General features: G+C 59.5%; 54 protein-coding genes and 1 other RNA gene (1 of these 55 running past the window's edge). 28 read left to right on the top strand and 27 right to left on the bottom strand.

The window, feature by feature from the left end:
- The 6 genes from cysS to GRI41_RS07870 form a co-directional block, all read right to left on the bottom strand.
- On the bottom strand, positions 1-3 hold the beginning of the coding sequence (cysS, locus tag GRI41_RS07845) for a cysteine--tRNA ligase (RefSeq protein WP_160604220.1). It extends 1,452 nt beyond the left edge of the window; only the first 3 of its 1,455 coding nucleotides appear in the window; the start codon lies at positions 1-3; its stop codon lies off the left edge, out of view.
- A 35-nt stretch (positions 4-38) separates the two neighbouring features.
- Complete coding sequence (locus GRI41_RS07850; protein ID WP_160604222.1) at positions 39-701, bottom strand: nitroreductase; 663 nt, start codon at positions 699-701, stop codon at positions 39-41.
- 51 nt (positions 702-752) lie between these two features.
- On the bottom strand, positions 753-2,573 hold the full coding sequence (cobT, locus tag GRI41_RS07855; protein ID WP_160604224.1) for a cobaltochelatase subunit CobT: 1,821 nt from the start codon (positions 2,571-2,573) through the stop codon (positions 753-755).
- Between the two features lie 6 nt (positions 2,574-2,579).
- Positions 2,580-3,233, bottom strand: coding sequence for a fructose-6-phosphate aldolase (gene fsa, locus GRI41_RS07860; protein ID WP_160604226.1), 654 nt, complete (start codon positions 3,231-3,233; stop codon positions 2,580-2,582).
- A gap of 98 nt (positions 3,234-3,331) precedes the next feature.
- The gene (locus GRI41_RS07865; RefSeq protein WP_160604228.1) at positions 3,332-4,465 is read right to left on the bottom strand and encodes a hypothetical protein; all 1,134 of its coding nucleotides are present in this window, start codon (positions 4,463-4,465) and stop codon (positions 3,332-3,334) included.
- A 94-nt stretch (positions 4,466-4,559) separates the two neighbouring features.
- On the bottom strand, positions 4,560-5,252 hold the full coding sequence (locus tag GRI41_RS07870) for a DUF4197 domain-containing protein (RefSeq protein ID WP_160604230.1): 693 nt from the start codon (positions 5,250-5,252) through the stop codon (positions 4,560-4,562).
- A 57-nt stretch (positions 5,253-5,309) separates the two neighbouring features.
- Here GRI41_RS07870 and GRI41_RS07875 point away from each other — a divergent pair, with 57 nt between their 5' ends.
- Positions 5,310-7,475 carry a primosomal protein N' gene (locus GRI41_RS07875; protein WP_160604232.1) on the top strand — a complete coding sequence of 722 codons (2,166 nt, stop codon included), beginning with the start codon at positions 5,310-5,312 and terminating at the stop codon, positions 7,473-7,475.
- 96 nt (positions 7,476-7,571) lie between these two features.
- Positions 7,572-9,026, top strand: coding sequence for a hypothetical protein (locus GRI41_RS07880; protein ID WP_160604234.1), 1,455 nt, complete (start codon positions 7,572-7,574; stop codon positions 9,024-9,026).
- A 102-nt stretch (positions 9,027-9,128) separates the two neighbouring features.
- Here the strand turns inward: GRI41_RS07880 and GRI41_RS07885 are convergent, their stop codons facing one another.
- The gene (locus tag GRI41_RS07885; RefSeq protein ID WP_160604236.1) at positions 9,129-9,884 is read right to left on the bottom strand and encodes a siderophore-interacting protein; all 756 of its coding nucleotides are present in this window, start codon (positions 9,882-9,884) and stop codon (positions 9,129-9,131) included.
- A 127-nt stretch (positions 9,885-10,011) separates the two neighbouring features.
- Here GRI41_RS07885 and GRI41_RS07890 point away from each other — a divergent pair, with 127 nt between their 5' ends.
- The 3 genes from GRI41_RS07890 to GRI41_RS07900 are packed head-to-tail and all read left to right on the top strand — an operon-like array spanning position 10,012 to position 12,992.
- Positions 10,012-10,677 (top strand): glutathione S-transferase family protein, encoded by a 666-nt coding sequence (locus tag GRI41_RS07890; protein ID WP_235901093.1) that lies wholly within the window; start codon positions 10,012-10,014, stop codon positions 10,675-10,677.
- A 49-nt stretch (positions 10,678-10,726) separates the two neighbouring features.
- The gene (locus tag GRI41_RS07895; protein WP_160604238.1) at positions 10,727-11,371 is read left to right on the top strand and encodes a hypothetical protein; all 645 of its coding nucleotides are present in this window, start codon (positions 10,727-10,729) and stop codon (positions 11,369-11,371) included.
- Between the two features lie 46 nt (positions 11,372-11,417).
- Entirely contained in the window at positions 11,418-12,992 is a 1,575-nt protein-coding gene (locus GRI41_RS07900; RefSeq protein WP_160604240.1) for a cryptochrome/photolyase family protein, read from the top strand.
- Between the two features lie 2 nt (positions 12,993-12,994).
- Here the strand turns inward: GRI41_RS07900 and GRI41_RS07905 are convergent, their stop codons facing one another.
- The 3 genes from GRI41_RS07905 to ada all read right to left on the bottom strand — a co-directional run bounded on the left by GRI41_RS07905 (position 12,995) and on the right by ada (position 15,801).
- Positions 12,995-13,873, bottom strand: a complete 879-nt coding sequence (locus GRI41_RS07905) for a CPBP family intramembrane glutamic endopeptidase (protein WP_160604241.1) — start codon at positions 13,871-13,873, stop codon at positions 12,995-12,997.
- A gap of 132 nt (positions 13,874-14,005) precedes the next feature.
- Positions 14,006-14,773 (bottom strand): isocitrate lyase/PEP mutase family protein, encoded by a 768-nt coding sequence (locus GRI41_RS07910; protein WP_160604243.1) that lies wholly within the window; start codon positions 14,771-14,773, stop codon positions 14,006-14,008.
- Positions 14,770-15,801 (bottom strand): bifunctional DNA-binding transcriptional regulator/O6-methylguanine-DNA methyltransferase Ada, encoded by a 1,032-nt coding sequence (gene ada / locus GRI41_RS07915; RefSeq protein ID WP_160604245.1) that lies wholly within the window; start codon positions 15,799-15,801, stop codon positions 14,770-14,772. Before ada ends, GRI41_RS07910 begins: the two co-directional genes overlap by 4 nt.
- Positions 15,802-15,912: 111 nt before the next feature.
- Here ada and GRI41_RS07920 point away from each other — a divergent pair, with 111 nt between their 5' ends.
- Entirely contained in the window at positions 15,913-17,526 is a 1,614-nt protein-coding gene (locus tag GRI41_RS07920) for a S1 family peptidase (protein WP_160604247.1), read from the top strand.
- On the opposite strand, the gene GRI41_RS07925 is transcribed toward GRI41_RS07920, so the two are convergent.
- Together GRI41_RS07925 and GRI41_RS07930 are read right to left on the bottom strand one after the other, a co-directional pair.
- The gene (locus GRI41_RS07925) at positions 17,523-18,350 is read right to left on the bottom strand and encodes a TauD/TfdA dioxygenase family protein (protein WP_235901094.1); all 828 of its coding nucleotides are present in this window, start codon (positions 18,348-18,350) and stop codon (positions 17,523-17,525) included. The genes GRI41_RS07920 and GRI41_RS07925 overlap by 4 nt on opposite strands.
- A gap of 68 nt (positions 18,351-18,418) precedes the next feature.
- Positions 18,419-19,060 carry a GNAT family N-acetyltransferase gene (locus tag GRI41_RS07930; protein WP_160604249.1) on the bottom strand — a complete coding sequence of 214 codons (642 nt, stop codon included), beginning with the start codon at positions 19,058-19,060 and terminating at the stop codon, positions 18,419-18,421.
- Between the two features lie 453 nt (positions 19,061-19,513).
- Between GRI41_RS07930 and GRI41_RS07935 the strand changes: the two genes are divergently transcribed.
- The 5 genes from GRI41_RS07935 (at position 19,514) to GRI41_RS07955 (ending at position 24,358) form a co-directional block, all read left to right on the top strand.
- On the top strand, positions 19,514-20,068 hold the full coding sequence (locus GRI41_RS07935; RefSeq protein ID WP_160604251.1) for a F0F1 ATP synthase subunit delta: 555 nt from the start codon (positions 19,514-19,516) through the stop codon (positions 20,066-20,068).
- A gap of 35 nt (positions 20,069-20,103) precedes the next feature.
- Complete coding sequence (gene atpA, locus GRI41_RS07940) at positions 20,104-21,630, top strand: F0F1 ATP synthase subunit alpha (RefSeq protein WP_160604253.1); 1,527 nt, start codon at positions 20,104-20,106, stop codon at positions 21,628-21,630.
- A 101-nt stretch (positions 21,631-21,731) separates the two neighbouring features.
- Positions 21,732-22,613, top strand: coding sequence for a F0F1 ATP synthase subunit gamma (locus tag GRI41_RS07945; RefSeq protein ID WP_160604255.1), 882 nt, complete (start codon positions 21,732-21,734; stop codon positions 22,611-22,613).
- A gap of 24 nt (positions 22,614-22,637) precedes the next feature.
- Positions 22,638-24,095, top strand: a complete 1,458-nt coding sequence (gene atpD / locus GRI41_RS07950) for a F0F1 ATP synthase subunit beta (protein WP_160604257.1) — start codon at positions 22,638-22,640, stop codon at positions 24,093-24,095.
- 5 nt (positions 24,096-24,100) lie between these two features.
- Positions 24,101-24,358 (top strand): ATP synthase F1 subunit epsilon, encoded by a 258-nt coding sequence (locus GRI41_RS07955; protein WP_160604259.1) that lies wholly within the window; start codon positions 24,101-24,103, stop codon positions 24,356-24,358.
- 58 nt (positions 24,359-24,416) lie between these two features.
- Here the strand turns inward: GRI41_RS07955 and GRI41_RS07960 are convergent, their stop codons facing one another.
- Positions 24,417-24,731, bottom strand: coding sequence for a hypothetical protein (locus GRI41_RS07960; protein WP_160604261.1), 315 nt, complete (start codon positions 24,729-24,731; stop codon positions 24,417-24,419).
- Between the two features lie 185 nt (positions 24,732-24,916).
- Here GRI41_RS07960 and GRI41_RS07965 point away from each other — a divergent pair, with 185 nt between their 5' ends.
- Positions 24,917-27,106 (top strand): prolyl oligopeptidase family serine peptidase, encoded by a 2,190-nt coding sequence (locus GRI41_RS07965; protein WP_160604263.1) that lies wholly within the window; start codon positions 24,917-24,919, stop codon positions 27,104-27,106.
- A 29-nt stretch (positions 27,107-27,135) separates the two neighbouring features.
- Here GRI41_RS07965 and GRI41_RS07970 read toward each other — a convergent pair whose 3' ends face one another.
- Together GRI41_RS07970 and glmU are read right to left on the bottom strand one after the other, a co-directional pair.
- Positions 27,136-27,414 carry an HNH endonuclease gene (locus tag GRI41_RS07970; RefSeq protein WP_160604265.1) on the bottom strand — a complete coding sequence of 93 codons (279 nt, stop codon included), beginning with the start codon at positions 27,412-27,414 and terminating at the stop codon, positions 27,136-27,138.
- A gap of 4 nt (positions 27,415-27,418) precedes the next feature.
- Positions 27,419-28,768 carry a bifunctional UDP-N-acetylglucosamine diphosphorylase/glucosamine-1-phosphate N-acetyltransferase GlmU gene (gene glmU, locus GRI41_RS07975; protein ID WP_160604267.1) on the bottom strand — a complete coding sequence of 450 codons (1,350 nt, stop codon included), beginning with the start codon at positions 28,766-28,768 and terminating at the stop codon, positions 27,419-27,421.
- A gap of 61 nt (positions 28,769-28,829) precedes the next feature.
- On the opposite strand from glmU, the gene GRI41_RS07980 reads away from it, so the two are divergent.
- The 3 genes from GRI41_RS07980 (at position 28,830) to GRI41_RS07990 (ending at position 31,752) form a co-directional block, all read left to right on the top strand.
- On the top strand, positions 28,830-29,522 hold the full coding sequence (locus tag GRI41_RS07980) for an HAD-IA family hydrolase (RefSeq protein WP_160604268.1): 693 nt from the start codon (positions 28,830-28,832) through the stop codon (positions 29,520-29,522).
- A gap of 138 nt (positions 29,523-29,660) precedes the next feature.
- Positions 29,661-30,596, top strand: coding sequence for an SDR family NAD(P)-dependent oxidoreductase (locus GRI41_RS07985; protein WP_160604270.1), 936 nt, complete (start codon positions 29,661-29,663; stop codon positions 30,594-30,596).
- A gap of 70 nt (positions 30,597-30,666) precedes the next feature.
- Positions 30,667-31,752, top strand: a complete 1,086-nt coding sequence (locus GRI41_RS07990; RefSeq protein WP_160604272.1) for a DUF2339 domain-containing protein — start codon at positions 30,667-30,669, stop codon at positions 31,750-31,752.
- A gap of 63 nt (positions 31,753-31,815) precedes the next feature.
- Here the strand turns inward: GRI41_RS07990 and GRI41_RS07995 are convergent, their stop codons facing one another.
- From GRI41_RS07995 to GRI41_RS08010, 4 genes are read right to left on the bottom strand one after another with little or no spacing between them, the layout of a single operon-like run.
- The gene (locus GRI41_RS07995; protein WP_160604274.1) at positions 31,816-32,175 is read right to left on the bottom strand and encodes a DUF2794 domain-containing protein; all 360 of its coding nucleotides are present in this window, start codon (positions 32,173-32,175) and stop codon (positions 31,816-31,818) included.
- Positions 32,175-32,888 (bottom strand): serine O-acetyltransferase EpsC, encoded by a 714-nt coding sequence (epsC, locus tag GRI41_RS08000; protein ID WP_160604276.1) that lies wholly within the window; start codon positions 32,886-32,888, stop codon positions 32,175-32,177. Before epsC ends, GRI41_RS07995 begins: the two co-directional genes overlap by 1 nt.
- Before the next feature lie 26 nt (positions 32,889-32,914).
- Entirely contained in the window at positions 32,915-33,526 is a 612-nt protein-coding gene (locus tag GRI41_RS08005) for a P-loop NTPase family protein (RefSeq protein ID WP_160604278.1), read from the bottom strand.
- 22 nt (positions 33,527-33,548) lie between these two features.
- Positions 33,549-34,853: a heavy-metal-associated domain-containing protein gene (locus GRI41_RS08010; protein ID WP_328600529.1), complete on the bottom strand. Its 1,305-nt coding sequence runs from the start codon at positions 34,851-34,853 to the stop codon at positions 33,549-33,551.
- A 71-nt stretch (positions 34,854-34,924) separates the two neighbouring features.
- Here GRI41_RS08010 and purM point away from each other — a divergent pair, with 71 nt between their 5' ends.
- From purM to GRI41_RS08030, 4 genes are all read left to right on the top strand, one after another.
- Positions 34,925-36,031 carry a phosphoribosylformylglycinamidine cyclo-ligase gene (purM, locus tag GRI41_RS08015; RefSeq protein ID WP_160604280.1) on the top strand — a complete coding sequence of 369 codons (1,107 nt, stop codon included), beginning with the start codon at positions 34,925-34,927 and terminating at the stop codon, positions 36,029-36,031.
- A 10-nt stretch (positions 36,032-36,041) separates the two neighbouring features.
- Positions 36,042-36,998, top strand: coding sequence for a phosphoribosylglycinamide formyltransferase (purN, locus tag GRI41_RS08020; protein WP_160604282.1), 957 nt, complete (start codon positions 36,042-36,044; stop codon positions 36,996-36,998).
- Between the two features lie 2 nt (positions 36,999-37,000).
- Positions 37,001-38,194, top strand: coding sequence for a sulfotransferase family protein (locus GRI41_RS08025; protein WP_160604284.1), 1,194 nt, complete (start codon positions 37,001-37,003; stop codon positions 38,192-38,194).
- 81 nt (positions 38,195-38,275) lie between these two features.
- Positions 38,276-39,706, top strand: coding sequence for a metallophosphoesterase (locus GRI41_RS08030; protein WP_160604286.1), 1,431 nt, complete (start codon positions 38,276-38,278; stop codon positions 39,704-39,706).
- A 64-nt stretch (positions 39,707-39,770) separates the two neighbouring features.
- On the opposite strand, the gene ndk is transcribed toward GRI41_RS08030, so the two are convergent.
- From ndk to GRI41_RS08050, 4 genes are all read right to left on the bottom strand, one after another.
- Positions 39,771-40,193 (bottom strand): nucleoside-diphosphate kinase, encoded by a 423-nt coding sequence (gene ndk / locus GRI41_RS08035; RefSeq protein WP_160604288.1) that lies wholly within the window; start codon positions 40,191-40,193, stop codon positions 39,771-39,773.
- A 118-nt stretch (positions 40,194-40,311) separates the two neighbouring features.
- On the bottom strand, positions 40,312-40,809 hold the full coding sequence (locus GRI41_RS08040) for a hypothetical protein (RefSeq protein ID WP_160604290.1): 498 nt from the start codon (positions 40,807-40,809) through the stop codon (positions 40,312-40,314).
- A gap of 100 nt (positions 40,810-40,909) precedes the next feature.
- On the bottom strand, positions 40,910-41,347 hold the full coding sequence (locus GRI41_RS08045; RefSeq protein ID WP_160604292.1) for a DNA polymerase III subunit chi: 438 nt from the start codon (positions 41,345-41,347) through the stop codon (positions 40,910-40,912).
- 13 nt (positions 41,348-41,360) lie between these two features.
- Positions 41,361-42,821 (bottom strand): leucyl aminopeptidase, encoded by a 1,461-nt coding sequence (locus GRI41_RS08050; protein WP_160604294.1) that lies wholly within the window; start codon positions 42,819-42,821, stop codon positions 41,361-41,363.
- 112 nt (positions 42,822-42,933) lie between these two features.
- Here GRI41_RS08050 and GRI41_RS08055 point away from each other — a divergent pair, with 112 nt between their 5' ends.
- From GRI41_RS08055 to rsmA, 4 genes are all read left to right on the top strand, one after another.
- Positions 42,934-45,324, top strand: a complete 2,391-nt coding sequence (locus GRI41_RS08055; protein ID WP_160604296.1) for an LPS-assembly protein LptD — start codon at positions 42,934-42,936, stop codon at positions 45,322-45,324.
- Between the two features lie 175 nt (positions 45,325-45,499).
- Complete coding sequence (locus tag GRI41_RS08060) at positions 45,500-46,846, top strand: peptidylprolyl isomerase (RefSeq protein ID WP_160604298.1); 1,347 nt, start codon at positions 45,500-45,502, stop codon at positions 46,844-46,846.
- A complete protein-coding gene (gene pdxA, locus GRI41_RS08065) occupies positions 46,843-47,850 on the top strand; it encodes a 4-hydroxythreonine-4-phosphate dehydrogenase PdxA (protein WP_160604300.1) in 1,008 nt (335 codons plus the stop codon). The genes GRI41_RS08060 and pdxA overlap by 4 nt, the downstream gene beginning before the upstream one ends.
- On the top strand, positions 47,843-48,670 hold the full coding sequence (gene rsmA / locus GRI41_RS08070) for a 16S rRNA (adenine(1518)-N(6)/adenine(1519)-N(6))-dimethyltransferase RsmA (protein ID WP_160604302.1): 828 nt from the start codon (positions 47,843-47,845) through the stop codon (positions 48,668-48,670). Before pdxA ends, rsmA begins: the two co-directional genes overlap by 8 nt.
- Here rsmA and GRI41_RS08075 read toward each other — a convergent pair.
- Positions 48,663-49,349: a D-Ala-D-Ala carboxypeptidase family metallohydrolase gene (locus tag GRI41_RS08075; protein ID WP_160604304.1), complete on the bottom strand. Its 687-nt coding sequence runs from the start codon at positions 49,347-49,349 to the stop codon at positions 48,663-48,665. The two genes, rsmA and GRI41_RS08075, sit on opposite strands and share 8 nt — an antisense overlap.
- A gap of 15 nt (positions 49,350-49,364) precedes the next feature.
- Positions 49,365-51,467: a malate synthase G gene (locus tag GRI41_RS08080; protein WP_160604306.1), complete on the bottom strand. Its 2,103-nt coding sequence runs from the start codon at positions 51,465-51,467 to the stop codon at positions 49,365-49,367.
- A gap of 208 nt (positions 51,468-51,675) precedes the next feature.
- On the opposite strand from GRI41_RS08080, the gene GRI41_RS08085 reads away from it, so the two are divergent.
- The 4 genes from GRI41_RS08085 (at position 51,676) to GRI41_RS08100 (ending at position 55,525) form a co-directional block, all read left to right on the top strand.
- Positions 51,676-52,887, top strand: a complete 1,212-nt coding sequence (locus tag GRI41_RS08085; protein ID WP_160604308.1) for a hydrolase — start codon at positions 51,676-51,678, stop codon at positions 52,885-52,887.
- Positions 52,884-53,900, top strand: coding sequence for an arginine N-succinyltransferase (locus tag GRI41_RS08090; RefSeq protein ID WP_160604310.1), 1,017 nt, complete (start codon positions 52,884-52,886; stop codon positions 53,898-53,900). The genes GRI41_RS08085 and GRI41_RS08090 overlap by 4 nt, the downstream gene beginning before the upstream one ends.
- A complete protein-coding gene (locus GRI41_RS08095) occupies positions 53,900-55,147 on the top strand; it encodes an N-succinylarginine dihydrolase (protein ID WP_160604312.1) in 1,248 nt (415 codons plus the stop codon). Before GRI41_RS08090 ends, GRI41_RS08095 begins: the two co-directional genes overlap by 1 nt.
- A 120-nt stretch (positions 55,148-55,267) precedes the next feature.
- Complete coding sequence (locus GRI41_RS08100; RefSeq protein ID WP_160604314.1) at positions 55,268-55,525, top strand: hypothetical protein; 258 nt, start codon at positions 55,268-55,270, stop codon at positions 55,523-55,525.
- Between the two features lie 81 nt (positions 55,526-55,606).
- Here the strand turns inward: GRI41_RS08100 and ssrA are convergent.
- Together ssrA and mscL are read right to left on the bottom strand one after the other, a co-directional pair.
- Positions 55,607-55,951, bottom strand: a transfer-messenger RNA (tmRNA) gene (gene ssrA, locus GRI41_RS08105).
- A gap of 37 nt (positions 55,952-55,988) precedes the next feature.
- A complete protein-coding gene (mscL, locus tag GRI41_RS08110) occupies positions 55,989-56,414 on the bottom strand; it encodes a large conductance mechanosensitive channel protein MscL (protein ID WP_160604316.1) in 426 nt (141 codons plus the stop codon).
- A 169-nt stretch (positions 56,415-56,583) separates the two neighbouring features.
- On the opposite strand from mscL, the gene GRI41_RS08115 reads away from it, so the two are divergent.
- The gene (locus tag GRI41_RS08115) at positions 56,584-57,192 is read left to right on the top strand and encodes a LemA family protein (RefSeq protein WP_160604318.1); all 609 of its coding nucleotides are present in this window, start codon (positions 56,584-56,586) and stop codon (positions 57,190-57,192) included.
- Positions 57,193-57,213 lie beyond the last annotated feature (21 nt).

Here is a 57,213-nt window from a genome sequence, read left to right on the forward strand (position 1 = left end):
CATTGCGCTTGGCGCTTTGCTGCGCTTGGCGCGCGCGGTCAATCCCAACCGAGAAACTTCACCTGATCGTCGAGCGCCACCCGCTCGCGCTCAAAATTGTTGAGCGGCGCATCTTCATCGCGATAGCCGATCGCCATTCCGCAAAAGAGCATATAGCGATCATGGTCGAGCCCCAGATGGTCGCGGATCACATCGGCATAAAGCGCCATATATTCCTGAAAGCAGCTATCCAGCCCTTCTTCGCGCAGCAGCAGCGCCACCGATTGCAGCCACATGCCGGTGTCAGACCATTGCGCCTCCTTCATCAGGCGCGGGAAATAGATGAACATGACCACTGGCGCATCGAAGCTGGTGGTGTTGCGCATCATCGCTTTCATCCGCCCTTCGCCATCATCGCGGGCGATGTTCATCGATCCGAACATGCCTCTCGAAACCGCGTTCAGGCGTTCCTTATACGCCTCTTCCTGACCGGGTGCGGTCCAGTCATATTCTGCCTGCTGCGGCTGCGAGGATGTGAGTTTGGCCTGCAAATCCTTCAGCGGCTGCCCCGTTACAAGGGTCGCTTCCCATGGCTGGTAATTGCAACCCGATGCCGTCCAGCGCGCAGTGTCCATAATCCGGCGCAGCGTTTCCAGATCGACCGGCTTGTCGAGAAACTGGCGGATCGAACGGCGGGTGGAAACGGCTTCGGTTACGTTCATTTGTCTTCCTCATTCTTTCCCGCAAGCGCGGGAATGGCGGGCCGGAGCATGCTACCCCTTGGTGTCAAACAATCCGGCAAGCTGTTCGATAATCGTCCCGCCCAGCTGTTCGACATCCATGATCGTGACCGCGCGGCTGTAATAGCGGGTTACATCATGGCCGATCCCGATCGCGGCCAGTTCGACCGGCGAACTTTTCTCGATCCAGTCGATCACGCGGCGCAAATGCTGTTCAAGATAGCCCGCGGTGTTCACGCTCAAAGTCGAATCATCGACCGGCGCGCCATCTGAAATCACCATCAGGATACGGCGGTCTTCGGCGCGTGCGAGCAAGCGCTGATGCGCCCACATCAGGGCCTCGCCATCGATGTTCTCTTTGAGCAATCCTTCGCGCATCATCAGGCCGAGATTGCGGCGCGCGCGGCGCCATGGTTCGTCGGCCTTTTTATAGATGATGTGGCGCAGATCGTTGAGCCGGCCCGGATGGCCCGGCTTGCCATCGGCGAGCCATGCCTCGCGGCTCTGCCCGCCTTTCCAGGCGCGCGTGGTGAAGCCGAGAATTTCCACTTTCACGCCGCACCGTTCCAGCGTGCGCGCCATGATATCCGCGCTGATCGCGGCAATCGAAATCGGGCGACCGCGCATCGAACCCGAATTGTCGATCAGCAGCGTGACCACCGTGTCCTTGAATTCCTGATCGCGTTCGACCTTGTAACTGAGCGCGTGCCCCGGCTGCGTTACCACACGCGCCAGCCGCGCCGCATCCAGCAGGCCTTCTTCCTGATCGAAATCCCAAGCGCGGTTTTGCTGCGCCATCAGGCGACGTTGCAAGCGGTTGGCCAGCTTGGTGACGATGCTTTGCAGGCCGGTCAGCTGGCTGTCGAGATATTGCCGCAGCCGGTCGAGCTCTTCGGTGTCGCACAGCTCGGGCGCTTCGATTTCTTCGTCGAACTTGTCGGTGAAATGCTTGTAATCGAAATCGCCGGGAATGTCGGTCCACGGGCGATTGGGGCGAACCGGCATCATACCTTCTTCGCCCTCGTCGCCCAGCTCACCGTCGTTCATTTCCTCTTCGGAACTTTGCTCGGTTTCGCTTTCACCGGTGTCTTCGCCTTCGGCAGCCTCGCCCGCCATTTCGGCGGTTTGCGGATCGCCGTCGGCGCTGTCCTCATCGCCGTCCTGCTCTTCTTCGTCCTGACCCTCTTCGTCCTCTCCATCCTCGTCATCGGAACCCTGCTCGGTTTCCTCTTTGATAAGGTCGAGATTGCGCAGCATATCGAGCGTGAGCGACTGGAATGCCTTTTGGTCATCGAGCGAAAGCGCGAGCGATTCAAAATCACCGCCGACCGCTTCTTCGATCCGTTCGCGCACCATATCAACAGCGGGCAAAGCGGCATCGGGTATCGCCTGCCCGGTCAGCTTTTCGCGCAGCATCAGCGCCAGCGCGCCCTGCACCGGAACTTCGCTTTCATTCTGCGCACGGACAATCGGATCGGCGCCCATGCGGACTGCCAATGCCGCATCAAGATTGCCGCGTATCCCGCTGAAATTGTTGGAGCCGAGCGCTTCGTAGCGCACCATTTCCACCGCATCATAGCAGGCCCGGGCTATCGGTTCTGACGGCGCGCCGCGTGCATGGACGGCCTCGTTATGGTGGCGCAATTTCAACGCGAAACTGTCAGCAAATCCGCGTGCTTCCTGCGCCTGATCGGCGGGTAAATTGCGGCCCGGCAAGGGCACGCGGAAATTCTTGCCGGTGGAAGACGGCGCATCCGCGCTCCACGCGACTTCCACTTCCGCTTCGCGCGCAACCGCACGGCTGGCGCCGGTCAGCGCCTGTTTGAACAGGTCGAGAGGAGTGTCGTCAGCCAAAGTAAATCAGGTAATCGACTGTCCGGTCGATTCCCAGTCTTTCAGGAACCCTTCGATCCCCTTTTCGGTCAGCACATGATTGAACAGCGCTTTGATCACTTTGGGCGGCGCGGTCATCACATCGGCCCCGATCAGCGCGCTTTCCAGCACATGGGTAACATGCCGCACCGATGCGACCAGAATTTCAGTTTCGAACGCGTAATTGTCATAGATCTGGCTGATGTCGCGGATCAGGTCCATTCCGTTCACGCCATTATCATCGTGCCGCCCGACAAAAGGGGAAACGAAGGTCGCGCCCGCTTTTGCCGCCAGCAGCGCCTGGTTCGCGCTGAAGCACAGCGTGACATTGACCATCGTTCCGTCATCGGTCAGCGCCTTACAAGTCTTGAGCCCGTCAATCGTGAGCGGAACCTTGATGCAGACATTGTCCGCGATCTTGCGCAGTACCTCTGCCTCTTTCATCATCGTTTCATGGTCGAGAGCGACCACTTCCGCGCTCACCGGACCATCGGTGATCCCGCAAATTTCCTTGGTCACTTCCATGAAATCGCGGCCCGATTTGGCGATCAGGCTTGGGTTTGTGGTGACCCCGTCCAGCAATCCGGTCGCAGCCAGTTCCTTGATGTCATCGATTTCGGCAGTGTCGGCAAAGAATTTCATAGGGATGCTCCGCTTGGCGATTCGCGAATGCGATAACAGGCTCGCAATCTCTAGACCACTGCGTCGTCACCTTGGCCTTCAGCTTTCTGCCCGAAGGTCTAGGCGCCGTAGCTCGCGTAGAATACCTCGTCGCACAGAAACAGAGTCTCTCCGTTCTTGCGCGCGACCGAGGTGATAACCCCGTCGATATTGCGAGACGTCTGCTGGCGGCCCCGTTCATCGCGGTATTTGAAGGTGTCTACCTTGTCGACCTGTTCCCGGTAACTGCCATCTGCGTTCACGACAAAGCCCGATGCGGCCAGCCGCGCGGCTACGGTCTTGACCGGTTCGGCAAAGCGAATGCCCGTGGCTTGGTATCCATCGGATTCTTCGAGGAAGGAATATCTCAGGCCGAGCACGGTCAATCCGTTCCAGTTCCCTTTGAAATCGGTGTAGATATCAATTTCGTTTGATGAATTGCCGCCCGGCCGGATGATACGGCTGGTTACCCAGTTTTTGACTCCGGGAACCCGCACTTTGGCCGGAATTGTCGGCAGGTTGCGCCTGTCGTCAAAAGCGTAGGAATTCTGCAGCACCTTTTGCGCGGCATCGCTCCACGTGCACCGCTTGGGGTTTTTGAAATCCAGCCATTTGAGCTGCGGGGCGACGCTGGCCAATTGTCCCTCAGTCGCGCCGGGAGTGGCGGTTTGATAACGGTTTGCCGCCAAGAGCTGCTGAACAGTGCTCTGCGCCTGCGCATTCACGCGGATAATATCGCCCGCAGTCGGGCGCAGCTTGGCCATTTCCGCTGCCGCATCGTTGCGCAATGCCGTGTCTGTATCCGCCAATTGGTAAGCCATCTGCGCATACATATAGGTGGCCTGTCCCGTGCCGATTTTCTGCGCTGCGCCGAGAAAACCCTCCGGCGTTCCGCGCATGCCCGCTTCGATGAAATAGTCGACAGCCTTGTCCTTGCAGCCTGATCGGCTGAGCGCGGTCAGGATTTTGGATGCACTTGCCGGTTCTTCATACTGGCAAGCATGGGCCATGGCGAAATATTCATCGCCCGACATCGGTTGGCCCTTTTTCTCTTTCCGGCGAAGCTTTTTGCGCGCGTCGGTTATCGATTTGTACTGGGCAAAAATCGGCGCATAAATGTCCCGCGGCTCACGCGCCTGAGCGGCAGGTGCGGCAAGCCCCGTCACCAACAAACCAACACCCGAAACTGCTGCAAGCAAGCGTTTATCGATCACCCCAAATCCCCCCAGTAAATCTATAAACCACCGTGATGCCTAGTTATTCCGCCCGGCTATAGCAAGACGGTGGGTGGGGAAACTTGGTTGCGATCTAGCGAAGCGAGCCCAGCCCGAACACACCGATCAGAAGCGGATCATTGGTGCTTTGCGGATCGCGCCTTATGGCGGCTTCTTCTATGCCCATTTCATTCCAGATCGCGTCGTTAATATCGGCGCTGAAACGGTTGGATACGCCCGCTACATCGACACCGCTGAGCTGCGCAATCGCACGGCCTATAACCGGATCATTGGCCAGCCGGATCGCATCGCCCAATTCTGGCACCATCGCTTCTACCAGTGTGTTGCCCATCTCTCCGCGCAGGAAAGCTGTCGCCGCGGTCGGGCCGCCGCGCACAAGCTGTTCGGCGGCTTCGATGCCGACAATGCGCACCGCGTCCGCGACAACCGGTGCGGCCCGCTCTGCCCCGCGCACGGCGACATCGGCAAAGGCATCTTCCAGCTGGTCTTTGAACACGGCGGAGGTCAGAATGCCCGCAAGAATATTGCCGCGCGTCCCCATGATATTGGCGAGACCTATGCGTCCGACTTGCTGGTCCCAAAAACCGCCATCGGCCGTCATCCGGGCAAATGCGCGCTCGCTGGACAACACCAGCAAGCGCCGTATCGCATCAGTGAATCCAAAACCGGGAAGCGATGTACACCCGGCCAAAGCCAATGCGCCCGTCGCCACGCCGCCCGCCAGAAATGCGCGGCGTCCGGTGTGCTGATCCAACAAATCGGTCATTTCAATCCCCTTTACCTTGTCGCGAAGCCGTTACTGGTCCCATATGAAACCCAGCTCATGAACCGCGTCCGACTCATTATTTTTAACGCCGCTCTCGGCCCGCTCGACTATAAGGTGCCCGATGGCATGACAGTCGAGCACGGGTCTGTTGTAGTCGCTCCGCTCGGCCCGCGCCAGATCATCGGTATCGTGTGGGAAGAGGACCGGCTGCCGGGTGAAAGCGTGTCCGATTCCAAGCTGCGCAACATCATCGAGGTGCTGCCCGTGCCCCCGCTTCGTGCGGAGCTACGACGACTGATCGAATGGACCGCCGACTATTACTGCGCGCGGCTGATGTCGGTGGCGCGGATGGTCGTGTCATCGGGCGGCGCGCTGCGCGGACCCACAACGATGACCGAATACCGCCTGACCGGCGTCGAGCCGGAACGGATGACCCCGCAACGCGCGGTTGCGCTGGACGCGCTGCAGAACGAGCAAGCAACCATTCGCGAGCTGGCGGATTTGGCCAGCGTTAGCGACGGGGTGCTGCGCGGACTGGTCAACCAAGGGGCATTGGAGCCGGTCGAAGTCGATATTGACCGCCCCTATCCTCGCGCACGGGCCGACCACGAGCAGCCCGATTTGTCCGATGACCAACGCAAAGTCGCCGATCAATTTGTCGAAGCCGTAAAGGCGCGCGAATTCGCCCCGTTCCTGCTCGATGGGGTGACTGGATCGGGCAAGACAGAGGTTTATTTCGAACCCATCGCCGCGGCCATTCGCGACAATCGGCAGGTGCTGGTTTTGCTACCCGAGATCGCGCTGACCGAGGCCTTTCTGGGCCGGTTCGAAGACCGCTTCGGCGCAGCGCCGGTTGTGTGGCATTCGGGCCAGAAAGCCACCGAACGCCGCCGCGCATGGCGCGCCATTGCCAGCGGGGAAGCGCAAGTCGTGGTCGGCGCGCGCTCTGCCTTGTTCCTGCCCTATGCCAATCTCGGGCTGATCGTGGTCGATGAAGCGCATGAGATCAGCTTCAAGCAGGATGATGGCGTGCGCTACAATGCGCGCGATGTGGCGGTGATGCGCGCGCGCTTTGAAAAGTTTCCGATCATTCTGGCCAGCGCGACCCCGGCGCTGGAAAGCCTGCAAATGGCCGAGAGCGGGGTGTATCAGCGTGTCGAATTGCCCAGCCGTTTTGGCGGAGCAACACTGCCCGATATTGCGACAATCAATCTGACCGAAAACCCGCCCGAACGCGGACGCTGGATCGCGCCCGAATTGGTCGAAGCGCTGGAAGACCGGCTGGCCAAGGGTGAACAATCGCTGCTGTTTCTCAACCGCCGCGGCTATGCGCCGCTGACCCTGTGTCGCAATTGCGGTTATCGCTTCCAGTGCAGCAATTGCAGTGCGTGGCTGGTCGAACACCGCTTCAGCCGCCGCCTGGCCTGCCACCATTGCGGGCATGAGGAAGAACCGCCTGCGGCTTGTCCCGATTGCGGCGAGAAGGATTGCATGGTCGCGTGCGGCCCCGGGGTTGAACGGATCGCCGATGAAGTTGCAGAGATTTTGCCCGATGCGCGCATTGCCATCGCCACGTCAGACACGCTCAACACGCGGGAGAAAGTCGCCGATTTTGTCGCGCAGGCAGAAGGCGGGGCCATCGATGTGATCGTCGGCACGCAGCTGGTCACCAAGGGTTTCCACTTCCCCGAGCTGACTCTGGTCGGGGTCATTGATGCCGATCTGGGATTGGAAGGCGGCGATCTGCGCGCGGCAGAGCGCACTTACCAGCAAGTCGCGCAAGTCGCGGGGCGTGCGGGAAGAGGCAGCAAACCGGGCGAAGTCTTTATCCAGACGCGCCACCCCGAAGAACCCGTGATCGCCGCGCTGGAGGCCGGCGACCGCGATGCTTTCTACGCTGCCGAAACTGAGGCACGCCGCGGTGCGGGCGCCCCGCCATTCGGCCGCTGGGCCGCGATCATAATCTCCTCAGAAGATGAAGCCGAAGCGCGCGAGGCAGCCAATGCGATCGGCGGCACGCGGCCCAATGTCAAAGACGTCATGATCCTTGGCCCCGCCCCTGCCCCGATGGCCATGCTGCGCGGCCGCTATCGCTACCGCCTGCTCATTAACGCCCGCCGCAGCGCGCAGATCCAGGATGTTATCCGCGGCTGGCTCGACGGTCTCGACTTCCCCCGGGGCGTGCGCGTCAATGTCGATATCGATCCCTACAGCTTTGTCTAGTTGCCGCTTTCCTGCATAGAAACAGCGTGATAGGCCATGGTCATGATAACAAGATTTTTGGTTGGCCTTTTGGTCCTTTGTTTGCCCCAACAGCTGTTGGCTGCCGAATGGCTTCGCGCCGAAACATCCAGTTTTGTAATTCATGCAAAGCTCGACGAAGATGAAATTCGTGAGCTGGCGGCTCAGGTAAATGCTTTTGACCAGATGATCCAAAGACAGCTGCCGAAACAGAACCAGCCGGGTCGAAAGCTCCAGATTTACCTCGACCGTGATATAAACCGGATGTCCCGCGCTTGGGGCCAAAAGCATTTGAGTGCCACGCGTTCCTGGGCAGAGATGTCGGGCAGTTTCGCGCAATATGATCCAGCCGATGATCCGCGATATCGCTATTTTCCGATTTTCTACGCCTATGCGAGCCACTATTTCGACAATGCGTTTTATCGCACCAGCCCGCCTTGGCTAAAAGCGGGCCTTCCCACCTTTTTCGCCACGAGTTTCGTAACAGAGGAAGGACAGTTCATTCTGGGTGTCCCGGATATCCGGCGCCCGGTAGACTCGGACATATCCGAAGTCCGCCTGAGAAAAATGCTGACCGCCCAGGTCGAGCAAACCAGCGAGCGAGAGCGGCAGGAATTCTTCCGGTTGAGCAGCACGTTCATGCTCCTGCTGCTTACCGACCCCGCATATGACGGGATGGTAGAGAACTATCTCAAATCCTACACTGCCGGAGACTCTGTAGAGGATGCGGCCAAAGCGTTTGGCGATCTCGGCGATCTTGCAGGCGGAATGCGGGAAGCGCTTCGCGGCAAACCGAACCTCCGCCAGGTGGGCTTGCCAGCGGCCACCCCCGTCGAAATCAACCTGCGCCAAATGAGCGAGAGCGAGATCGCTCTCGTCGAGCTTCGCTTCGTCCGGCTTGTCGACAAGCGCAGAGAGCAGACATCGGAGAAACTTGAACGCCTGACCCAAAAGCTGCCGGGAAATGCCGATATTTGGTACGAATATGCTGCTGCGGAATTTGCCAGAGTGCGCGGCGGAATTCCCGATAGTGCAAACCGGTTTCGGGGATTCGGCTTTGTCGATGGCGAAATTGTGGTCACGGGGCGCACTTATTCTGATGCGAGTGCTTGGCGGGCCGTAAACAAAGCGCTCGAACTCGACCCCGAGTTTCAGCCTGCAAAGCAGCTTAAAGCGGAAATCATGCTGCACCGGCAGAACAATGGGGACGAGGAGGGAGATGCGGAGACATTCGACGCCATCCGGGCCCTGTTACAGGACACAGCTTCGAAACCGGAGCAATATCCGCTGGCGGCCGCACTCTATTTCGAATCCTACCTCGAACAGTATCAAACACCGCCTGACGTGGCATTCGAGCAGCTGGAAACCGCATTTTTGCGCAATCCCAGCATAGAGGAACTGCGATACGCCTATGCGGTTGCGCTGTCGCGGCGCGGCCAGATGGATCTTGCCCGCCTGTTGCTGTCGACGATGCTCAACGACCCTGAATATCAGGATGCTGCCCGAAGAGCGCTCGAAAGCGCACCGCAATAGCCGCCATTCCGGCAATATTCCGGCGGTCTCGACCTTCCCAGGGGCGTGCGCGTCAATGTCGATATCGACCCCTACAGCTTTGTCTAGGCGCGGCAGAGGCGATCATTCGCCCGCCTCCTCTGCATCCTGCCGCTTGATTTTCTTGTGCGCGATTTCGTCGAGGCCGTGCTTCCAATAGCTGGAAATGTACAATTCTCGCGGTCCCAGCCCCCACTCGCCGCGCAGTAGCGCGCGCAGTTCGCGCATTGCGGAAAATTCGCACGCTGCCCAGCCAGCGACTTTCCCGTCGGGCTTCATCTGCCGACGCAATTCACCGGCAAGCAGGCCGGGCTCGGTCCCCGGCTTGGGATTGACGATCCAGCAAATCTCGATCCCGGCCGGGGCATCGATAGGGATGGCATCGTCCCTATGCTGAATTTCGAGAACCGCCACTCCCTTGGCATCGCGGCCTAGCCGTTCGAGATTGGCGGATATCGCCGGAAGCGCCGACATGTCGCCTGCCACCGCGTAAAAGTCAAAGCCATCGGGAAGCGGCTTGGCCGGGCCGGGGCCGCCAATCGCGATGGTGTCGCCCCGCTCTGCCGCCAGCGCCCAGCCGGTCGCGAGGCCATTGGCATTTCCGCCATGCAAGGCGAAGTGCACATCGATCTCCGCCTGCCGCTGCGCGCGGATTGTGTAGGTCCGCAGCACAGGCTTTGGCCCGCCTGCGGGATCGGGCAGCATCAGCTTGATATATCCGCCAGTCTGATCTTGCGGAAAACCGGCCAGCCCTGGGCCTCCCAAAGTAATCTGGAGCATAGAGGGAGAGACCCGTTGCGAATCGAGGACGGAAAGCGAGCGAGGAGCAGGTTTGGCCATAGGTAACAGCTAATGATAATCATTTGCATTACAAGTCTGTCTGCCGTGTTTTTCGCGCGCCAGCCTTTAAGGCGGACGCTTTCTTCGGTTCATGCTCGACATTGTGGCGCATGACCGCTTAGCTAGAATGGACTTAAATCTCTGGGAGCCAACTATGCTGACCGTCCACCATCTTGGAATTTCGCAATCCGAACGCGCCGTTTGGCTGTGCGAGGAATTGGGGCTCGATTACAAATTCAAACGCTATGACCGGCGCGCCGATAACCGGCTGGCGCCAGACGAGTATAAGGCCCTGCACCCGGCGGGAATGGCGCCAGTGGTTGAAGACGGCGACCTAGTGCTCGCCGAAAGCGGGGCGATCTGCGAATATATCGACCGCAAATATGGCGGGGCGAAGCACTGCCTCGATGTCGATCACCCGGATTTTGCCGACCACCTGTTCTGGTTCCATTTCACCAACGGCACATTCATGACCAACGGCATGATGCAGCTGATGCTGGCGATGGCGGATCCGCAGAACGACATGCCCACCGGATTTGTAGCGGACCGTACCGCGAAGGCCTGGGATATGGTGGAAAAACGGCTGGGCGAAGCGGAGTTTTTCGGCGGATCGCAGCTGACGCTGGCCGACATCATGATGGTCTATTGCATCACCACGGGCCGTATGATGCGGCAGGTCCCGCTGGATGATAAACCCAATACCGTCGCGTATTTACAACGTATTGGTCAGCGCGAGGCCTATCAGCGGGCCTGGGCGAAATGCGAACCGGGAATCGAACCCAATCTAGCGTGAGCCTGATCTCGATCGAAAGAGTGTCGATCAGCTTTTGGGGGAATTGATAATGCGTAAATTTGCGACAGCGATTTTGGCTACAGCGAGCCTCACAACCGCGAGTTGCGGCCCGGGCGTGCCGATTGAACTTCCCGAGGATGATCTGGAAGCCGCCAAAATTTGCTTCACCGCGAAAGGCATGGTGCTGCGCGAAGGGAAAAGCGAAGGCGACGCGGTCACCTTCGAAGAATTTACCGGCGCAATCAAATATCCGATGATCGCCGCGAGCCGCACAGACCCGTTCGATATCAATGCGCTGACCGGCATTCTCGATGGTGCAGAAGCCATCGCAGACGATGTCGCGAGCAAGGATTATGCCGGGGCAATCGAAGGTTGCGATGCCCGGTTCAAGCCCGCCCCGTTAAAGCTGCCCGAAGCGGATAAGGACGCGATCATTTCCTGCACCGCCATGGCGGGCTTCCTGTCCGGCGCGGTCGAGAATGAGAGCGCCGAATTCGGCAAAGAGGGCAACGGCACCAGCGCGCTTCTGGATCGGCTCGAAGCAGCGATGCAGCAAAATCCCGATCTGCTGGTCATGTTGATTCAGGAAGATCCCGCGGAAATCATGAACGCTGCGCTGAAAGACGGTTTCGCGCAGGGCGATATTGAAGGCTATGTCGCGCAGTGCGAGAAACGCTACCCCGCTGTAAGCTGACTCTGAAATCCCGGGAGCCTTTGCCCGCCTGACGCATTAAGCGGGTATGGCTTCCGGAACTTCCCAACCTGTCCTCGTCCCGATCCTTGGCGATCAATTGACGCGCGATCTTGCGTCGCTGCGCGGCCGCGCCAAGGACGATACCGTCATCCTGATGATGGAGCTGTGGGACGAGGCGACCTATGTCCGGCATCACAAGCAGAAAATCACGCTAGTTCTCTCTGCCATGCGGCACTTTGCGCAGGAGCTGCGCGATGCCGGCTGGACGGTCGATTATACCAAGCTGACCGATGAGGAAAACGCGCACAGCTTCACCGGCGAAGTCGCGCGCGCCATCGAACGGCACGACCCGCGATTGATCCGCGTGGTCGAAGCCGGCGAATGGCGGGTGCAGCAGGCAATCGAGGAATGGCCGGACAAGTTCGATTGCGAAGTCGAGATCCTGTCCGATGACCGCTTCATCAGCTCGATCGCCGAATTCCGCGAGTGGGCGGACGGGCGCAAGACGCTGCGGATGGAAAATTTCTATCAGGAAATGCGCAAGAAAACCGGCCTGCTGATGGAGGACGGCAAACCGGTTGGCGGCAAATGGAATTATGACAAGGACAACCGCGAACCGCCCAAAGACGGGATGGATGCGCCCGAGCGGCCCAAGCCTGAACCGGACGCGATCACGCGCGAAGTGATCGCACTGGTCGAGGAAAAATTTGGTGATCATTTCGGCGATCTCGACAAGTTTCACTGGCCGGTTACCCGCGAACAGGCTGAGGACGCCGCCGACATTTTCTTTGCCGAGCGGCTACCTGAATTCGGAACCTATCAGGATGCGATGGTCCATGGGGAGGATGATTTGTTCCACTCCATGCTCAGCACATCGATCAATCTCGGGCTGCTCGATCCGATGGAGCTGTGCAAGCGCGCGCAGCTTGCTTACGAAGACAGCACCGCGCCGCTCAACGCAGTCGAAGGCTTTATCCGGCAGATCATCGGCTGGCGCGAATATGTGCGCGGGTTTTACAGGTATCACATGCCAGAGCTGGAAAGCGCCAATGCGCTCAACGCGCAGCGCGCGCTACCCGATTTTTACTGGACCGGCGAAACCGATATGCGCTGCATGGCGGACTGCATCCGTTCGACTAAACAAAACGCGCATGCGCATCATATCCAGCGGCTGATGGTGCTGGGCAATTTCGCCTTGCTCGCGGGGATCCGGCCCCGCGATGTGCAGGATTGGTATCTGGTGGTCTATGCCGATGCCTATGATTGGGTCGAACTGCCCAATGTCGCGGCGATGGTGCTCTATGCCGATGGCGGAAAATTAGCGAGCAAGCCCTATGCGGCCAGCGCAAACTACATCAACAAAATGTCCGATTATTGCAAAGATTGCCGCTATTCAGCGAGCAAGAAATTCGGCGAAGGCGCGTGCCCGTTCAATACGCTTTATTGGCATTTTATGGACCGTCACCGCGACCGGCTGGAAAGCAACCACCGGATCGGGCGCATCTACTCCAATTGGGACCGAATGGACGAGGACAAACGGCAGGATTACCTCGACAGCGCAGAGGCTTTTCTGGACACGCTAACGCCAGCCAAGAAAGGCTGGGCGCGCAGCGAAGGATAGCGCTATTTGCGCGACCACATGGAGCTAATCCAATGCCCTTCTTTGCGAGCTTGCCACACCATCCAGATACCCGCGCCTGTCGCAATCACCAGCGCGATAACCGATGCCTCTAGGCCGAACGCACCGCCTGATAGCCAATCAGGGCCATAAAGGCCTGACTCGACCATGCCCATGAAGGGGTTCCCCGAAACGGGCACGCCCCAGACGAAGCCCTGAGTTACATTCCAACCGGCGTGAATCCCTATCGCGAGCCACAAATTACGCGTCAGCATATAGGCGCCGCCGAGCAGGATGCCTGCCTCCAATGCAATTGCAACGGAGGACCAAACGGTAGCGTTGTCATTTTGGATATGAAGAAAACCGAACAACGCAGCGCTGATCGCCAGCGCTAGCAAGCTCCCGCCAAACTCCTCGAGCCAGCGGAACACGATACCGCGGATGATCACCTCCTCGACAAAGCCCGCAACAACCCCGGTAAGCAGAACAATTTGCAGCAAATCCTGCGTCGATCCCCAACCAAGTATCCGATAAGCGCCGACAATCGCAGCGACGCCAACAACAGCCGTGAAGATCGCCGCACCAACCAAAAGGCCAAGCAATGTATCGGTGATAGAGCCGCGCGCCGGAAGATCATCCTTTTTGCGCGCGCCCAATCGGGTTACGAACAGTTTATAGACGACAAAGACTAGTCCAACGCCCACAACCGTACGCACGATCATATCCAGCGCAGCGTTCTCGATCTCTGGCAAAACCGTGAACAGTTGCTGCGTTCCGGCCAGTGTCGCCACCATCAGCGCGAGCGCAACCGCCATCGCCACCAGCGGGAATTGCCAGACTTTCAGCCATAACGGCTTGCCGGAGACGGTTTCGACTTCGCTCATCAATCACTCCATTCGATCGATGAGGGGTGGGAGCCGAATTGTTCGCGCAAGTCAATCCGCAAACAGGCCCCACGTCCCGCTTTCGGTCAAATTCGCGCGCGACTGTGAATCACACAGCGCCGCGTTCGATGGTCAGGACGGAACGCCGCCCGCGAACACACGCCGCGCCTCGTCCGCCAGCCGGTTCATCGCCGCCGCCCAAGGTTGGTGGCCGTGGCTGATACGCGCCACGCCGAAATCGGCCAGTTCAGCGGGGGCATCAAACCCGCCATCGGCTTTTGCCCGCCAGATGATATTGACCGGGATCGGCGATGCCTCGCAGATGGCCGCGATGCTTGCCCGATGCGCGGTAAAGGGCACGAACAATCCGCTGGCCCCTGCGTCGGCATAGGCCTTCGCACGGTCGAGCACCTTTTCGACAAGCGCCGGCCCGTGATCCTCCGCCGAAACGCCGCGAAACACGTCGCAGCGCGCATTGACGAACAGCCCCGCTTTGGCGGCTTCTTCGATCCGTCGGGCTTGCACATCGATCGCGGTCAATTCATCGAGACCGGGCATCCGGTCTTCCAGATTGATACCGGCAGCCCCCGCTTCCTTCACCAACGCGACCGAAGCGCCGACCTGTTCCGCGGTTTCGCCATATCCCGATTCAATGTCGAGCGAGACGGGCAAATCGGTGCCCGCCACAATCCGTTTCAGATTCGCCAGAACCGTATCGAGCGGCACGGTTTCGCCATCGGTAAAGCCCATTGCCTCAGCCACACCGTAACTGCCGGTTGCAAGCGCCTTTGCCCCGGCGGAAGCAACCGCCTTGGCGCTGCCTGCATCCCAGATGTTGAATAACACCAACGGATCGCCCGGCACATGCAGGTTTTTGAAAATTTCGACTGTGTTCGTCACTTCGCTTCCCTTTCGAGCAAGGTTCGTTTGATTTCGGTGCCATAGGCATAGCCGCCCAGCGATCCGTCAGAGCGAACCACGCGGTGACACGGGATCAGCACCGCAACGCTGTTTGCGCCATTGGCCGATCCGGCTGCGCGGACGGCTTTGGGATTGCCCGCCGCCGCCGCTATTTCGGCATAGGAACGCGTTTCACCCGGCGGTATCTTGCGCAGTTCCTGCCACACCGCCTCCTGAAACGCGGTTCCTTTGACATCGAGCGGGATATGCTGCGCATCGCCCGGTTTTTCGACCGCAGCCACCACCTGTTCGAGCAAAGCGCGAAAGTCGTCCCCGCCTTCGGCCAGTTGGGCATTGGGGAAGCGCCGCTCCAGCTCTGCGCAATCTTCGTTGAAAGACAGCCGGCACACGCCCTTCGCGGTCGCGGCGACCAGCATCGGGCCAAGGCTCGTCGAGGTGACCGCATAGGAAATATGCACTCCGCGGCCGCCATCTTTCCATGCTGATGCTGACATGCCCAACCGTTCCTTGTTCTCGTCATAAAACCGCGACGGGGCCGAATAGCCCGCATCATATACCGCGTCACTCACCCGCTCACCCGCGCTTAACGCATCGCCGGCGCGCTCGCGGCGCAAAGCGCGGTGATAGGCGGCAGGCGACATGCCGACAGAGCCGCTAAACACCCTTTGCAAATGGGTCGGCGAATAATCCGTCGCCGCGCCCAGTTTCTCCAACGAAACCGGCGCTTCGCTCTTGCGCAGAATCTCCAGCGTGCGGAGCACCGCCTGCTCGTCGCGCGACAAGGCTTCGGGTTTGCACCTTTTGCATGCCCGCAATCCCGCTGCCTCTGCGGCTTCGCAGGTGGCATAGAATTTCACATTCTCCCGCTTTGGCGCGCGCGCCGGGCAGCTGGGTCGGCAATATATGCCGGTTGAATGCACACCGGTCACAAACACGCCATCAAATGCGCGATCTTTCGCCATCGCGATTTGCCATCTTTGGTCATCGGTGAGTTGGGGGTCGGTCATGTTCTGGTTCCTATGCCACTGCCGGGGCGAGACATGCAAATAGGAGCAATTGTGCAGCCATGCGTCCCGAAGCTTGCGGTCAATGTAAATGCTCGCCAAAAGACGCAAGTAATGATGCGCATTATTCTCTCGCTCGTCGCTCTATTGGGGCTGGTTCTTCCAACACAAGCAGGTGCAGACCCGGCGGACATCAATGCCGCGGCGCGCGGGGTGGTGCGCGTGGTGATCATCGGCAGCGATGGCAGCAAGGTTTTCCCCGTCAGCCACGGAACCGGCTTTGCGGTGACCCCGACGCGGATCGTGACCAATGCCCATGTGGTTGATGATGCAGCAACCAACAGCACGCTGCGCATCGGCGTGGTCCCTTCCGAAGGCAACGATTCTTCGTTCGCGCGGCTGGTTGCGATCAGCCCGCGAAACGATCTGGCCTTGATCGAGATTGTCGGCGATCTGCGCCTACCATCGCTGACCATTTCGGGTGACACCGACAGGGATAGCGGCGAAGTATCCGCAGTCGGCTATCCGATGAATGTCGACCGGGCGCAGGGGCTCGATCTCAATGACATTCTCAATTCGCAGCCGCCGGTGAAAAGCCGCGGGTTCCTGTCGGGCGCGCGCCCTTCGCGCCAGTTCGATACGATCCTCCACACCGCTTCGATTGCACGGGGCAATTCGGGCGGTCCCCTGCTCGACGGATGCGGCCGGGTGCTTGGCGTGAACAGCTTTGGCGCGGAATCGGGCGGGTCCGATGCTGAGTTTTTCTTCGCGGTCTCGACCAAGGAATTGCTGCCCTTCCTCAAGGCCAATGACGTTTCCGCACGGGTCAACGCGCTGCCGTGCCGTAGCCTGGCCGATCTGGACGAGGCAGAGCGCGAAAGGCTCGAAGCCGAACAAACCGCCGCGCGCACCGAAATGGCCGCGCGTGCAGAGGAACAACGCAGCAAGCGCGCTCGTGTGCAGCTGGAAGCAGAACTTGCGGTTCAGGAAGAGCGCGAGAATGCGATGGCAATCGCAGCGGTGCTGTTCCTGCTCGCTGCCGGCTGCGGCGCCTTTGCATGGAGCGCACGCTCCTCTTCCGCGGAATATGAGTATGACGAAGATGGCGATGCGGACGGCGATGAAAACTATTCTAGCGCCCGATCGGGTGCAGAGCCGAAAGTGATCATTGGCGGAACGCTTGCGGTCCTCGCGCTGGTCGGCGGCTTGGCGGCGTGGTTCACGCGGCCCGGGCTCGATGCGATCGACCGGCGGGTGAATGCGGAAATGGCCGAGGGCAATGGCGAAGAAGATGATCCCGCGATGACCGGCAGCGCCAGCGGCACCGGCGCGATGGTGTGCACGCTCGAACTCGACCGCAGCCGGATCACCGGAACGCCCAACCAAACGGTCGAATTTGCCTGGGGCGAAGATGGCTGCGTGAACCAGCGCACCCAATATGGCTTTAAAGGCGGCACATGGTCGCGGCTGTTCGTGCCCAATGAAGAAGATGCGGTCTCGGTCAATCGCTACGATCCGGACAGCAAGACCTTCCGCACCGACCGCTATCTGCTCAGCCGCAGCGCCATGGCCAAAGCCCGCGCCGCACGCGGCCAGTACTCACCGCCCAAATGCGGAAGCGACGGCGCAGCGGGCAAGCTCGGCGATATGCAAGGCGCGGTAACAGCGCTGCTGCCCGAAAATCCGAACGAACGGCTGGTGTATAGCTGTGAGGTGAAAGGCAGTTAAGCCGCCAGCGCTTCCCCGCTTAGCGTGATGCGGTGCATTTCGCGGCGGTGGCCGGCGTAGTCGTTGATCGCATTGTGCCAGCTGGTCCGGTTGTCCCAGATCGCCACCGTGCCCGGCTCCCATTGAAGGCGGCAGCGATTGTCATCCATCACCGCCGCATCGAGCAGCTTTTGTAGCAGCGGCAAGCTCTCCTCGCGCGTCTGGCCTACGAAATGGATGGTAAAACCGCCATTGACATAGAGCAGCTTGCGGCCCGTTTGCGGGTGGCGGATCACCACCGGATGGATCGCGCCGGTTTTCAGATCCTGGCCGCGCAAATTCTTGCCCATATCGGTCTGCGCATAGAGGCCATCGGCCTTGTAAACGTGATCCGCGGTGTGGAATGCCTCCAGCCCTTCGATCTCTTGCTTGATATCATCCGGCAGAGCATCATAGGCCGCACCCATATGCGCCCATTCTGTGTCGCCGCCGCTGGGCGGCAGATCGCGGGCGACCAGCACGGAGCCCATCGCCGGAATTTGATCATAGGAATGGTCGGTATGCCACGCGCCGCCGATATTGGTCGATTCGTGCGCTTCTTTTTTGACCAGCGCGATTTCCGGAAATTCTTCGTTTAGCGGGAAATAATTGTTCACATCGATCCCGCCCCAACGGCGGCCGAAATTGATGTGATCTTCGGGGGAAAAGTCCTGATCGCGAAACACCGCCACGCCATGTTCGTAAATGGTCTGCTTGATCGCTTCCATCGTCGCATCGTCAGCCTGAGCCAGCTGCACGCCGGAAACTTCTACGCCGCATTTCGGGGCCATGGGTGTGGTCTGCATTGTTCTCTCCTCGCGCGGATCGATTGGTGTCCGCTTGCCCCGGATTATGCAGAAATTGTCGATTCGCCTCAAGCGCCGCCGTTCGGGCGCGGATTGCGCCACATCGCCTCGAGCGGCGGCCCGCCTTCACCGCAAGCAAATTTCTCACGCGTTTCGAAGCCGTGCATCGCATAATAGCTGTGATTATCGGGGTTGGAATTTTCCAGATAACACGCCGCCCCCGCTCGATCGCAAGCCTCCAGAACCGGGGCCAGCAGAGCCTTCCCCAGCCCGGTTCCGCGCGCGGACGGGAGCGTGCCGATGGTGAACAAATAGAAATGCGGCTCTTGCGGGTGATGCTTCGCCATCAATTCGCCCGCCGCAATCGCGCGCTTCATCGAACCCTTGCCGCCATGGAGCAACTGTCCGATGGCCAGATGCAATTGCGCCAATACGCTCAGATCGCTTCCCGGATCGCCAGACAGATAGTCCATCCACATGGTCGCGCCGCCGAAATTATCGGCCGCCCCTGCCAAATGGCAAATTCCGCGCTTGCTATAAATATCGCGTGTGAGCACCCGGAAAGCAGAGCGGATCGAACGCGGATTGCCGAAAATCCATCGGTTCACCGGATCATCGCGGAACGCCTGAGCGGTGATGTCGGCAAGTTGGCGCCAATCGCCCGGGCCGGCGAGACGGATGGTATCGGGTAGATTGATGTCGATTTGCATCGAAACTGTCTAGGCGCGGATGTTTACTGCGGGGAGTCTTTTTGTTTGGACCCTCAGTCGCCGGAGAGTCGTTTTCTGAGCCCCTCAGTCGCTGGGCGCATCGCATCCGCGATGCTTGGCTTCCTCGCATAAGCTCGGGCGGCCGGTTGGCCTTGCGGTCGGCTAGTCGCCGACCGGATCAGCGCGAAACATCTATGGCCTGGAATAGTCCGGTCCGCCAACGGACGGACCGCAAGCGCGACCGCGCGCCGCCGTTAGGCGTAGCCAAGTGAGCGGACACGAACGCCGGCGCTTGAGGCCCAAAAAGAAGACTCCGAAAAACCCAAGAGTCCTTCTTGCAATGCAGCATACCCGATGATAGGGGCGCGCCAGCTTCGCAGAGGCAGTGTTTTACACGCCTGAATAAGACGCGGCTAAGACAGATTTTTCTTCGGATCCAAAAGGACCAAACGCGTGGATATTTCCGGCGGTATCAAGGCTAGCCTAGCAGGGCGCTATGCGTCTGCTTTGTTCGACCTCGCTTCAGAGGCCGGCACGGTTAGCGCAGTCGAAACCGATCTCGAAAAGCTGCATGCAGCGCTTGGCGAATCGGACGAACTAACAAATCTAATCACCAACCCGCAAATCAGCCGCAGCCAAGCTGGCGATGCTGTTGCCGCGGTTGGCAAAAAGCTCAAAATTTCAGAGCTGACCAACAATTTCCTGGGCGTTCTCGCCGGGAATCGCCGCCTTGGCGATTTGCCCGGCATGATCCGCGCCTTCGGTACCATTGCAGCGGCGCAGCGCGGCGAAGTGACAGCCAATGTCACCAGCGCGCATGCCTTGTCGGACAGCCAGCTTGAAACGCTCAAGACCAAGCTGACCGCGCGCGAAGGCCGCACCGTCAAACTTTCAGCCGATGTCGATCCGGAACTTCTGGGCGGCCTCGTTGTAACAATTGGATCGAAGCGTATTGATGGCTCGATCCGCACCCGTCTCAACTCACTTGCTCAGGCTATGAAGGCCTAAGAGCGGCAACGCTCGTCTGGTAGAAGGTAATTTCCATGGAAATCCGCGCAGCAGAAATTTCAAAGGTCATCAAAGACCAAATCGCCAATTTCGGCACCGAAGCTGAAGTCAGCGAAGTCGGTTCGGTTCTCTCGGTTGGTGACGGTATCGCCCGCATCCACGGCCTCGACAAAGTGCAGGCCGGTGAGATGGTCGAATTTTCCAACGGCGTTCAAGGCATGGCGCTGAACCTCGAAGCCGACAATGTCGGTGTGGTGATTTTCGGTTCGGACGCGGAAATCAAAGAAGGCGACGTTGTTAAGCGGACCGGCACGATTGTGGACGTTCCGGTTGGCAAAGGCCTGCTGGGCCGCGTGGTTGACGCGCTGGGTAATCCGATTGACGGCAAAGGCCCGATCGAAGCGACCGAGCGTAGCCGCGTCGAAGTCAAAGCCCCCGGCATTATCCCGCGTAAATCGGTTGATGAGCCTGTGCAGTCGGGCCTCAAAGCGATTGACGCTCTCGTCCCTGTTGGTCGCGGCCAGCGCGAATTGATCATTGGTGACCGTCAGACCGGTAAAACCGCTGTCGCCATCGATACCTTCATCAACCAGAAGGAAGCGCATCAGGGTAAAGACGAAAAGCAGAAGCTTTACTGCATCTATGTTGCTGTCGGCCAGAAGCGTTCGACCGTTGCCCAGATCGTGAAGAGCCTCGAAGAAAACGGCGCGATGGAATATTCCATCGTTGTGGCCGCGACCGCTTCTGAGCCTGCACCGCTTCAGTTCCTCGCACCGTATACCGGCTGCGCGATGGGCGAGTATTTCCGCGACAATGGCATGCACGCCGTGATCGTGTATGACGATCTTTCCAAGCAAGCCGTCGCCTATCGCCAGATGTCGCTGCTGCTGCGTCGTCCTCCTGGCCGCGAAGCCTATCCTGGTGACGTTTTCTATCTCCACTCACGCCTGCTTGAGCGTGCGGCGAAGATGAACGACGACAATGGCGGCGGTTCGCTGACCGCGCTGCCGATCATCGAAACGCAAGCTGGCGACGTATCGGCCTATATTCCAACCAACGTGATTTCGATCACCGACGGCCAGATCTTCCTTGAAACCGACCTGTTCTATCAGGGTATCCGCCCCGCGATTAACGTGGGTCTGTCGGTTAGCCGTGTTGGCGGCGCCGCGCAGACGAAAGCGATGAAAAAGGTTTCGGGCTCGATCAAACTGGAACTCGCGCAGTACCGCGAAATGGCGGCCTTCGCCCAGTTCGGTTCGGACCTCGACGCTTCGACGCAGAAACTGCTCAACCGCGGTGCGCGCCTGACCGAGCTGCTCAAGCAGCCGCAATTCAGCCCGCTGCCGTTCGAGGAGCAAACCGTGTCGATCTTCGCCGGTACCAATGGCTATCTCGATGATATCCCGGTAGACCGCGTAAATGAATATGAAGCAGCGATGCTGAGCTATATGCGCAGCGAGCACGCCGACATTCTCGAAACCATCCGCACGAGCACCAAATTTGACGATGTCAAAGACGACACCGTCAAAGCGCTCGACGCGTTCGCCAAGCAATTCGCTTAATCATGCGTCATTCCGGCGCAGGCCGGGATCGCTAACCATCTAGGGACGACCTAGAACAACCAGATCCCAGCCTTCGCTGGGATGACGACGAGGAAACTAGAGTGGCATCACTCAAGGAACTCAAGGATCGGATCGGGTCGGTTAAATCGACCCAGAAGATCACCAAGGCCAAGCAAATGGTCGCAGCTGCCAAGCTTCGCAAAGCGCAAGCCGCGGCCGAAGCGGCGCGTCCCTATGCGGAACGTCTCGCGTCGGTTATGGCTGCGCTCGCTTCGAAAGTTTCGGGCGATGATGCGCCGAAGCTTCTGGCGGGCACCGGTTCGGACAAGCGCCACCTGCTGGTGGTTGTGAACACCGACAAGGGTCTGTGCGGCGGCCTCAACTCGAACCTCGTTCGCGCGGCATCGGCAAAGGCACAGGAACTTGCTGCCGCCGGTAAAGACGTCGAATTCTATCTCGTCGGCAAGAAAGGCCGTGCGCCGCTGAAGCGCAATTTCCCCGGCCAGATCGGCACCCATTTCGACACCAGCCATGTTCGCGATCCCGGCTTTGAAGAAGCCGCCAGCATCGCAGACGAGCTGGTGGAAATGTACGAAGCGGGCAAATTCGATGTTGCCCATCTCGTCTATCCGACATTCAAATCCGCGCTCGCGCAGGACCCGACCATCGACCAGATCATCCCCGTCCCCGCGCCCGAAAGCGCTGCGGATAGCCCAAATACTCCTGGGGCGGTGGTGGAATATGAGCCGGGCGAAGAAGAAATCCTCGAAGAATTGCTGCCACGTTATGTGAAGACGCAAATCTTCGGAGCATTGCTCGAAATCGCTGCTTCCGAACAGGGCGCATCGATGACCGCAATGGATAACGCCACGCGCAATGCGGGCGATCTGATTAACAAGCTTACCATCCAGTATAACCGCAGCCGTCAGGCCGCGATTACCACTGAACTTATTGAAATTATTGCCGGCGCGGAAGCGCTCTAAGACTCGAAGGCTAAGGAAGAAACCATGGCTACCGCACCTGTACTCAATCAGTCGACCAACGGCACAATCGCCCAGGTCATCGGCGCTGTTGTCGACGTGGCGTTCCCCGGGGAACTGCCCGCAATTTTGACCGCGCTTGAAACGCAGAATGACGGCAAGACGCTCGTTCTCGAAGTCGCACAGCACCTTGGTGAGAACACCGTGCGTACTATCGCGATGGACGCGACCGAGGGCCTCACCCGCGGTCAGGAAGTGATCAACACCGGCGCGCAGATTTCTGTGCCGGTCGGCCCGAAAACGCTCGGCCGGATCATGAACGTGGTTGGCGAAGCGATTGACGAGCGCGGCCCGGTTGGCGCGGAACAATCCGCCCCGATCCACGCAGAAGCCCCTCCATTTGTGGACCAGTCGACCGACGCGGCCATTCTGGTTACCGGTATTAAAGTTATCGACCTTCTCGCGCCTTACGCGAAAGGCGGTAAGATCGGCCTGTTCGGCGGTGCCGGCGTGGGCAAGACGGTTCTTATTCAGGAACTGATCAACAACATCGCAAAAGGTCACGGCGGCGTGTCCGTGTTCGCCGGCGTGGGTGAGCGTACCCGCGAAGGTAACGACCTTTATCACGAATTCCTCGACGCAGGCGTTATTGCCAAGGACGCGGACGGCAACGCCGTGTCCGAAGGATCGAAAGTGGCGCTTGTCTTCGGTCAGATGAACGAGCCTCCAGGCGCGCGTGCCCGTGTTGCTCTGTCGGGTCTGACAATGGCGGAATATTTCCGCGATCAGGAAGGCCAGGACGTTCTGTTCTTCGTCGACAACATCTTCCGCTTTACCCAAGCGGGTTCGGAAGTGTCCGCGCTTCTTGGCCGTATTCCTTCGGCGGTGGGCTATCAGCCAACGCTGTCGACCGACATGGGTAACTTGCAAGAGCGTATTACCTCGACCACCAAGGGTTCGATTACCTCGGTTCAGGCGATTTACGTTCCTGCCGACGACCTTACCGACCCTGCGCCAGCAACATCCTTCGCTCACTTGGACGCGACGACCACGCTGAACCGCGCAATTTCGGAACTGGGCATTTACCCGGCGGTTGACCCGCTCGACTCCACATCACGCGTCCTCGAGCCGCGCGTTGTCGGCCAAGAGCACTATGAAACCGCACGTAAGGTTCAGGAAACTCTGCAGAAGTACAAATCGCTGCAGGACATCATCGCCATTCTCGGCATGGACGAGCTGTCTGAAGAAGATAAGCTGACCGTTGCCCGTGCGCGCAAGATCCAGAAATTCCTCTCGCAGCCATTCCACGTTGCGGAAGTCTTCACCGGCATCAGCGGCGTATTCGTCCAGCTCGAAGACACCGTGGCTTCGTTCAAGGCAGTTGTTGAAGGCGAATACGATCACCTTCCAGAACAGGCCTTCTACATGGTTGGCGGCATCGACGACGTGGTCGAAAAAGCCAAGAAAATGGCTGAGGACGCCTAAGCGAGATGGCACTTCACTTCGAACTCGTAACGCCGGCAAAGCTGGTCCGCTCGGAAGACGTCCATATGGTCGTCGTACCCGGTGCGGAAGGCGAGTTCGGCGTGCTGGAAGGCCACGCGCCTTTCATGTCCACCATTCGTGATGGCGTGGTCCAGGTCTTCAAGACCGAAGGCGGCGCGCCCGAGGAAATCGCTATCGAAGGCGGTTTTGCGGAAGTTGGCGATAACGGGCTGACCGTACTCGCGGAGAAGGTAGAGAGCTGAAACTCTTCCATCCTGATCAGAATTAAGAAGGGCGGCCCCAACGGTCGCCCTTTTTGATTCAGGGAAAGCTTGGCGGTGGGGCGGCAGGGATGCCGGTGCCGTCATGAATGAACTTCACTACCGAAGGGTCGAGCTTGTTCCTAAATTCAACGCCGATCTTTTCGCGGTCAATTTCGCGGATATTACCGATCAGCGCGGGCAAATCCAGAATCGAAAGCGCGATCGAGCGTCCGATCCATAGCGTATGCCGCTCCATCAATTGCAGTCTCGCGCCATTTTCCGACAGCGCGAGCAGCAATGCATCATGTCGGTCTCCGCTCAGGTGCACGGCAATGGACCGGGGCGAGCCCGGTGGCTTGGTTACCTGTGTCATTGCGAAGTGTCCTCAATTCGACTTGGACACAAATTAGGCACAACCTATTAACGACGCCAGACCGTTGAAGGTAAAGATTTGTCAAATAAACCAATATCCTATCAAACCATCGATCGCCAAACGGGTTGCCTTTCTCTTGCAGGTCGCCATGATCAGGGCATGAATCTTACAAAGGGTCCTCGCCAATGACATTCACCACAAACAAAGCCCGGCTGATGTCGGTCGCGGCTTCGATCGCAATTGCAACAACCCTCGCCGCCCCATTGGCCGCGCATGAAGTGGAAGATCCCGTGCCCGAAACCGTCGCAGAAGCAGATGTCGATCCGTACATCTGGCTCGAAGAAGCCCGCAGCGAAGAAGCGCTGGCATGGGTCCGCGCAGAGAACGAGCGCACCAATGCCATGCTCGCCACCGATCCGCGTTTTGAAAAACTAAAAGGCGATGCGCTGGCCATTCTCGATAGCGAAGACCGCGTTCCCTATGTCAATTTCCGCCCCGACGGGCTGTATAATTTCTGGCAGGACAAGGCGAACCCCAAAGGGCTGCTGCGCCGGACCACGCTGGAAAGCTACAAGACCGACAATCCCCAATGGGAAACCGTTCTGGATATCGACGCGCTGGCCGCGGCCGAGGGCAAGGAATGGGTTTATAAGGGCTCTTCCTGCCTCGCGCCCGATTATAACAAATGCATGATCGCGCTGTCCGATGGCGGCGAAGATGCGACGATCCTGCGCGAATTTGACTATACCACCAAGCAATTCATCGAAGGCGGTTTCGCGATCGAGGAAAAGAGCCAGGGCGGGGTCAGCTGGATCGATGATGACACGCTGATCGTCGGGCGCGATTTCGGCGAAGGCACGCTGACCGACAGCGAATACCCCTTCACCGCACGCATCTGGCGGCGCGGCACCGATCTGGCCGCAGCGCCCGAAATTTTCCGCGGAGAATCGAGCGACGTATCGGCCGGCGCCTATCTGCTGCGCGACAGCGAAGCGACGGTCCATGCGATGATGGCCTATCGCGGGGTGAGCTTTCACGAGCGCGAATATTTCGTCTCTGTCGCAGATGAATGGGTCAAGCTCGACATTCCCAGCAAGGCCAGCCCCTATGGCATCGTCGATGGGCACATCCTTTATTCCACCGATGTCGATTGGGAAGTCGACGGCACGACTTTCCCCGCCGACAGCCTGATCGCGATGGAGCTAGAGGAATGGAAAGCCGATCCCAATGGCGCGTCCAAAGTTCTGGTCTGGGCACCAGAGGATCGCCAGACGAAACGCGGCGGCGCGATCACCGCGAACAGCCTGTTTGTCGGGATGCTCGACAATGTCGTGGGCAAAGTGGTCAAATTCGACTTTGAAGATGGTGAATGGGTCAGCGAACAAGTCGATCTGCCCGACAATGCCACGGTGGGCATCGCTGCAAGCTCCAACGAAACCGACCAGATCATGTACACGGTCACCGATTTCCTCAATCCGACGACACTGTATTATTCCGATGGCAGCGCCGCGCCCGAGGCGCTGAAAAACAGCCCTGCCCGCTTCGATGCGACTGGAATGGAAGTCGAACAATTCGAAGCGAAATCGGCTGACGGGACGATGATCCCCTATTTCGTGGTCAAACCTGCGGGAATGAAGCTGGATGGAACCACACCGACTTTGCTCACCGGCTATGGGGGCTTCCAGGTCTCGCGCCTGCCCGGCTATCTGGGTACCGCGGGCAAGCTGTGGGTCGAAAATGGCGGGGCCTATGTCCTCGCCAATTTGCGCGGCGGGGGCGAGTTTGGCCCCGGTTGGCACCAGACCGCAATCCGCGAGAACAAGCAGCGCACGTGGGACGATTTCATCGCCGTGGCTGACGATCTGGTGGCGCGCAAAGTCACCGCGCCGCGACATCTCGGTATCCAGGGTGGTTCGCAAGGCGGCCTGCTGGTCGGAACCGCCTTCACCAAGCGCCCCGACCTCTACGGCGCGGCGATCGTCGCGATCCCGCTTTTCGACATGCTGCGCTATCACGAAATCGGCCGCGGTGCCTCGTGGATCGGCGAATATGGCGATCCGCGCATTCCCGAACAGCGCGCATGGATCGAAGGGTATTCGCCCTATCAGAAGCTGGTCGAGGGCGTGGATTACCCCGCCCCGTTCTTCTGGGCATCGACCGCCGATGACCGCACCCATCCCGCCCACGCCCGCAAAGGCGCAGCGCGGATGAAGGAACTGGGCCAGCCTTATTATTACTATGAGGATATGACCGGCGGCCATTCGGGCGGCGTCGACAACGAACAACGCGCGAAGCTGTCTGCTCTGCAATATGTCTATCTGATGCAGCGGCTTAAGGGTGAAGCAGCGGCAGCAACCGAAGACGCGGGCGAATAGGTGCAGGGGCGGCCATCCGGTCGCCCCCGCTAATTCGCGCGATACACGCGCGCGTGAAAATCGGGCGCTTTATTGCGGACCCACTGAACGAATTTGGCCAGCGCCTCGTTCTCCAGCAAACGCTCGCGATCATTCCCGATCCGCGCCAGCTGCGCATTGGTGAAATTGGCGTGGATCGTTTTGTGGCAGATCGGGTGGACGGGAACAGTGTCCTTGCCCTTTTTCGATTTGGGAACCGTGTGATGCCACTGGATGCGCGTCTCGAAAGGGCGGCTGCACAGCCAGCAGGTGAGCCCTTCCCCGGCCAAGTGACTACTTCTTCTCCGCCGCTTTCTTCTTTTTCATCGCGTCGTGAAAACGGTCGGCCCAGCCGGGTTTGACCATCTGTTCGGCGCGGACCATGCGCAGTTCCCCCGCCGCAACATCGCGGCTGACCGCACTTCCCGCCGCAACAATCGCGTCCGCGCCGATATTGACCGGAGCGATCAGCGCACTGTTGCTGCCGATAAAGGCGCGCTCGCCGATTGTGGTCTGGTGCTTGAAATAGCCGTCATAATTGCAGGTAATCGTCCCCGCGCCGATATTGGCATTCGCGCCAACCGTCGCATCGCCGAGATAGGTCAGATGGCTAGCCTTCGCGCCTTTGCCCAAAGTCGCTTTCTTCATCTCGACGAAATTGCCGATAAACGCGCCTTCTTCCAGCACCGCACCGGGGCGCAGGCGGGCATAGGGACCGACGCTGCTATGTTCACCCAAGGTCGCGCCTTCCAAATGGCTGAACGCGCGGACCAGCGCGTGATCGGCCACTTTGACGCCGGGGCCGAACACAACATTGGGTTCGATCGTGACATCGCGGCCAAGCTGCGTGTCCCAGCTGAAAAACACCGTTTCCGGTGCTTTCAGCGTTGCCCCGTTGGCCATCGCCTCTTCGCGCTTGAATTGCTGCCACTGCGCCTCGGCCTGCGCCAGTTCGGCGCGCGAATTGATCCCGGCCACTTCATCGGGGCTGGTTTCCACCGCAACAACGCGGCTGCCCTCTGCGATTGCATTGGTCGCGACATCGGGCAGGTAATATTCGCCCTGCGCATTGTCATTGCCGACACCGTCGAGCAGCCGCCAGATGTCCTTGCTATGCGCAATGATGACGCCCGAATTGCACAGGTTGCAGGCGCGCTCTTCCTCGCTCGCATCCTTGTGTTCGACCATTTTGGAAACCGTGCCGTCCCCGCTGGCGATAATCCGGCCATAAGCAAGCGTATCATCGGGCCGGAAGCCCAGCACCGCCACTTTGGTTGCCTCGTCCACCGCTTCGCACAATTTACGCACGGTTTCGGCTTTGACCATCGGGCAATCGCCGAAACAGACCATCACCAGGCCGTCAAAGCCCGACAGCGCATCTTTGGCCATCAGCGCGGCATGCGCGGTCCCCAGCTGCGGTTCCTGCAAAGCCACCGTCACATTGCGGTCGGTCACCGCATCGCGCAATTGTTCGTGCCGGTCGCCGGCCACCACCACCGTATGCGCAGGCGACAGCTCTTCGAAACTGTCGAGCAGGTGGAACAGCATCGGCTTGCCACCGATAGGGTGGAGCACCTTGTGCAAATCGGATTTCATGCGGGTGCCTTTGCCCGCGGCGAGAATAACGGCTGCGAATTTCGTCATAGCCGCCCCAATGCCACCATTTGCTTGCAGAATGAAGAACGTTCCTTCAGTCAGCTGCGCTATGAGCGATTTTCCTTTCAGCGCCGTGGGCTTCGACCTCGACGGTACACTTCTCGACACGCATCAGGATCTGGGCGCGGCGGTAAACCACGCATTGGAACTGGGCGGCTTCAAAGCGGTGCCGGTCGGCAGTTCCAAAGATTTGATCGGCGGCGGCGCGAAAATCATGCTTTCAAGAGCGGTTGAGGCGCAAGGCGGGATGGAACGCGATGCTTTCCACGCGCTCTACAAGAAAATGCTGGCCTATTACGCGGAAAACAACGCGGTCCATTCGCGCCCCTATCCCGGGATCATCGACACGCTCGATGCGCTGGAGGAACGCGGCGTGAAAATGGCCGTGGTGACCAACAAGTTTGAAAGTTTTGCGACCAGCATCCTCACGCAATTGGGCCTCGCTGACCGGTTTGTGACCATCATTGGCGGCGACACTATGGGCAAGGATGCTGACGGGAAACAGCGCGCCAAACCCGCGCCCGATCCGATTTTCGAAGCGCAGAAACGATGCGGCGGCGGACCGATGGTTTTCGTGGGTGACAGTTCCTACGACATCAATGCGGCGAGAGCCGCCGATGTGCCGGTTGTCGCCTGCGCTTACGGCTATTGCGACAAGCCTGCAGACGCGCTCGGCGCCGATGCGGTGGTTCAATCAGCGTCAGAGTTGGTGGCCGCATTCGAGAGCCTTTCGCGCCACTGATTCGCCACGATCAGCGCGCATAACGCTACGGAATCGCGGCGCAGATTGTTCGCAGTTGCAACATGCTGCGGAAAGTGCCACCACAGGCTCACGTTTACGGGAACGTAAAGCACCAGTTTCTATTTTGGAGAGAGTTTAATGACCATTTCATTCAAAGATCGTGTCGCAATTGTAACCGGCGCTGGCGGCGGTCTGGGCCGCGAATATGCGTTGGAACTGGCCCGGCGCGGAGCCAAAGTTGTTGTCAACGATCTGGGCGGTTCGCGCGATGGCACCGGCACATCGGATGCAGCCGCGCAAGTCGTGGAAGAGATCGAAAAGGCTGGCGGCGAAGCCATCGCCAATGGCTCTTCGGTCACCGAATATGACCAGATGGAAAAGATGGTCGCCCACGCCAAGCAAAAATGGGGCGGCGTGCATGTGCTGATCAACAATGCCGGCATCCTGCGCGACAAAAGCTTCGCCAAAATGACCCCTGATGATTTCGAACTTGTGGTCAAAGTCCACCTGCTCGGTTCGGCCTATGCCACCAAAGCCTGCTGGGAAACTTTCCGCGAGCAGGCCTATGGCCGGATCCTGATGACCAGCAGCTCTACCGGCCTGTTCGGCAATTTCGGCCAGGCCAATTATGGCGCGGCGAAGCTGGGCCTTGCGGGTCTTACCAAAACGCTCAATCTCGAAGGCGCGAAATACAATATCCGTTGTAACTCGCTGTCGCCCGTTGCCGGCACACGGATGACCGAAGACCTCTTCCCCGAAGAAGCGTTCAAGCTGTTCTCGCCCGAGAATGTGGCACCTGCCGCGCTCTATCTGGTCAGCGAAGATGCGCCGACCAACCAGATCGTTGGCGCGGGTGCTGGCGGCTTCCACAGCGCATGGGTGACCATGAATGAAGCTGTGTGGCTCAAAGATGGTGAGCGCACTGTCGAAGGCTTTGCCGAGAATTGGGACAAGATCAACGAAATGACCAATCTCACCGCCCCGCAATCGGGCGCGGAGCAGAGCGCGGCCATCCTCAAAGCAATGCAGGGCGTGCTAGGCGCGGACGCTGCGCCATCGAGCGCACGCGGCTAATCTCTCTACTGTATTGACACACTAACACACTGGGCCTACCTTCTCCTGATCAACAGGGGGAGGTAGGCCCATGTACACAGAAGACGATCTGCGCACGGCAGTAGCGACCGGCGCAATTTCAGCGGAAGCGGCAGCCGCGCTACGCAGTTCCGTAAAGGCATCGCGCGATGCCCCGGCCGGTGATGAAGAACACTTCCGGCTGATCAACAGTTTCAACGATATTTTCGTGACCATCGCCGCGATTATGGTGCTGGTGGCGATGGCTGGCATCGGTCAGGCGTTCACCCCCAATGTGGACGGACCGCCGCCCTTTTCCGGCCTGCTGATTGCGGGCGCGGCATGGGGCATGGCGGAATTTTTCACGCGCAAACGCCGGATGGCGCTGCCCAGCATCATTTTGTTGCTGGCCTTTGTCGGCGGAACCTTTGCCATGTTGCTGGGATTTGTCGTGATGGCATTTGGCGGCGACAATTTCGGCAATGAAAACCAGGTTCTGGCAGGATTGCTGATCGCCGGATCGGGCCTGCTGACCGCGGGCGCGGCGTGGATGCATTGGCGGCGCTTTATGGTGCCGATTACGGTTGCTGCGGGCGCTGCGGCCCTGTCAGTCACGGTGATTGCCCTGATTGTAACGGGTATCGGCCCCGACAATCTCGACAATCCCGAGAATGTCCTGCTCCCGCTGGTATTCATCGTTGGCCTTGCGATTTTCGCATTCGCGATGCGCTGGGACATGAGCGACCGCGAACGTCAGACACGCCGCAGCGATGTCGCCTTCTGGCTGCATCTGCTCGCCGCCCCGATGATCGCGCATCCGATTTTCCATTGGATCGGCGTGACCACGGGCGAGAATATAGGCGTTGGCGCAGCAATCGCGGTGCTGGTGGTCTATGTATCGATGGGCCTGGTTGCCCTCGCCATTGATCGCCGCGCGCTGCTGGTTTCGGCTCTCGCCTATGTGCTGGCAACGCTGACATGGCTGTTCGACCGCTTCGGCGCGGTGGAGCTCAATGTCGCGCTGACCGCGCTGGTGATCGGTTCCGCATTGCTGATGCTGTCGGCATTCTGGTCCCCGATACGCAATGCGATCGTGGCCAAGCTGCCCGGCGATTTACAGCAAAGGCTGCCCGTCGCAGGCCAACTCTCCGCGAGCTAGGCAATCATTCAGCTTTAAGGAAGGCCCCGCGCAGTCGCTGCGCGGGGTTTTCTTTTGCGCGTCTTAGCTTTCGACCGCTTTAACCAGACGCCGCTCTATCGGTGCCAGCACGCCGGCCAGCTCGTGCCCGCGTTTGAGCACTTGGCCATGCTCCCCGAACAGCGTCCACATGCCCTGTTTTCCGCGCAGCGCGGGGCGTTTTTCAACCCGGGTCTGCGGTTTCTCGGCAGTCCGGCGGAAGGCATCGAACATCGCGCAATCCTTGGTGAAGCCCATCGCGTAATCGCGCCATTCGCCCGCGGCGACCATCCGGCCGTACACGTCCATTATCCGCTGCAGCTCGTTACGGGTAAAGCCAACCTGCGAGGGCTGGCGTCCCGGAAATGCTATAATCTGGCCCGGAATATCGGGTGTCGATGCCATCAATCACCGGTCCCGCTGCGCGGCGCCGGCTGCTGCGCATCATCGGCATCGGACCGCAAGGCTGCCAGTTCCGCCCGCATCGCGGCGACTTGTTTCTCCAGCTCGCCAATCCGGCCCGTCCCGCTTTCGATGGCTTCTTCGCAAGGCTCGTCGCATGGGGTGCCATAGGGGATGAAGTCTTTGACCCATTCTTCCGCCGGAACCAGCGTTGAACGCGCTTTCAAGCCGATCATCGTCGCGCCTTCGGGCACATCATCGGTTACCACCGCATTGGCCCCGACCCGCGCGCGATCACCAACGGTAATCGGGCCGATCACCTGCGCGCCGGAACCGATGATCACATTGTTGCCAATCGTCGGGTGGCGTTTGCCGCCCACGCCATTGGTCGGATTGGTTCCGCCCAGCGTAACGCATTGGTAGATCGTCACATTATCGCCGATTTCAGCCGTCTCGCCGACAACAGTAAAACCGTGATCAATGAAGAAATTCTTCCCGATTGTGGCACCGGGATGGATATCGATTGCGGTCAGAAAGCGGGAAAAATGGTTCACAAACCGCGCGAGGAAAAACAGCCGCGCCTGAAACAGCCAGTGGGCAATCCGGTGAAAACCGAGCGCCAGCACGCCGGGGTAAAACAGCACTTCCCAGCGTGAACGGGGTGCCGGATCCCGCTGGCGGATAGAGTCCAAATAACTGGTCAAGCTTCGGAACATGCTCCGATTCTCCCATCATTTCCGGCCTAAAGCAAGCGCGCCTGCTCCGGTCCTTGCACGGCCTCCAGCGCGTCGCGCCAGATGCCTTGTGTCGCGGGGGCTTTTCGCTCCAGACTTAACCGGTCAATCGTCACGACCAACCGTTCAATCGCAGCAAAGCTCCGTTCGATACGCGGTACCAGATAGGTAAGCGCGCCTTCGCCCAACGCAAGGCCGCGCTGCATAGCAATGCTTTCAATCAGGGAAGCGACCATATCGTCATCGGGAGTGTCAATGGTGAGATGCAGCGCCGCACCCAATCGCGAACGCAGGTCGGGCAGCGTGATATCCCATTGTTCAGCGCCACTAATTAGCAGCAACGGGCTCGCTTGCTCCTGCGCGCGGTTCCAGCGATGGAACAGATCGGTTTCGTCGAGCGTGTCGGCCCCGTCGATTACCTCGCCGCCACCCTGCGCAGCAAACCACCGGCCCAGGATCGATTTTCCCGAACGCGCTTCGCCGGTCAGAATGGCGGTTTTGAAAGGCCACGAGGCGGGATTGCGCAGCGCCTCTATCGCGGCTTGATTGGCATTGCCCACCACGATCCGGTCCGGATCAACGGCGCGTTTATGCGACAATGGCAGAGCAATTTGCGACATATCAGCGATGATATAGCGGTTTTTAGCGGCGAATGGCGAGCGCGTTTGCACCCTGGTTGACGGTGAAGCCACGCGCCCTCAGCGCCGCCGCCAGCGCGCCGATATCGCCGTTATAGCTGACATTCATCACCGAAGTGCCGCCAATCGCCAAACTGCTGGTCGCTGCACCGCGCACGCCGGGAGTGGCGCGAACCGCAGCAAGCGTGGCATCGATTGTACCCGCATCGGGGCTGGCGAACTGGACGACAAAATTGGAAACCACCGCGGCAACGGTTGGTGTCGGCGTGGGCGCAGTGGGCACTTCGCTGGACGGGGCTTCGCCCGCTTCACCCGCGCGCGCCGCTGCCGCCGCAGCGTCTTCACGCGCCTTTGCCGCGCGGCCCAGCTCGATCAGCCGCTGCAATGCAGGTGCTGCCGAAGCGCCGCCATAATTGAGCGAGGAATCCGGCTTCAATTTGCCGTCGGCCAGCGCTTGTTCAAAAATCGTGTCGAAACGCTTCACCGCCGCTGTCAGCATCTGCGGCACAGCGGTGTCGCTTTCGACCGACAGTTTGAAGCTGTCGAGATAGGTGTTGTCCGGCCCGTACCTGGCGGTGAAAGTGCCGGTCACCGGCCCACCGGGATATTGATGTTCCAACTTGGCAATCGGAACCAGAACATCGGCGGCTTCGAATTGATCGAGAATATTGCGCCACCACAACCGGCTCCGCCGTCCGGTCTGGCCGTAATTGATCAACAGCGAATCGCTGCCCGCGCCCGAGGGGCGGACATAGTTGATCCGGCTGGAACCCGCCTGATATTCGGCCCATGCGCGCTGCCACGGATTGCGTTTCTCGTAAACGAGCTCTGATCCGCCACTGATCGTGACCGGAACCAGCATCATTGGCGCCGATTGCGTCCGGCGCGTGTTTCCGCCGAGGAACCGCCCTGCCCGCGCGCGATCGAAAATGACCCCCAGCGTCGCGACATAGCGGTTCGCGCCGAGTCTTTCCTGCTCGATCACCACCGCAGAAACCATTCCCTGCAACTGGGCATCGGGCATCGATGGCCCGCCCAGCTTGGCCCATGCTTCGCGCTGGGCCTTGCGATAGCCAGCCTGCCGCGCGTCTTCGATAGAATCGCCGGTTTCGTTCACTTCGATCCCGCCGACATCGATATCGCTGCTGCTGACCACCGCCGCAATGCCGCGTTCGCCCTCGACCTGAGCGAACAATGCGCGCGCAGCCAGAATCGCCAGCAAAAGCGCTGCCAGCACCAATCCGATGCGGACTATCGCGCGGCTAAAGGTGATGCGCGCAGGGGGCAAAGAGGCAATCATATGGGCCATCGGGGAAAACTCGGGCCCTTTTGCCCAAACACACATGGAAATCCAAGCACGAATGACTAAAGCCTGTGGTCATGTCGTCAAAAAATGAGTCTGCAGAGAGCTATACCTACGCCAAAGCCGGCGTATCCATCGATGCGGGCAACGCGTTGGTCAAAGCCATCGGCCCGCTGGTCAAGGCAACCGCGCGGCCCGGTGCGGATTCGGAAATCGGCGGATTCGGCGGTTTCTTCGATCCCAAGGCCGCCGGTTACAAAGACCCGCTTCTGGTTGCCGCCAATGACGGTGTCGGGACAAAGCTGAAACTCGCGATCGATTTCGACCGGCATGATAGCGTGGGCATCGATCTGGTCGCGATGTGCGTCAATGATTTGATCGTACAAGGCGCTGAGCCCCTGTTTTTTCTCGATTATTTCGCCACCGGCAAGCTGGAAAACGGCGTCGCAGAGCGCGTGGTGGCGGGCATTGCCAAAGGCTGCACCGATTCCGGTTGCGCGCTGATCGGCGGGGAAACCGCGGAAATGCCCGGCATGTATGGCGATGGCGATTATGACCTCGCCGGTTTTTGTGTGGGCGCGGTCGAGCGCGGCGAACAATTGACCGGTGACAAGGTCGCACCGGGGCAGATCCTGCTCGGCCTTGCAAGCTCGGGCGTCCACTCCAACGGCTTTTCGCTGGTTCGCAGACTCGCTGCCGACAAAGGCTGGAAACTCGATGCGCCCGCGCCATTCGACAGTGACAGGCTGCTGATCGACACGTTGATCGAACCGACGCGGCTTTATGTGAAGAGCCTGCTTCCATCGATTCGCAGCGGCAAGATTGACGCGCTCGCGCATATTACCGGCGGCGGATTGCTGGAGAATATCCCGCGCGTACTGCCCGAAGGCGCGCATGCCACGGTCGATGTCGGGGCGTGGGAACAGCCGGGCCTGATGGCCTTCCTGCAAAAACAGGGAAATATCGAACCGGCAGAAATGGCGCGCACGTTCAATTGCGGTGTCGGCATGGTTCTGGCGGTCGATCCCGCCGAGGCGGAGGCGCTGACGGCGGAATTGGAAGCCGCAGGCGAGACGGTTCTGCGCGTCGGGACCATTGCAGCAGGACCACGCGGTTGCACCGTCAAAGGTGAAGCCGGCGTCTGGTCTTCCAGCGAAGCGTGGAGCGCCGAGCACCTTGCCTGAAAAGGCGTCCATGAAGGCCAAGGTCGCGGTCCTGATTTCGGGGACCGGCACAAATATGGCCGCACTGCTCTATGCCAGCCGGCAACCAGGTTCTGCCTATGAGATTGTTCTGGTCGCCAGCAACCGGGCCGAAGCCGCGGGGCTGGCATTGGCCGAAGCGGAAGGCATTGCCACATTCGCCCGCCCGCATAAGGGGATGGAGCGTGCAGACCATGATGCGCTGATGGAACAGGCGGTGCTCGATGCGGGTGCCGATTATATCGTTCTTGCGGGCTATATGCGCATTCTCTCACCCGAGTTTACCGAACGTTGGCATGGACGCATGCTCAACATCCATCCTTCGCTGCTGCCCAAATATCGCGGATTGGAAACGCATAAACGCGCAATCGAAGCGGGCGATCCGGTTGCCGGCGCATCGGTCCATCTGGTGTCGAGCGAGCTCGATGCAGGCGAAGTTCTCGGCCAAACAGAGGTGGCGATCCGCGCGGATGATACCGCCGAAACACTCGCCGAACGGGTCAAACTGGCCGAACATCAGCTCTATCCGCGCGTGGTGAACGAATATGTCGGCCGCATTTTTGACGGCGAATGGCTGCTCGGCCAGCTGCGCGATCTGGCGCTGCAATTGCCGGAGGCAGAAGAACGCCCCAGCCACGGCGCGCCCGGCTGGTGCACAGGCGGGAAGAGCGGCAAATATTTCGCCCATTTCAGCGACCGGCATCACGGCAACGAGCATATCGCGCTGCTCGCCAAGACCAGCGGAATTGACGAGATGATGGCGCTGATCGGCCGCGATCCGCAGACTTTCTTCAAACCGGCCTATTACGGCGCAAGCGGCTGGGTCGGGATAATTCTGAACCGCCCCGATTGCGATTGGGATCAGGTCGGGCACTGGCTGAAGCGCAGCTGGCAATCGGTTGCCCCAAAGCGGCTGACCAAACTGCTCGACGCTGCTGACGAATTCTAGCGGTGGCCCCGCCGCGCACCAGCCTGCTCGCCCGCGCGGCCATCGTCGATACTCTGTCGCGGGGATTGCAGAAAGCGTGGGATCGCGGGTGGTTGCCGCCGATTGTGCTGGAGCCCGATATTCTGTGGGCGCGCGCTGCCAAGGGGCATAATTCGCGCGACGAATCTTCCGGGCGAAGCGAGAAAGATGCCGCCGATTTTCGCGAGCGGTTGGATGCGCTTTGTGCATCGCTCAATCGGGAAGCACAGCTTACCCCGCTGGGCCGCGCGGCAGCTCATGGATTGCTCACCCGCGCCATCGGTCAGCGTTTGGCACTCGGTAAGCTCTGGCGCGAAAAGCCCGAATTGCTGACGACAGAGATCGCCCCGCCCATTCTGGTCGTCGGCCAGATGCGATCGGGTACCACGCGCATTCACCGGCTGCTGGCAGCCGATCCCGCCCATTCGGCAACGCGTTTTTGCGACAGCTGGAATCCCCTTCCAGAGACCTTCGACCTGAGGCCGCTGCGCAGCATGGCGGCGCTGTTTGTGGGGCGCAGGCTCAATCCCTGGCTTGAGACGATCCATCCCTTCGGCGCGGCGCGGCCTGACGAGGAATTGGGCTGGCTCGCCGCCGCTTTCGATCATTGCGCTTATGAAGTGCAGTGGCACATTCCCGCCTTCGTCGCATTCAGCGAAGCGCGCGATCCTGCGCCCTTATACCGCGAATTCGCGCGAATCCTGTGCGCCGATGCCGCACATCGGGGCAATGCCGGCCGCCCCCGTATCATGAAAGTCCCGCAATTCTCAGAGGATCTTGCAACGCTGCTCGCGCAGTTTCCCGATGCGCGATTGGTGGTTTCCCGCCGGAGTGACGCGGATACGCTGCGCAGCGCGGTCTCGCTGGTGGCCAACCAGATGGCCATGCAATCGGATCACGCGGATCTGGAGCGGATCACACAGGAATGCCGGCGCAAGATCGCCTTGCGGGCCGACCGTATGGAGAAAGCGCTGGCGGGTTTCGCGGGGGCGGTGGCCGAAGTCGATTTTGAGGCACTAGGCGCGGATTGGCTGGCCGAGACCGAGCGGATCTATGACGCGCTGGGTCTGCCTTTGTCCGATCAGGCCATAGCCGCGATGCGCCGCGAGCAGGATCAAGCCAGCAAAGGCGCGCATCACGCCCATCAAAGCCAGCTCGCCCAGATCACCCGTCACTAAAAGCTGCCGATTTGTCCAATACCCGCCGCGCAGCCGCCTTATTTTGCAGCCGGAAACCGCGACTGGAGAGGGAACAGGACAATGGCAGGCATAGGCAAATTTTTCGGCGGCATCGCATTGGCGGCAGCAAGTCTGGCCGCGGCATGCGCAGATACGAGCGGCGATCCGACCGGCAGCGATGACACCGCGAAAGTTGAAAGGTTGGCCACCCTATCCCCGGCGACGCATGGCAAATTCCTTCACATCAGCGACATCCATTTTGACCCGTTTCACAATGACAAGCATCTGGTGGTTCAGGACTTGCCCGTCGATCAGTGGGAACAGCATTTCGACGGATCGGCATCGCCCAGTTCTGGTAGACATAATGACAGCAATTTTGCCCTGATGAAGTCGGCGCTGACCGAGGCGGCAAAAACGCCGGGCTATGATTTTGTTCTCTATACCGGTGATTATCTGTCGCATGATTTCCGCGAGCATGCGGAGGCCAAGCGGTGGGTGCGCCACCCCGTGTCCAAAGGGGTTAAAGACCCGATCGCATTCGCGGCAAAAACGGTCGAGTTCGTCAACTTGATGATTGAACAGGCTTTCCCGGGAAAGCCGATCGTCTCCGCCTTGGGCAACAATGATGCGGGATGCGGCGATTACAATCTGCGCGTAGGGGGCGAATTCCTAAAAGATATCGGGCCCGAGATGCCGACCCTGCCGCAACCAGCGAAGAAGGACTTCGTCAATTCGGGCTTTTACACCATCGACCATCCCACCGTGGCGGGCACAGAATTTCTGGTGCTCGGAACCTTCTGGTCGCACGCCTATCCCGATATCGGGCGTGGCTGCGGGATGCCGTCAGACAATCCGGGCGATGCCCAGAAAACATGGCTTTCAAACCAGCTGAGCACTGGTTCAGGCAACGCAATTCTGCTGATGCATATTCCGCCCGGCATCGATGGATATGGCGGCACAGCGCAGTGGCAAAGCGGCTTTCAGACGGCGTTTGAAGCGATCCTGAGCAAATCAAAACGCCCGGTTTTGGGGGCCTTTGCCGGTCACACGCATATGAACGAGATCAGAGTGTTTTCGAACAGTTCCGGCCCCTATCTGTCCGTCCGCGTTGCCCCTTCGGTTACCACTTACAACGGCAATGCGCCGTCATTCACGGTGGCCGATTATGACACAGCAACGGGCGCGATGACTGATTATCAGGTCTACACGCTGCGCTATGACAGCAAAAGCGGAACAGATGCCTGGCAGGCCGAAGCGAAATATTCGGCGTCATATGGTGCCCCGGATTTCTCCCCTGCTGAGGTGCAGAAAATCGCGAATAATCTGCAATTAACCAATGACAGCACGGGCATGCGCACGATCTATCGCACCCAATATTCGGGTAAGGGGCAGGAAGGCGCACGATGCAATTGGCAAAACGCGGTCTGTGCGGTGTCATTCACAGATCCGGTCAAATTCGGCCAATGCGTAAGCCGGATCGAGAAAGTTCATCCCGTTCCCGGCAATTGTTGATGGCACAAAAAAGGGGCTGCCCGACCGGACAGCCCCCTTTGTGCATCGTCAAAGAGATGGCGGCTTAGCCGACGATTTCGTCTTCGTTGAAGAAGAATGCGATTTCGATTGCGGCGTTTTCGTCGCTGTCGCTGCCGTGGACCGTATTGGCTTCGAGGCTCTCGGCCAATTCCTTGCGGATGGTGCCGGGGGCCGCGTCAGCCGGATTGGTCGCGCCCATGATGTCGCGGTTGCGCTGCATGGCGTTTTCGCCTTCGAGAACCTGCACCACAACCGGGCCGCTGATCATGAAATCGACCAGTTCACCAAAGAAGGGGCGTTCCTTGTGAACCGCGTAGAAGCCTTCGGCTTGTTCGCGAGTCATGTGAATGCGCTTCGAAGCGACAACGCGCAGGCCGGCTTCTTCCAGCATCGCGGTGACTTTACCGGTCAGATTACGACGTGTGGCATCGGGTTTGATGATCGAAAATGTGCGGGTGCCCGCCATGTGAAATTCCTTGCATTTGGATAGGGGATAATATTGTTGCGCGCGCCCCTAGCCGCGCCGGCGCGCAACCGCAAGTATTCCTGTTTCAGGCGCTAAAGCGGCAGGCGCGAGTTGCGCGCTAATTGATCCCTTCGCCAACCATCATTTGCGCGGTGGTTTCGCCATCTTTCTCGTTGGCGTTGACCGAGAAGACCTTGTCGCCCTCGCCCTTGCCGGCAAGCATCGTGCCCTGCGCGGTTTTCATTTCCATTTCGATTTTCACGCCAGCCGCTTCGGCTTGCTTGCGATAATAGCTGACAATATCGGCGGCTTTATCGCCCGAGGTAAAGATGATCATCGAGCCCTTGCCATCGGCCTGATTGAAGGTCGTATTGGTCACGACTTTCGCGCCGGGATAGAGCGAAAATCCATCGGGCAGATCCACTTCGACATCCGCGCCGGAGCGAATTTTTGCCGTTCCATCCTCGGTTTCAATCGTGGCGTTGGTTTCTCCGCTCGACGTATCGACCGAATATTCGACCTTTTCGCCATTGTCGGTTTCGTAGCTGCCCGAGCGTTCGGAACCGCATGCCGAAACGAGTGCCATGCTGGCCGCAGCAAAAATAATGCGCTTCATAAGTTTCCCTCCATTGTCCTCTCCGTCTGTCCGGAAAGGCGCCTCCGCTAGGCAGTCTAAACGCTCTGCCCGCGCGAGCCAAGGCCAGCTGCGCGCCCGGTCAGCCCATTTCGCGCCATTTGCCGCCTTCCTGTTTCCAGAAATGCCGCTCCATCGCGTCGCCCTTGCCAAGCGAGGACCAACAGGCGCGCGCTTCTTGCAGACGGTCATCGCCGAACAGCAGGAATGCGCGTTCAAATCCGGATGTATCATCGCGCCAAACGCCGTCGGCCAGCACGACAAATTTTGCCTCATTGGGCGCGGTCATCTGGTCCGACAGCAAGACCGGCTGGCGCGCCTCATACGCTTCGCCAGCCTTGCCATGCGCCAGAAAAGCCTCGGGCGCGGTCTCCCACAATTGCTTGTCGATCCGGTCCAGTTGTTCCGCATCGTCCGAAACCACCAGCAATCTTTCGCCCGCCTGCTTGGTCGCACGCGCCAGCAAGGGGACGACCAGTTCCGCCGGATCGCGGCTCAGCTGATAGAAATCGACGCGCATCAGCCCGGATTGCCTATCCTTCGCAGTTTTCGCGCACGAAATTGTCGATCAGGCGGACACCATATCCGGTTGCGCCCTTATCGTAAGTCGGGCCGGGTTTGTCTGCCCATACGGTTCCCGCAATATCGCAATGCGCCCACGGCGTGTCGTCCATGATGAAGCGCTGGAGGAATTGCGCAGCGGTGATCGAACCCGCGCCTTTGCCGCCGATATTCTGCATATCCGCAATCGGGCTGTTGATCTGCTTATCATAAGCGGGGCTCAGCGGCAGACGCCACAACTTGTCGCCGCTGCTCTTGCCCGAAGCGAGGAGTTTCTCCGACAAATCATCATTGTTGGAAAACAGGCCCGCATGTTCATTGCCAAGCGAGATTATGATCGCGCCGGTCAGCGTTGCAAAGTCGACAATCTGTTTGGGCGCGAATTCTTTCTGCGTCCAATGCAACGCATCGCATAGCACCAGCCGGCCCTCTGCATCTGTGTTGAGAACTTCGATCGTCTGCCCCGACATCGACGTAACCACATCGCCCGGACGCATCGCGCGGCCATCGGGCATGTTTTCAACCAGCCCGACCACGCCGACCACATTGGCCTTGGCCTTGCGTTTCACCATGGCCAGCATCGCGCCGACAACCGCGCCCGAGCCGCCCATATCGAATTTCATATCGCCCATGCCGGGCCCGGGCTTCAGCGAAATACCGCCCGTATCGAAACACACGCCTTTGCCGACAAAAGCGGTCGGCTTTTCACCTTCTGCGCCGCCGTTCCAACGGATCGCGAGCATGCGCGACGGTTGTTCCGAGCCCAGACCAACGCCGAGCAGCGCGCCCATGCCCAGCTCTTCCATTTGCGCATCGTCGAGCACGATCAATTCCGCACCGGTGCCAGCAAATTTCTCCTGGCACTTTTCGACAAAGCTGACCGGGAAAAGCACATTGGCGGGCTCTGCAACCAGATCGCGAGTGAACTCGACGCCTTCTGCAACCGCGCAGGCATCTTCCCATGCCGCATCGGTCCCGTCGGGCGCACCGACCACGGTGACTTGATCGAGCGAGACCTTCTGTTCTTCCTTCAACCGCGTGCGATAGGCATCATGCCGCCAGCCGCGAAGCCGCAGTCCCAGCAGAAGCGAAGCCGTTTCAGCCGCGTCCAACCCGCTCCCATTCAGGTCGAGAACCAGCGATTTTTCGCCCGATGTCAGATATTTTGCGGTCAGCGCAGCACCGGCTTTTTCCAGATTGGCGCCGCGCGCATCGACATCCTTCTTGCCGGCACCCGCGATCGCCACGCGAACAACCGCGCCACCGCGTTCAACAAAGCCTTCGAAACATTGGCCGGGATTACCTTTGAAGCGCGCAGCATCGGCCCCTTCGACCAGCGCTTTTTCCAATCCATCTGGTGTCTTGCCCTTATCGGCAATATGCGCGACGAGGCGCGCGTTTGATGGAACAGTGTCTGAAAAAGTGATCTTCATGGGATCTCCACAATGCAATTTCGATGCGCATGTCGCGCAAAAAAGGGCCCGGCAAACTATGTCGCCAAGGATTGGAATTGCGATTACGCGCGGGCGGTGCGATAGGCAAGCCATGCCCCCGCACCGGATTGACCTGTCTGAACTGCCTGTGACCGCGAGAATCGCGGATTCCATTTTTTCTGGTATCGGTTTTGCCATCGGTTCGGGCATCCGTGCGCGGCTGCACAAGGGCATTTCCACGGGCGCAGCGGCGATTGCCCTGTCGGCAGGATTCGCGGGCGCGGCGCATGCGCAGAATGAAGCTGCACCGGACGTCGGCGTTGATCCGGCCATGGTTGAACCGGCGGAACAAGACACCGGCGAAACCGCTGCTCCCCCTGCACAATCACCTGCAACGCAGCAGATCGATTTTGAAGCTGATGATCTCGCCTATGATTCCGTGGCCGACATTGTCACCGCTTCGGGCAATGTGATTCTGCGCAGCGAAGACCGCTCTGTCCGGGCAGAGCAGGTTACGTGGAACCGCAGAACTGGTATTATCGTTGGATCGGGCGATGTCCGCTTTGTCGATGAAGACGGCAATCAGGTTTATACCAGCCGGATCGAACTGACCGACGAATTTGAAGCCGGTGCGATGGAAGAATTACTGCTTGCCCTGCGTGAGGGCGGGCGGCTGGCGGCGCGCGGCGGCGCACGGCAGGAAGACGGATCGATCATTCTCACCGACGCAGCCTACAGCGCCTGCGCGGTGATTGACCCGGAAAATTGCAGCAAGGACCCGAGCTGGCGGATCACCGCGGACCGGGTAACCTACACTCCGCAAGACAAGAAAGTCCGCTTTCGCGGCGCCTATCTGGAATTGTTCGGCCAGCGCTTGTTGCCGCTTCCCGGGCTTTCGATCCGGACCGATGGCCGCGCGGTTTCGGGCATAACGGTCCCGAATTTCCGGGTGTCCGAATCCAACGGGATCGAAGTCCAGGGCGGCTATTACTGGCGCCTTGCGGAAAACAAGGACCTGTCTGCGCAGGCCTATGTCTTCACCGAAGCGCCGCCGATGGTTTCCGCGCAGTGGCGCCATCTGGCGAGCGAGGGCGCTTATCAGATCACCGGTTACGCCACGGCGAGCAGCCGCATCGGCATTTTGGGTACGGCCCCCACCGCGCAAAACGACCCGCGCGGCTATCTGTTCGCCAATGGCAAGTTCCAGTTCACTCCGAAATGGAGCCTGACCAGCTCCATCCGCGTGGCCAGCGACCGCACTTTCTTGCGCCGCTACGATATTAGCCGCGATGACCGGCTGCGCTCGACCGTCAATGTCGAGCGTATTTCGGAGACCTCCTATCTCTCCATCGCCGGGTGGGCCACGCAAACATTGCGCGTGAATGCGCCGCAGGGCCAAGTGCCGGTGGCGCTGCCTGTGGTCGATTACCGCAAGCGTTTTGCCGATCCGGCGGGCCTCGGCGGCAATCTCGAATTGCAGCTCAACACTCTGGCGATAACCCGCGATGAAGGGCAGGACACACAGCGCGCCTTTGCCGGTGCGCGATGGGATTTGCGCCGCCTTACCAATCTGGGGCAAGTCGTCACGCTGACCGGGATGGTTCGCGGCGATGTCTATCACAGCAGCGACAACGCGCTGACCAACACCGCCATCTATCGCGGCAATCCGGGCTGGGAAACGCGCGGCATCGCGCTGGCCGCACTCGATTTCGAATGGCCATTTGTCGGTGAAGCGCTGGGCGGAACGCAGGTGCTAACACCGCGCGTCCAGATCGTTGCCAGCCCGCCCATTCGCAATCTCGCGGTCCCGAACGAGGATGCGCGGGCGGTCGATCTGGAAGATTCCAACCTGTTCGCGCTCAACCGCTTCCCGGGATATGACCGGATCGAAGACGGCGTGCGCGTAACTTACGGATTCGATTGGGAATTGCAGCGACCAAGCTGGCGCGTCAAAGCAACGTTCGGTCAATCGTACCGGCTCGGCAAGGACCAGAACGTGCTGATCGACGGCACGGGTTTGAGCGAGCGGGTGTCCGACTTTGTCGGACGGACGGAGGTGCGATATCGCGATTTCCTCAAAGTCACGCATCGCTACCGGCTGGACAAGGACAATCTCGCTTTCCGCCGCAACGAATTTGATGCAACAATCGGATCGCGGCAAACCTATGCCGAAATCGGCTATCTCCGCCTCAACCGCGATATCGCCGCCGGGATCGAAGATTTGCAAGACCGCGAAGAATTGCGTGTCGCCTCCCGCGTCGCCTTTGCCAAATATTGGTCATTGTTCGGCTCTGCCGTGCTCAACCTGACCGATTTCGAGGAAGACCCGTCTTTCACGTCCGACGGTTTCGAGCCTGTGCGCACGCGGCTTGGTGTCGCCTATCGCGATGACTGCCTCGAGCTGGGCGTCACCTGGCGGCGCGATTATGTCACCTCGGGCGATGCCCAGCGCGGCAACACCTTCCAGTTCTATTTCTCGTTGCGCAATCTCGGTTTCCGCTGATCCATCCGGCGCGAAAATCACTGGGCCGGAGAACCGGTGAGATTATGAGCAATCGCATTGGCATCGCGAGGCAAACCGGCTATCCGGCATTTCACTCAGCTTTGGTTCAGCCAAAAATAGTAAATCTGGCGGCAACCCAAGGCGTGACTGATTGCGCTGCAAACGGATTTTACATGTGATTTATTCGAATTTTTCCAAGGCTTTCTCTGCATTTGCTGCGCTGACCTTTGCGGCCAGCCCGATTGCTGTCCAGGCACAAGCTGCCCCGGGTGCGACCCCGTCGAATGCGCTCAACATTCCAACCGATGGGCCGTCGTTGGCGCAGAACGACCCCAATAATCGCTCGGCAACCGCAGTGGTGAACGGCACCATCATTACCGGAACCGATGTCGATCACCGCGTGGCTTTGCTGGTGGCGGCATCTCAGGGTGAACTGCCACCAGAAGAACTGGCGCGTGTGCGCGCTCAGGTTTTGCGCAACCTGATCGACGAAACCCTGCAGATCCAGGAATCCGCAGTGCAGGAAATGCCTGTTTCGGATGAAGAGGTGAACCAGCGTTACAACCGCGTTGCGGCCCAGAATTTCAGCACCGACCCTCAGCAAATGGACCGGTACCTTCTGGGCATCGGATCCTCTCCGGCATCGCTCAAGCGGCAGATTCGCGGTGAGATCGCTTGGACCAATGTCGTGCGCCGCAACATCACCCCGTTCGTGAATGTTTCCGAAGAGGAAGTCCGCGAAGAACTGGCCCGCCGCGCTTCGCAAAGAGGGACCGAGGAATATCGTATCGGTGAAATCTATCTGAGTGCCACGCCGGAGAATGCGCAAGCTGTCGCCAACAACGCGCAGCAGATGATCGCGCAATTGCAGCAAGGCGGGAATTTTCAGGCCTATGCCCGTCAATTCTCCGAATCATCCAGCGCTGCGCAAGGCGGCGATTTGGGCTTTTTGAAGCTGAACACGCTGCCGGTGGCAATGGCCGAGCAAGCCCGCACGATGCAGCCGGGCCAGCTGGTCGGCCCGTTCGAAATTCCCGGCGGATTGATGATCATGGTGCTGATCGACAAGAAACGGATCGGCATGGCTGATCCGCGCGATGCGATGCTCGATCTGAAGCAAATCTCGATCGGTTTTGCCCCGGGTACGACCGAAGATCAGGCGCGCGTCCGGCTGGAATCCTTCACCAATGCTGTCGCTTCGATGCGCGGCTGCGGCGATGCCGAAGCAGTGGCCGCGACAATCGGCGCGCAAGTGGTCGGAAACGAGATCACCGCGCGCGATGTGCCCGAACAATTGCAGGCCTCGCTGCTAACTTTGCAAGTCGGCCAGGCTACCGAGCCATTCGGTTCGCTGGCCGATGGCGTGCGCGTGCTGATGCTGTGCGGACGCGATGATCCGCAGGACGTGCAGGACGCCGATTTCGATACGGTCATGCAAGAGAAGGAAGAGGAGCGGATCCAGAAACGCGCCCAACGCTATCTCCGTGACCTGCGCAACGACGCCTATATCGAGTACAATTGAGCTCTGCCCCGCTCCCGCTGGCAGTCTCTTTGGGCGATCCTGCGGGGATCGGGCCGGAACTGATCGCGCGCATCTGGTCAGCACGCCATGACGCAGCGCAGCTGCTTACCCCTTTCTTCGTGAATGGCGGCGGGCGCGTGCTGGATGATGTTCTGGGCGCTGGCGGCACCGTTGCGATCATTGATGACCCGTCCGAAGCCGCGGAGGTTTTCGGCGAGTATCTGCCCGTATTGGGGCGCGATACGATGGCCTATCGCCCCGGCAATCCGGACGAGGAAGGCGCGGCGCTGTCGCTCCATTCGCTCGCCGAAGCAACGCGCCATGCCTTGCTCGGCGCAGCAAGCGCGGTGGTCACCGCGCCTGTGTCCAAAGCGCAGCTTGCCAAAGTCGGTTTCGAATTTCCCGGGCAGACCGAATTTCTGGCGCAAGTATGCGGGTTGGAGCCGGAAGATGCGGTGATGATGCTGGCCGGCCCCAGCCTGAAAGCGGTCCCGCTGACCGTGCATGTTTCCATCGCCGAAGTGCCCGGCCTGCTCAGCAGCGAGCTGATCGTGCACAAGGCGCGGATCACCGCCACCGCGCTACGCCGCGATTTCGGGATTGAACGGCCGCGCATCGCCATCGCCGGCCTCAACCCGCATGCCAGCGAAGATGGGAAATTCGGCAGCGAGGAACGCGATATCATTGCCCCGGCAATAGAGAGGCTGCGCGAAGAAGGGCTGATCGCAACCGGCCCGCATCCCGCCGACGCCCTGTTCGCGCCGCATGCGCGCGGGGGTTATGACGCGGCGCTATGCATGTATCACGATCAGGGGCTAATCCCGGTAAAGGCTCTCGATTTCGATCAGGGCGTCAATGTCACACTGGGCCTGCCGATCATTCGCACCTCGCCCGATCACGGCACTGCATTCGACATTGCGGGCAAAGGCGTGGCCGATAGCGGCGCGATGATGGCCGCAATCGCAATGGCGGGTGAATGCGCCGCCGCCCGCGCCAATGGCTGACCTCCCGCCGCTCCCGCCTTTGCGCGAAGTGATCGCCAAACACGGCCTCAGCGCGTCCAAGGCGCTGGGGCAGAATTTCCTGTTCGACGAACAATTGCTGGGCAGGATCGCGGCCATTCCGGGCGATCTCGATGACAAATCCGTGCTCGAAATCGGTCCCGGCCCGGGCGGCCTGACCCGCGCATTGCTCCGCGCCGGGGCGCGCGTCACCGCGATCGAAATGGACGAACGATGCCTGCCGGCCTTGTCCGAATTGGAAGCGGCATTTCCCGGTCAGCTAAAGGTCATCCACGGCGATGCGATGAAAATCGATCATGGCGAATTGATCGGGGGGCCTTTCGCAGTGGTCGCCAATTTGCCGTATAATGTCGGCACTGCGCTGTTCACCAATTGGCTGGGCGGCGAAGCATGGCCGCCGCAATGGTCATCGCTGACGCTGATGTTCCAGCAGGAAGTCGCCAAGCGCATCGTCTCGCAGCCGGGCGGCAGCGCCTATGGCCGCTTGGCCGTGCTCGCCCAATGGCGCAGCACTGCAAAGCTGGCGATGAAAGTCCACCGCAGCGCTTTCACCCCGCCGCCCAAAGTGATGAGCGCGATAGTTCATGTGACGCCCAAAGACATGCCCGATGGCGTGTCCGCAAAAGTTCTTGAGCAGATCACCGCCGCCGCATTCGGGCAACGCCGCAAAATGCTGCGCCAAAGCCTGAAAAGCGTTCGCGGCGCGCTGGACGCATTGGCGGAACTGGGCATAGACGAAACCCGCCGCGCGGAGACGCTGCAAGTTGACGAATTTGTGCAGCTGGCAAGAAAGCTCAGCTGAAATTCGGACACGGGCTGCTGGCTGCCGAGTAACTGTGGCCCCAGCTTCGATATCCGGTTCCGTCGATATGAAACCGCCCCGTACCAAGTTTCGGTCTTTGCGGATCAAAATAGGCGCCGAGTCCCATCCGGCTTCGCGAGCCTGCTTGAGCATGCATCGCACATAGTTTGCGGTACAGCTGCTCTCCGCGCTGCCGGTCTGCGGTGACCAGATCGAGCGCGGAAAATGTCAGGTGCCTACTGCGGCTTACGCCGCGCAAGCAGGAATTGCCCTCGGGCGTGCGATACGATGATCGCACCTCGACTTCACCCACGGTCGGAATCACCTCGTCGCGCACCAATCGCAGCGCAGGAACGATATTCGGCCAGAGATCATCGGGAGGAACGGCGAAAGGATCAAGCACGCACTCCGCCGCATGATAGCCATCAATCCGCGTCAACTGCCAAGCGGGCACTACATCGCCAACGCCAACCGATCGGAGGTATGTTTCGAATTTCTGAAACTCGGATGCGCGATCCGGCCCTGCAACCAGCCAACGCTCGAACGCTGCTTCGCCATCAGGATCGGCTGGCTTGAACGGCTGGTCCACAAATTCCGGCGCAACTCTTGGCACCAACGCAACGCCAATGGCGATGGCGCACAGAAGAATGAGTATTGCGGGTCCAACGCGCCGAAACATCCGAGCGTTGTAGAATTAACCCGCCTTCTTCACCAGCCGCCATTGGTGGAGCAAAGGTTCGGTATAACCGCTTGGCTGCTCGACGCCTTTGAACACCAGGTCGCAGGCCGCTTTGAATGCGACGCCGTCCCAATTATCTTCCATCTTCTCATAGGTCGGATCGCCGGCATTTTGCGCATCGACCTTGGCCGCCATGCGTTTGAGGCTGTCCATCACCTGATCTTCGCTGCACACGCCGTGGAGCAGCCAGTTGGCCATGTGCTGGCTGGAAATACGCAATGTCGCGCGGTCTTCCATCAGGCCCACATCGTTGATGTCGGGCACTTTGGAGCAGCCGACACCCGCATCGATCCAGCGCACGACATAGCCGAGCAGACCCTGCGCATTGTTATCAAGTTCCTCGCGCACTTCCTCCTCGGACCAGTTGACGCCATCGGCCAGCGGGATGGAGAGCAGCGGTTCGAGACCCGGCACATCGCCAAGCCCCTTCTGCACTTCGAACACATCCTTCTGATGATAGTGCAGCGCGTGCAAAGTCGCGGCGGTGGGCGACGGGACCCACGCGGTGTTTGCACCGGCGTTCAGATGGCCGATTTTCTCGACCATCATTTGCCCCATCAGATCGGGCGCGGCCCACATGCCTTTGCCGATCTGCGCTTTGCCCGAAAGGCCGTGACGCAGGCCGATCCCGACATTGCGCGCTTCATAGGCGGACAGCCAGGCGCTGTTCTTCATTTCCGCCTTGCGGATCATCGGGCCTGCTTGCATCGATGTGTGAATTTCATCGCCGGTGCGGTCGAGGAAGCCGGTATTGATGAACACAATGCGGTCTTTCACCGCATGGATACACGCGCCCAGATTGGCCGAAGTCCGCCGTTCTTCATCCATCACGCCGACTTTGATCGTGTGCCGGGGCAGGCCGAGCAAATCTTCCACCGCATCGAACAGATCATTGGTGAAGGCGCATTCTTCGGGCCCGTGCATTTTGGGCTTCACGATATAGATGCTGCCATTTGCGGAATTGCCGTAGCGCGTCTTGCCTTCGACATCGAACGTGCTGATCGCGCTGGTGAACACCGCATCCATAATGCCTTCGGGAATTTCGCTGCCATCGGGCAAATGGATCGCCGGATTGGTCATCAGATGGCCAACATTACGGACGAACATCAGGCTGCGGCCGGGCAGGCTGTGCGCGGAGCCATCGGCCCCGGTGTAATCCTTGTTACCCGCGAGCTTACGAGTCAGCGTCGCGCCGCCTTTTTCGAAACTCTCTTCCAGATCGCCGCGGATCACGCCCAGCCAGTTGGTGTAAGCGAGTAGCTTGTCTTCCGCATCCACCGCCGCGACCGAATCCTCGCAATCGGCAATGGTGGTCAGCGCGCTTTCCAGGATGATATCGGCAATGCCCGCCTTGTCGGTCGAACCGATCGGGCTGTCCGCGTCAAAAATAACTTCGATATGCAAGCCGTTCGATTTGAACAGGCGGCCTTTGCCGGTCTGCCCGACATATTGGCTTTCATCGGCAATCGCGATTCCGCCCGACGGGTCGCCAAGATCGGCCCAGCTGCCCGATTTGAGCGGCACCGCTTTATCGAGGAACTCTCGCCCCGCCGCGATCACCGCCGCGCCGCGCACCGGGCAATATCCGGCCTGCTCAGCCTCGGGTGCATTGGGCAATGCGTCGGTGCCGTAAAACGCATCATACAGACTGCCCCAGCGCGCATTGGCGGCGTTGAGCAGGAACCGCGCATTGAGGATCGGCACCACCAGTTGCGGGCCGGCCATCGTCGCTATTTCAGGATCGACATTGCGGGTACCGATGGTGAAATCGCCCGGCTCCGGCACAAGATATCCGATTTCTTCGAGGAATTGCCGGTAATCGGCCTGATCGTGCGGTTTGCCGCGATGCTGCCGGTGCCAGCTGTCGATCTGCGCCTGCAGGCTTTCGCGTTTTTCCAGCAGCTGCTTGTTGCGCGGGGCATATGTCGCCAGCAGATCGGCAAAACCCGTCCAGAATGCGTCCACATCACGGCCAAGCGGGGCAAGAACCTTGCTCTCCAGAAACTTGGCCAGATTTGTGTCTATCGCCAGTCCGGCACGGGTCGAAATATTGCTCATAATTCCTCACACTCATTCGCGCAGGGCGACAGGCCCAACGCATAGAAAAATAGGTCAAATCTGTCTGGGGAGGACGTGCGCGATATGGCGGGGTGCGCCGCGAATTGCAACATAGCTTTCGTCGCCCCTGCCAAAGCGCGAATGACGGTGGTGGATGTTTGATTGACGGGGTTGGAAGCCGCTCCACGTCAAGCTAATGCAGTTACAGATGAAACAACTTGATGCCCAATCCGAAGCGCTGATCGCCCCGATCGATCAAGCCGCGATGCTGGCCGATGCGCAGGCTTGGAGCGCGATCAACACCGGCACCGCAAATCTGGACGGCTTGGCGCGCATGGCGGCGACGCTGGCGGATGCATTCTCTGCGCTGCCGGGCGATGTCGAGCTGGTCGATCCGGCGCCGGTATCTGCGATCGCCGCCGATGGCACCGAATTCGAAAAGCCGCATGGCCAGCATCTGGTTGCGCGGATCCGGCCCGATGCGGAGCGCCGCCTGCTTTTCACCGGCCATATGGACACGGTTTTCCCCAAGGATCACAGCTTTCAAGAGCAAAGCTGGATCGATGATGACACGCTGAACGGCCCCGGACTTGCCGATATGAAAGGCGGTATTGCGGTGTTCCTGCACGCGCTGAAAGCCATCGAACAAAGCGATGCGGCGGGCAAAATCGGCTATGATGTGCTGATCAATTCGGATGAGGAAACCGGCTCGCTCGCTTCCGCCCCGCTGATCGAGCAGATGGCGCAAGGCAAATATGCGGCGCTGACCTATGAACCATCCGCCCTGCCCGATGGCACGTTGGCGCATGCGCGTGGCGGCAGCGGCAATTATTCGCTGACGATCACCGGCAAATCCGCGCATGCGGGCCGCAATCCGCAGGACGGGCGCAATGCGATTGTTGCCGCTGCGGCGATTGTTCTCGGCCTCAAGCAATTGCAGAGCGAAGAATGCCCGATCAATCCGGCGAAGATTGAAGGCGGCGCAGCGAATAATGTCGTGCCCGATCATGCGGTGCTGCGTTTCAATATCCGCCCCAAAAGCCCCGATGCCGCCAGCCAGTTCGAAGCCGCGCTCGCCAGCCTGATCGGCGACACGCAGCAAGCGCATGAGGTCAGCGTCCACCGGCATGGCGGTATTTCGCGTCCGCCCAAGCCGGTTGATCGCAAGGCGCAGCGCCTGTTCGATCTGGTTCGCGACTGCGGTGCCTCGCTGGGCCAGACCATCGGCTGGCAATCGACCGGCGGGGTGTGCGATGGCAACAATATCGCATCCTGCGGCGTGCCCGTGGTCGATACGATGGGTGTGCGGGGCGGCGCGATTCACAGCCCCGATGAATATATGATCGTTTCCTCTTTGCGCGAGCGCGCCGCCTTGTCCGCGCTTGTCATCCACCGCCTTGCTTCGGGAGAAGAGCTTTGAGTTTCCGCCTGCGCGCCGCGCATTCCGATGATCTTGAACCGCTATATGAAATGGCCAAACTGACCGGCGGCGGATTCACCAATCTGCCGCCCGACCGCGATGCTTTGGGCGCGAAGCTGGCGCGCGCTGCCGATGCCTTTGGCCGCGATGATGATAGGCTGGGCGACGACCAGTTTGTGCTGGTGCTGGAAAATACCGAGACCGGCGATGTGCGCGGAACCTGCCAGCTTTTCACGCAGGTTGGGCAGCAATGGCCGTTCTATTCCTATCGGCTCAACACGCTGACCCAATATTCGAAAGAGCTGGACCGTACGGTACGCGCGGAAATGCTCAGCCTGGTTACCGATCTGGAAGGATCGAGCGAGGTGGGCGGGCTGTTCCTCCACCCCAATGAACGCGCCGGGGGGCTTGGTCTGCTGCTGGCGCGCAGCCGCTATCTGTTTATCGCGATGCACCGCAAACGCTTTGCTGACCGGATTCTGGCCGAGCTGCGCGGGATTATCGATGATCGCGGCGGGTCGCCCTTCTGGGACAATGTCGCTGGGCGTTTCTTCGGCATGAGCTTTCAGGAAGCCGATTACTTCAACTCGATCAACGGCAACCAGTTTATCGCCGATTTGATGCCCAAACATCCGGTCTATGTCGAAATGCTGTCCGACGAAGCGCGCAAAGTCATCGGCATGCCGCACCCGACCGGGCGCGCGGCGATGCGGATGCTTGAGAATGAAGGATTTGCAGCAGAAGGCTATGTCGATATTTTCGACGGCGGCCCGACCATGACCGCGCGCACCGATGCGGTGAAAAGCATTGCCGCCTCGGTGCAAAGCCAGGTTGCCACGACCGATCTCGAAGACGGAGAGAGGGCGCTGGTGGCGGCAGGTCATCTGACGACGTTCCGCTCCGCTTACGGCAAGCGCAAACTGGGCGATGATGGAACTATCGCTATTGATGCTGCCTGTGCCGAGGCGCTTGGCGTGAAGGCCGGTGATACCGTTTGGAGCGTGGCGAAATAGTGGCAATTGTAGAAATCAATTTCGATGGCCTGGTCGGCCCTTCGCATAATTACGCAGGGCTGAGCCTGGGCAATCTTGCCGCGACCAAAAGCGCGGGCAACACATCCTATCCGCGCGCAGCGGCATTGCAGGGGCTCGAAAAGGTGCAGGCCAATCGCGCGCGCGGTTTGCAGCAGGGATTCTTGCTGCCCCTGCCCCGCCCCAATTCCAAATTCCTATCCGCCATCGCTGCCGATGACACCACCGACAAGGCGCTGATTGCTGCGGCGTGGTCGGCCAGTTCGATGTGGACCGCCAACGCGGCCACGGTCAGCCCCGCTGCCGATACAGCGGATGGCAAATGTCATCTGACCCCTGCCAATCTCGTTACCATGCCGCATCGCGGGCAGGAATGGACCGATACACAGGCGCAGCTCAAAGTGGCCTTCGCAAATGGTGATCACTTTGCCGTGCATGATGCCATACCCGCCAGTTTCGGTGACGAAGGGGCGGCCAATCATATGCGCTTTTGCAGCGGCCACGACGCGCCCGGGGTCGAGGCGTTTGTCTATGGCAGAACCGGCGGAAAATTCCCCGCGCGCCAACACGAACAAGCCAGCCGCGCAGTTGCCCGGATGCATGGGCTGGAACCGGATCGCACCGTCTTTATCGAACAAAACCCGGAGGCAATCGCAGCAGGCGCATTCCACAATGATGTTGTCGCGGTGGCCAATGAGAAGGTGCTGTTCACACACGATCAGGCCTTTGCCGACCAGCAAGGCGCCTATGACGCGATCCGTGCGAAATTCCCCCAATTGCAAGTCGTCGAAGTGCCCGCAAGCGCGGTCAGCCTGTCCGAAGCGATCACGACCTATCTGTTCAACTCGCAGCTGCTGACCTTGCCCGATGGCGCGATGGAACTGATCGCCCCACTGGAGGCAAAGACCGATGCGGTGCAAAGCTGGGCTGCGGCAAATATCGGCGGAAACCAGCCGATCCGCGCGATCAATTTTGTCGATGTGCGGCAAAGCATGGCCAATGGCGGCGGCCCCGCTTGTCTGCGCCTGCGCGTGGTCGCGGACCCGGCCACAGTCGACCCGCGATTCCTTCTCGATGATGCCAAGGCCGAAATGATCGGCAATGTTATTTCCGAACATTGGCCCGAGACAATCGAGACCGCCAAGGTTGGTGACGAAGCGCTGGCAAAGCGTGTCATCGCGGCACGCCATGCGCTTTTGACCGCTTTGGAGCTGCCCGAACTAAGTTAACGCTCTGGACTGATTGTCGGGACGCATTACACTCGCATTCCTGTTAACCAGCAAGACCCGCGTATTTCCGCCATTGGCACGCGATTTGCTCTGTAAAAGGTTAACGATGAAAGGGTGCGCATGTTGAAGAAAATAGGCAGATTATTTGTCATCAAGACAAAGTGGGAAGCCTATATCATCATCTATGCCCTCGCGCTTGGCTGCACCGCACGCGGCTCACAATATATCGTCGACTATCCCGGCTGGTTCGGGAAGCTGATGTTCCTCGCAACCACAGGCGCGGTTTTTCTTGCGGGTGCCAAGATCTTCGATGCGCTCGCCTATGAACGCCAAGCGCGCGAGGCGGCTGAGGCAGTCTCCGCCAAAGCTGAAAACTAACGCCATCCCGGCGAAGGCTGCGATGACGACTTCTGAAATGAAAGTGGAGAGATTCTGTTGCTACGTTCTCTCCGGACGCCCGGAATCCGCTTCTGTTGCCCGGTGGGTCCAACCGCGCTTTAGCTTTGTAAGATCAGGCCGTTAGGCCGTCAGGTTACGCTGCGAGAGCGAGTGCTTCGTTATCGTTTGCACTTATAAAAATGAGCCTTTTACGGGGTTTCTCAACCCGGGCAAAAACAATGCTTTTCAACACACGTCGATCCTGGTTCGGCCCCGTCAGGAACCGCAGAATTCTGCGGTTTTTGGTGGAGCCGCCGGGTACTGCCCCCGGGTCCGTTATGTCTATTGCACACCGCAATTTATCGCCATAGCCAGCAAAAAGCCGGCACCGACTGATATAGTCGATACCGGCTTAATGTGAAGTGTATTGCGCGGCCAAAGCCGCACAACAGCATCTAACCCACTATTTTTTAAGCGAATCGCGGATTTCGGTCAGCAGATCGATTTCGCTTGGACCTGCTTCTTCCTCTTCCTTTTCGCCTTCAAACTTGGCCTGCACCTTGTTGGCGTAACGCACCAGCATGAAGATCACGAATGCCAGGATCAGGAAGTTGATGATCGTGGTGATAAAGGCACCCCAGGCGAGGACATTGGCGCCGGCTTCGCGGGCAGCCTCCAGGCTCATTCCGTCTTTGACCAACTCGTGGCCGCTCAGCACGGTATATTTGCTGCTGAAATCGACATCGCCGAAAACCATTCCGACGATCGGCATGATAATGTCGGCGGTCAGCGACGCCACGATCACACCGAATGCGCCTGCGATAATCACCGCAACCGCCAGTTCCATCACATTACCCTTGGCAATGAAGTCCTTAAATTCTGCGAGCATTATTTTTCCCTTTTTTTAGACCGCTTTCGCCTTTGCCACCAAGCGGCGATCATGCCAAGTCTGCGCCCCGACACAGCCGCACTTCGCCTTGAAAACATACCAAGGTGTGCTATATCCATAAGACAGATAGCGCGCGACTGTTGCGCGCATTCAAATTGGGGACCCGATCATGAATCTACGCAGTTTTGGCCGCCTGACCGTGGTGGCAGTTATTTCGCTTACGCTTGCCGCGTGCGGCATTAACTCCGTCCCGACCAAGGAAGAAGCGGCCAAGGCGCAATGGGCCAATGTGGAGGCTGCTTTGCAGCGCCGCCATGATGTCATCCCCAATCTGGTCAGCGTGGTCCAAGCCGCTGCAATTTCGGAAGAGAATATCCTGACCGGCGTGATCGAGGCGCGTTCCAAAGCGATGGGCGTCAATATCACGACGGACGATCTTTCCGACCCTGAAGAATTCCAGAAGATCCAGGCCGCGGAAAACCAATTCACCCAGGCGCTGGGGCAATTCCGCACGGTGGTAGAGGCCTATCCGCAGCTGCAATCAAACGCACGCTTCGCCGATCTGATGACCGAGATCGAACAGTCGAACAACATGATCAACACCGAAATCGGCCGCTACAACGATGCAGCACGCGATTTCAACACAGAGATCCGCACATTCCCGTCATCCATCGGCGCGAATGTCATTCACGGTTCCGAAGCGCTCGAATATTTCGAAGCGGCTGAGGGCGCATCGGAAAATCCCGAAGTGGATATGAGCAAGATCACGGGCGAATAAGGACGGGTGAACAGGAACGAT

It is taken from the genome of Pontixanthobacter aquaemixtae (assembly GCF_009827395.1).
GTDB lineage: Bacteria > Pseudomonadota > Alphaproteobacteria > Sphingomonadales > Sphingomonadaceae > Pontixanthobacter > Pontixanthobacter aquaemixtae.

Bases quoted from the DNA above. Each gene is read 5' to 3' on its own strand.
- GRI41_RS08100 (WP_160604314.1), top strand. From the start codon at position 55,268: ATGTTGAAGAAAATAGGCAGATTATTTGTCATCAAGACAAAGTGGGAA.
- GRI41_RS07870 (WP_160604230.1), bottom strand. From the start codon at position 5,252: ATGACCGATTTGTTGGATCAGCACACCGGACGCCGCGCATTTCTGGCG.
- GRI41_RS07920 (WP_160604247.1), top strand. From the start codon at position 15,913: ATGATGCGCATTATTCTCTCGCTCGTCGCTCTATTGGGGCTGGTTCTT.
- GRI41_RS07930 (WP_160604249.1), bottom strand. From the start codon at position 19,060: ATGCAAATCGACATCAATCTACCCGATACCATCCGTCTCGCCGGCCCG.
- epsC (WP_160604276.1), bottom strand. From the start codon at position 32,888: ATGTTCCGAAGCTTGACCAGTTATTTGGACTCTATCCGCCAGCGGGAT.
- GRI41_RS08080 (WP_160604306.1), bottom strand. From the start codon at position 51,467: ATGAGCAATATTTCGACCCGTGCCGGACTGGCGATAGACACAAATCTG.
- GRI41_RS08045 (WP_160604292.1), bottom strand. From the start codon at position 41,347: ATGCGCGTCGATTTCTATCAGCTGAGCCGCGATCCGGCGGAACTGGTC.
- GRI41_RS07925 (WP_235901094.1), bottom strand. From the start codon at position 18,350: ATGCAGACCACACCCATGGCCCCGAAATGCGGCGTAGAAGTTTCCGGC.
- GRI41_RS07980 (WP_160604268.1), top strand. From the start codon at position 28,830: ATGAGCGATTTTCCTTTCAGCGCCGTGGGCTTCGACCTCGACGGTACA.
- GRI41_RS08050 (WP_160604294.1), bottom strand. From the start codon at position 42,821: ATGAAGATCACTTTTTCAGACACTGTTCCATCAAACGCGCGCCTCGTC.
- GRI41_RS08055 (WP_160604296.1), top strand. From the start codon at position 42,934: ATGCCCCCGCACCGGATTGACCTGTCTGAACTGCCTGTGACCGCGAGA.
- GRI41_RS07850 (WP_160604222.1), bottom strand. From the start codon at position 701: ATGAACGTAACCGAAGCCGTTTCCACCCGCCGTTCGATCCGCCAGTTT.
- GRI41_RS07900 (WP_160604240.1), top strand. From the start codon at position 11,418: ATGGCTTCCGGAACTTCCCAACCTGTCCTCGTCCCGATCCTTGGCGAT.
- mscL (WP_160604316.1), bottom strand. From the start codon at position 56,414: ATGCTCGCAGAATTTAAGGACTTCATTGCCAAGGGTAATGTGATGGAA.
- GRI41_RS08075 (WP_160604304.1), bottom strand. From the start codon at position 49,349: ATGTTTCGGCGCGTTGGACCCGCAATACTCATTCTTCTGTGCGCCATC.
- GRI41_RS07955 (WP_160604259.1), top strand. From the start codon at position 24,101: ATGGCACTTCACTTCGAACTCGTAACGCCGGCAAAGCTGGTCCGCTCG.
- GRI41_RS07985 (WP_160604270.1), top strand. From the start codon at position 29,661: ATGACCATTTCATTCAAAGATCGTGTCGCAATTGTAACCGGCGCTGGC.
- GRI41_RS08005 (WP_160604278.1), bottom strand. From the start codon at position 33,526: ATGTCGCAAATTGCTCTGCCATTGTCGCATAAACGCGCCGTTGATCCG.
- GRI41_RS07890 (WP_235901093.1), top strand. From the start codon at position 10,012: ATGGACTTAAATCTCTGGGAGCCAACTATGCTGACCGTCCACCATCTT.
- purM (WP_160604280.1), top strand. From the start codon at position 34,925: ATGTCGTCAAAAAATGAGTCTGCAGAGAGCTATACCTACGCCAAAGCC.
- GRI41_RS08040 (WP_160604290.1), bottom strand. From the start codon at position 40,809: ATGAAGCGCATTATTTTTGCTGCGGCCAGCATGGCACTCGTTTCGGCA.
- GRI41_RS07960 (WP_160604261.1), bottom strand. From the start codon at position 24,731: ATGACACAGGTAACCAAGCCACCGGGCTCGCCCCGGTCCATTGCCGTG.
- fsa (WP_160604226.1), bottom strand. From the start codon at position 3,233: ATGAAATTCTTTGCCGACACTGCCGAAATCGATGACATCAAGGAACTG.
- GRI41_RS08030 (WP_160604286.1), top strand. From the start codon at position 38,276: ATGGCAGGCATAGGCAAATTTTTCGGCGGCATCGCATTGGCGGCAGCA.
- GRI41_RS07905 (WP_160604241.1), bottom strand. From the start codon at position 13,873: ATGAGCGAAGTCGAAACCGTCTCCGGCAAGCCGTTATGGCTGAAAGTC.
- ndk (WP_160604288.1), bottom strand. From the start codon at position 40,193: ATGGCGGGCACCCGCACATTTTCGATCATCAAACCCGATGCCACACGT.
- atpD (WP_160604257.1), top strand. From the start codon at position 22,638: ATGGCTACCGCACCTGTACTCAATCAGTCGACCAACGGCACAATCGCC.
- purN (WP_160604282.1), top strand. From the start codon at position 36,042: ATGAAGGCCAAGGTCGCGGTCCTGATTTCGGGGACCGGCACAAATATG.
- GRI41_RS07895 (WP_160604238.1), top strand. From the start codon at position 10,727: ATGCGTAAATTTGCGACAGCGATTTTGGCTACAGCGAGCCTCACAACC.
- GRI41_RS07875 (WP_160604232.1), top strand. From the start codon at position 5,310: ATGAACCGCGTCCGACTCATTATTTTTAACGCCGCTCTCGGCCCGCTC.
- GRI41_RS07995 (WP_160604274.1), bottom strand. From the start codon at position 32,175: ATGGCATCGACACCCGATATTCCGGGCCAGATTATAGCATTTCCGGGA.
- ada (WP_160604245.1), bottom strand. From the start codon at position 15,801: ATGACCGACCCCCAACTCACCGATGACCAAAGATGGCAAATCGCGATG.
- GRI41_RS08115 (WP_160604318.1), top strand. From the start codon at position 56,584: ATGAATCTACGCAGTTTTGGCCGCCTGACCGTGGTGGCAGTTATTTCG.
- GRI41_RS07885 (WP_160604236.1), bottom strand. From the start codon at position 9,884: ATGGCCAAACCTGCTCCTCGCTCGCTTTCCGTCCTCGATTCGCAACGG.
- GRI41_RS07965 (WP_160604263.1), top strand. From the start codon at position 24,917: ATGACATTCACCACAAACAAAGCCCGGCTGATGTCGGTCGCGGCTTCG.
- atpA (WP_160604253.1), top strand. From the start codon at position 20,104: ATGGAAATCCGCGCAGCAGAAATTTCAAAGGTCATCAAAGACCAAATC.
- GRI41_RS08085 (WP_160604308.1), top strand. From the start codon at position 51,676: ATGAAACAACTTGATGCCCAATCCGAAGCGCTGATCGCCCCGATCGAT.
- rsmA (WP_160604302.1), top strand. From the start codon at position 47,843: ATGGCTGACCTCCCGCCGCTCCCGCCTTTGCGCGAAGTGATCGCCAAA.
- GRI41_RS08010 (WP_328600529.1), bottom strand. From the start codon at position 34,853: ATGGCCCATATGATTGCCTCTTTGCCCCCTGCGCGCATCACCTTTAGC.
- GRI41_RS07990 (WP_160604272.1), top strand. From the start codon at position 30,667: ATGTACACAGAAGACGATCTGCGCACGGCAGTAGCGACCGGCGCAATT.
- glmU (WP_160604267.1), bottom strand. From the start codon at position 28,768: ATGACGAAATTCGCAGCCGTTATTCTCGCCGCGGGCAAAGGCACCCGC.